General features: G+C 73.2%; 48 protein-coding genes and 1 pseudogene (2 of these 49 only partly in view). 17 read left to right on the top strand and 32 right to left on the bottom strand.

Annotated elements, in window-relative coordinates; genetic code table 11:
• The 9 genes from ACZ5NW_RS31740 to ACZ5NW_RS31700 all read right to left on the bottom strand — a co-directional run.
• A protein-coding gene (locus ACZ5NW_RS31740; RefSeq protein WP_468747438.1) for a phage baseplate assembly protein V crosses the window boundary here: on the bottom strand, positions 1–187 show its beginning. It extends 362 nt beyond the left edge of the window; the window shows 187 of its 549 coding nt (coding positions 1–187); the start codon lies at positions 185–187; its stop codon lies off the left edge, out of view.
• A complete protein-coding gene (locus tag ACZ5NW_RS31735; RefSeq protein ID WP_468747437.1) occupies positions 184–1302 on the bottom strand; it encodes a hypothetical protein in 1119 nt (372 codons plus the stop codon). Before ACZ5NW_RS31735 ends, ACZ5NW_RS31740 begins: the two co-directional genes overlap by 4 nt.
• Positions 1302–1619 (bottom strand): hypothetical protein, encoded by a 318-nt coding sequence (locus ACZ5NW_RS31730; protein WP_468747436.1) that lies wholly within the window; start codon positions 1617–1619, stop codon positions 1302–1304. The genes ACZ5NW_RS31735 and ACZ5NW_RS31730 overlap by 1 nt, the downstream gene beginning before the upstream one ends.
• Positions 1620–1676: 57 nt before the next feature.
• Positions 1677–2318 carry a hypothetical protein gene (locus tag ACZ5NW_RS31725; protein ID WP_468747435.1) on the bottom strand — a complete coding sequence of 214 codons (642 nt, stop codon included), beginning with the start codon at positions 2316–2318 and terminating at the stop codon, positions 1677–1679.
• Positions 2315–2587, bottom strand: a complete 273-nt coding sequence (locus ACZ5NW_RS31720; protein WP_468747434.1) for a hypothetical protein — start codon at positions 2585–2587, stop codon at positions 2315–2317. The genes ACZ5NW_RS31725 and ACZ5NW_RS31720 overlap by 4 nt, the downstream gene beginning before the upstream one ends.
• Positions 2584–3795: a Pvc16 family protein gene (locus ACZ5NW_RS31715; protein ID WP_468747433.1), complete on the bottom strand. Its 1212-nt coding sequence runs from the start codon at positions 3793–3795 to the stop codon at positions 2584–2586. Before ACZ5NW_RS31715 ends, ACZ5NW_RS31720 begins: the two co-directional genes overlap by 4 nt.
• 2347 nt (positions 3796–6142) lie before the next feature.
• Positions 6143–6856: a hypothetical protein gene (locus ACZ5NW_RS31710; protein ID WP_468747432.1), complete on the bottom strand. Its 714-nt coding sequence runs from the start codon at positions 6854–6856 to the stop codon at positions 6143–6145.
• Positions 6857–6861: 5 nt separating this feature from the next.
• Positions 6862–7383, bottom strand: coding sequence for a phage tail protein (locus tag ACZ5NW_RS31705; protein WP_468747431.1), 522 nt, complete (start codon positions 7381–7383; stop codon positions 6862–6864).
• A 17-nt stretch (positions 7384–7400) separates the two neighbouring features.
• The gene (locus ACZ5NW_RS31700; protein WP_468747430.1) at positions 7401–9221 is read right to left on the bottom strand and encodes a phage tail sheath family protein; all 1821 of its coding nucleotides are present in this window, start codon (positions 9219–9221) and stop codon (positions 7401–7403) included.
• Positions 9222–9460: 239 nt separating this feature from the next.
• Between ACZ5NW_RS31700 and ACZ5NW_RS31695 the strand changes: the two genes are divergently transcribed.
• Complete coding sequence (locus ACZ5NW_RS31695) at positions 9461–10405, top strand: alpha/beta hydrolase (RefSeq protein WP_468747429.1); 945 nt, start codon at positions 9461–9463, stop codon at positions 10403–10405.
• A 30-nt stretch (positions 10406–10435) separates the two neighbouring features.
• Here the strand turns inward: ACZ5NW_RS31695 and ACZ5NW_RS31690 are convergent, their stop codons facing one another.
• Positions 10436–11098 (bottom strand): substrate-binding domain-containing protein, encoded by a 663-nt coding sequence (locus tag ACZ5NW_RS31690; protein WP_468747428.1) that lies wholly within the window; start codon positions 11096–11098, stop codon positions 10436–10438.
• Between the two features lie 469 nt (positions 11099–11567).
• Between ACZ5NW_RS31690 and ACZ5NW_RS31685 the strand changes: the two genes are divergently transcribed.
• From ACZ5NW_RS31685 to ACZ5NW_RS31675, 3 genes are all read left to right on the top strand, one after another.
• Positions 11568–12557, top strand: a complete 990-nt coding sequence (locus tag ACZ5NW_RS31685) for a hypothetical protein (RefSeq protein ID WP_468747427.1) — start codon at positions 11568–11570, stop codon at positions 12555–12557.
• A 133-nt stretch (positions 12558–12690) separates the two neighbouring features.
• Positions 12691–14562 carry an HSP90 family protein gene (locus ACZ5NW_RS31680; RefSeq protein WP_468747426.1) on the top strand — a complete coding sequence of 624 codons (1872 nt, stop codon included), beginning with the start codon at positions 12691–12693 and terminating at the stop codon, positions 14560–14562.
• A gap of 2 nt (positions 14563–14564) precedes the next feature.
• Complete coding sequence (locus ACZ5NW_RS31675; RefSeq protein WP_468747425.1) at positions 14565–17504, top strand: hypothetical protein; 2940 nt, start codon at positions 14565–14567, stop codon at positions 17502–17504.
• Positions 17505–17782: 278 nt separating this feature from the next.
• Here ACZ5NW_RS31675 and ACZ5NW_RS31670 read toward each other — a convergent pair whose 3' ends face one another.
• The 10 genes from ACZ5NW_RS31670 to xylB all read right to left on the bottom strand — a co-directional run bounded on the left by ACZ5NW_RS31670 (position 17783) and on the right by xylB (position 29507).
• Positions 17783–19519 (bottom strand): ABC transporter ATP-binding protein, encoded by a 1737-nt coding sequence (locus ACZ5NW_RS31670; RefSeq protein WP_468747602.1) that lies wholly within the window; start codon positions 19517–19519, stop codon positions 17783–17785.
• 77 nt (positions 19520–19596) lie between these two features.
• A complete protein-coding gene (locus ACZ5NW_RS31665) occupies positions 19597–20034 on the bottom strand; it encodes a lasso peptide biosynthesis B2 protein (protein ID WP_468747424.1) in 438 nt (145 codons plus the stop codon).
• Positions 20031–20285, bottom strand: a complete 255-nt coding sequence (locus ACZ5NW_RS31660) for a lasso peptide biosynthesis PqqD family chaperone (RefSeq protein WP_468747423.1) — start codon at positions 20283–20285, stop codon at positions 20031–20033. Before ACZ5NW_RS31660 ends, ACZ5NW_RS31665 begins: the two co-directional genes overlap by 4 nt.
• Before the next feature lie 37 nt (positions 20286–20322).
• Positions 20323–22173, bottom strand: a complete 1851-nt coding sequence (locus ACZ5NW_RS31655) for a lasso peptide isopeptide bond-forming cyclase (RefSeq protein ID WP_468747422.1) — start codon at positions 22171–22173, stop codon at positions 20323–20325.
• A gap of 26 nt (positions 22174–22199) precedes the next feature.
• Positions 22200–22310 (bottom strand): keywimysin-related RiPP, encoded by a 111-nt coding sequence (locus ACZ5NW_RS31650; RefSeq protein WP_184966700.1) that lies wholly within the window; start codon positions 22308–22310, stop codon positions 22200–22202.
• Positions 22311–22893: 583 nt separating this feature from the next.
• On the bottom strand, positions 22894–24417 hold the full coding sequence (gene exaC, locus ACZ5NW_RS31645; protein WP_468747421.1) for an acetaldehyde dehydrogenase ExaC: 1524 nt from the start codon (positions 24415–24417) through the stop codon (positions 22894–22896).
• 253 nt (positions 24418–24670) lie between these two features.
• Positions 24671–25939 carry a winged helix-turn-helix domain-containing protein gene (locus tag ACZ5NW_RS31640; protein WP_468747420.1) on the bottom strand — a complete coding sequence of 423 codons (1269 nt, stop codon included), beginning with the start codon at positions 25937–25939 and terminating at the stop codon, positions 24671–24673.
• A gap of 118 nt (positions 25940–26057) precedes the next feature.
• On the bottom strand, positions 26058–26657 hold the full coding sequence (locus tag ACZ5NW_RS31635) for an N-acetylmuramoyl-L-alanine amidase (protein WP_468747419.1): 600 nt from the start codon (positions 26655–26657) through the stop codon (positions 26058–26060).
• 148 nt (positions 26658–26805) lie between these two features.
• Positions 26806–28050: an ROK family protein gene (locus ACZ5NW_RS31630; protein WP_468747418.1), complete on the bottom strand. Its 1245-nt coding sequence runs from the start codon at positions 28048–28050 to the stop codon at positions 26806–26808.
• Positions 28051–28064: 14 nt separating this feature from the next.
• A complete protein-coding gene (gene xylB, locus ACZ5NW_RS31625; RefSeq protein WP_468747417.1) occupies positions 28065–29507 on the bottom strand; it encodes a xylulokinase in 1443 nt (480 codons plus the stop codon).
• A 129-nt stretch (positions 29508–29636) separates the two neighbouring features.
• Here xylB and xylA point away from each other — a divergent pair, with 129 nt between their 5' ends.
• Positions 29637–30803: a xylose isomerase gene (gene xylA, locus ACZ5NW_RS31620; RefSeq protein WP_468747416.1), complete on the top strand. Its 1167-nt coding sequence runs from the start codon at positions 29637–29639 to the stop codon at positions 30801–30803.
• A gap of 150 nt (positions 30804–30953) precedes the next feature.
• On the top strand, positions 30954–31364 hold the full coding sequence (locus tag ACZ5NW_RS31615; protein WP_468747415.1) for a hypothetical protein: 411 nt from the start codon (positions 30954–30956) through the stop codon (positions 31362–31364).
• Positions 31365–31476: 112 nt separating this feature from the next.
• Here ACZ5NW_RS31615 and ACZ5NW_RS31610 read toward each other — a convergent pair.
• Both ACZ5NW_RS31610 and ACZ5NW_RS31605 read right to left on the bottom strand, forming a co-directional pair.
• Positions 31477–32795: pseudogene (locus ACZ5NW_RS31610) on the bottom strand (SWF or SNF family helicase).
• A complete protein-coding gene (locus ACZ5NW_RS31605) occupies positions 32792–35602 on the bottom strand; it encodes a DEAD/DEAH box helicase (protein ID WP_468747601.1) in 2811 nt (936 codons plus the stop codon). Before ACZ5NW_RS31605 ends, ACZ5NW_RS31610 begins: the two are co-directional and overlap by 4 nt.
• Before the next feature lie 289 nt (positions 35603–35891).
• Here ACZ5NW_RS31605 and ACZ5NW_RS31600 point away from each other — a divergent pair, with 289 nt between their 5' ends.
• On the top strand, positions 35892–36074 hold the full coding sequence (locus ACZ5NW_RS31600; RefSeq protein ID WP_468747414.1) for a hypothetical protein: 183 nt from the start codon (positions 35892–35894) through the stop codon (positions 36072–36074).
• A gap of 4 nt (positions 36075–36078) precedes the next feature.
• On the opposite strand, the gene ACZ5NW_RS31595 is transcribed toward ACZ5NW_RS31600, so the two are convergent.
• The gene (locus ACZ5NW_RS31595) at positions 36079–37461 is read right to left on the bottom strand and encodes a tannase/feruloyl esterase family alpha/beta hydrolase (protein ID WP_468747413.1); all 1383 of its coding nucleotides are present in this window, start codon (positions 37459–37461) and stop codon (positions 36079–36081) included.
• A 259-nt stretch (positions 37462–37720) separates the two neighbouring features.
• A complete protein-coding gene (locus ACZ5NW_RS31590; protein WP_468747412.1) occupies positions 37721–38758 on the bottom strand; it encodes a hypothetical protein in 1038 nt (345 codons plus the stop codon).
• Positions 38759–39031: 273 nt separating this feature from the next.
• Between ACZ5NW_RS31590 and ACZ5NW_RS31585 the strand changes: the two genes are divergently transcribed.
• Positions 39032–39928: an oxygenase MpaB family protein gene (locus ACZ5NW_RS31585; protein WP_468747411.1), complete on the top strand. Its 897-nt coding sequence runs from the start codon at positions 39032–39034 to the stop codon at positions 39926–39928.
• On the opposite strand, the gene ACZ5NW_RS31580 is transcribed toward ACZ5NW_RS31585, so the two are convergent.
• The gene (locus tag ACZ5NW_RS31580; RefSeq protein ID WP_468747600.1) at positions 39914–40438 is read right to left on the bottom strand and encodes a PadR family transcriptional regulator; all 525 of its coding nucleotides are present in this window, start codon (positions 40436–40438) and stop codon (positions 39914–39916) included. The genes ACZ5NW_RS31585 and ACZ5NW_RS31580 overlap by 15 nt on opposite strands.
• A gap of 118 nt (positions 40439–40556) precedes the next feature.
• Between ACZ5NW_RS31580 and ACZ5NW_RS31575 the strand changes: the two genes are divergently transcribed.
• Complete coding sequence (locus ACZ5NW_RS31575; RefSeq protein WP_468747410.1) at positions 40557–41312, top strand: alpha/beta fold hydrolase; 756 nt, start codon at positions 40557–40559, stop codon at positions 41310–41312.
• A gap of 3 nt (positions 41313–41315) precedes the next feature.
• Here ACZ5NW_RS31575 and ACZ5NW_RS31570 read toward each other — a convergent pair whose 3' ends face one another.
• The gene (locus ACZ5NW_RS31570) at positions 41316–41915 is read right to left on the bottom strand and encodes a class I SAM-dependent methyltransferase (RefSeq protein WP_468747409.1); all 600 of its coding nucleotides are present in this window, start codon (positions 41913–41915) and stop codon (positions 41316–41318) included.
• 183 nt (positions 41916–42098) lie between these two features.
• On the opposite strand from ACZ5NW_RS31570, the gene ACZ5NW_RS31565 reads away from it, so the two are divergent.
• From ACZ5NW_RS31565 to ACZ5NW_RS31535, 7 genes are all read left to right on the top strand, one after another.
• The gene (locus tag ACZ5NW_RS31565) at positions 42099–42893 is read left to right on the top strand and encodes an MHYT domain-containing protein (RefSeq protein ID WP_468747408.1); all 795 of its coding nucleotides are present in this window, start codon (positions 42099–42101) and stop codon (positions 42891–42893) included.
• A gap of 44 nt (positions 42894–42937) precedes the next feature.
• Complete coding sequence (locus ACZ5NW_RS31560; RefSeq protein WP_468747407.1) at positions 42938–45460, top strand: sensor histidine kinase; 2523 nt, start codon at positions 42938–42940, stop codon at positions 45458–45460.
• Positions 45457–45894: a roadblock/LC7 domain-containing protein gene (locus ACZ5NW_RS31555; RefSeq protein ID WP_468747406.1), complete on the top strand. Its 438-nt coding sequence runs from the start codon at positions 45457–45459 to the stop codon at positions 45892–45894. Before ACZ5NW_RS31560 ends, ACZ5NW_RS31555 begins: the two co-directional genes overlap by 4 nt.
• 22 nt (positions 45895–45916) lie before the next feature.
• Positions 45917–46330: a DUF742 domain-containing protein gene (locus tag ACZ5NW_RS31550; RefSeq protein WP_468747405.1), complete on the top strand. Its 414-nt coding sequence runs from the start codon at positions 45917–45919 to the stop codon at positions 46328–46330.
• Between the two features lie 201 nt (positions 46331–46531).
• On the top strand, positions 46532–47137 hold the full coding sequence (locus ACZ5NW_RS31545; RefSeq protein ID WP_468747404.1) for a GTP-binding protein: 606 nt from the start codon (positions 46532–46534) through the stop codon (positions 47135–47137).
• 166 nt (positions 47138–47303) lie between these two features.
• Positions 47304–47717 (top strand): roadblock/LC7 domain-containing protein, encoded by a 414-nt coding sequence (locus ACZ5NW_RS31540; protein WP_468747403.1) that lies wholly within the window; start codon positions 47304–47306, stop codon positions 47715–47717.
• A gap of 123 nt (positions 47718–47840) precedes the next feature.
• Complete coding sequence (locus tag ACZ5NW_RS31535) at positions 47841–48710, top strand: DUF6397 family protein (protein ID WP_468747402.1); 870 nt, start codon at positions 47841–47843, stop codon at positions 48708–48710.
• Positions 48711–48771: 61 nt separating this feature from the next.
• Here the strand turns inward: ACZ5NW_RS31535 and ACZ5NW_RS31530 are convergent, their stop codons facing one another.
• Positions 48772–49638, bottom strand: coding sequence for an acyl-CoA thioesterase (locus ACZ5NW_RS31530; protein WP_468747401.1), 867 nt, complete (start codon positions 49636–49638; stop codon positions 48772–48774).
• A gap of 31 nt (positions 49639–49669) precedes the next feature.
• On the bottom strand, positions 49670–52183 hold the full coding sequence (locus tag ACZ5NW_RS31525; RefSeq protein WP_468747400.1) for a DEAD/DEAH box helicase: 2514 nt from the start codon (positions 52181–52183) through the stop codon (positions 49670–49672).
• A 145-nt stretch (positions 52184–52328) separates the two neighbouring features.
• Between ACZ5NW_RS31525 and ACZ5NW_RS31520 the strand changes: the two genes are divergently transcribed.
• Entirely contained in the window at positions 52329–53123 is a 795-nt protein-coding gene (locus tag ACZ5NW_RS31520; protein ID WP_468747399.1) for a metal-dependent hydrolase, read from the top strand.
• 50 nt (positions 53124–53173) lie between these two features.
• On the opposite strand, the gene ACZ5NW_RS31515 is transcribed toward ACZ5NW_RS31520, so the two are convergent.
• The 4 genes from ACZ5NW_RS31515 to ACZ5NW_RS31500 all read right to left on the bottom strand — a co-directional run.
• On the bottom strand, positions 53174–53425 hold the full coding sequence (locus ACZ5NW_RS31515) for a type B 50S ribosomal protein L31 (RefSeq protein WP_468747398.1): 252 nt from the start codon (positions 53423–53425) through the stop codon (positions 53174–53176).
• 66 nt (positions 53426–53491) lie between these two features.
• Complete coding sequence (locus ACZ5NW_RS31510; RefSeq protein WP_468747397.1) at positions 53492–53959, bottom strand: DUF5709 domain-containing protein; 468 nt, start codon at positions 53957–53959, stop codon at positions 53492–53494.
• 336 nt (positions 53960–54295) lie between these two features.
• A complete protein-coding gene (locus tag ACZ5NW_RS31505) occupies positions 54296–56077 on the bottom strand; it encodes an ABC transporter ATP-binding protein (protein WP_468747396.1) in 1782 nt (593 codons plus the stop codon).
• Positions 56074–56086, bottom strand: partial view of an ABC transporter transmembrane domain-containing protein gene (locus ACZ5NW_RS31500; RefSeq protein ID WP_468747395.1) — the 3' portion only. The gene runs 1808 nt beyond the window's last position; the window shows 13 of its 1821 coding nt (coding positions 1809–1821); its start codon lies beyond the right edge, outside the window; its stop codon occupies positions 56074–56076. Before ACZ5NW_RS31500 ends, ACZ5NW_RS31505 begins: the two co-directional genes overlap by 4 nt.

Raw genomic sequence — 56086 nt, 5'->3', positions numbered from 1 at the left:
CGCAGTCCGAACCGGCCAGCGGGGTCAGTGGGGCGGCCCACACGGGCGCCTCGTCGCCCAGCACCTCCGGAACCCGCACCAGGAGCCTGCCGACCCCCGTCGGGTCCACGGCGGACACCACGACCCCCTCGTACAGGCCGAGCCAGGCGTGCGTGCGGTGCGTGTGATGCGTCTGCTCCGTGGTCATACGGTCACCACCTGGGTGTCGGCGCCGAGCCCGTCGCGGACCAGCGTGAAGTGCTGCTTGAACGTGTCCCGGGTCAGGTCGTGGGTCACCCGGGCCACCAGATAGCGCCCGTCGTACGCCGCTCCCGCCCCGCGTACGCCCACCAGACCGTGGGCGGACAGGACATGGCCGTAGCGCAGGACGTCGACCGTCCCGCGCCCGGTGACGGCGTCGGCGGCGACCACGCGGCCGAGCCCGGCCAGCAGGGTCCGGGTCAGGGAGCGGCCCGTCTGCCCGGTGAGCGCCCCCGCGCGCAGAGCCTCCGCCGGGCGTGCCGCGAGGGGTCCGCGCAGCGCGAGCGGCTCCGGCGCGGAGGCCTCGGAGGCGGTCGTGGAGGGCGGTTCGAGCCGGTACGTGCCGTAGCCGGACGCGGCCAGCCCGTCGAGGGAGAACGTCAGCTCCTCCACGTTGTCGGCGGCACCGCACCCGGTCGTCAGGGCCGGCTGGAGGGCCCCCTCGCGGCGCTGCGGCCCCCAGTAGGCGGTGCTGACACCCGGGGCGGGCCCCGGTTCGAGGTGGAAGACATGGCCGACGTCCGCCGCCATCGACCGCAGATACGCGAGATCCGTGGACACCTGCACCGGAATGTCGATCAGCGGATTCGGCTGGTCCGCGAGCACCGGCGCCACCGCCTTCGGCGCGATGCCGTACTGCGCGTACGGGGCGCACACCGCTGTCGCCCGCAGATGCGGCGCGAGCCCCGGGTACGTCCGCCGCACATGCCTCAGATCCATCAGCAGCGACAGGTCCTCGCCGGTGACCACGAGGAACGACGCCCCGGGAGCCCGCGCCGCGTGCACCTCCTGATGCGTGATCACGCCGTCCACGAGCACATGACATCGGCCCGCGAGCACTACGGCGACCACGACCCGCTTCTTCGCGTAGAGAGCCCCGTCCGGTCCGACCGCCCGGGCCAGCGGCGAACCCGGGGCCAGCGTGAACGTCAGCTGGAAGCCGCTCGTCGCCCCGCTGGCCACGGTGATCCGCGCCCCGTGCAGGGCGTCGACGAACGCCGCCGGGGCCGGCGCGGGCACCGTGTCGCCGAGGAGCAGCATCACCTGCGGGCTCTGCGTCATCACAGCGCCCGTTCGCCGCCGACGGCCGCCTCGGCGGGCAGCGTGATCCGCAGCCTCCGGCCGGGCACGGCCGTCAACGCGTCCGGCCGCACCGCCCGGTTGGCGTCGGCGATCCGCCACGACTGCTCCGGGTCGCCGTACCGCCGGGCGGCGATGAGGTCGAGCCGTTCGCCGGCCGCGACGACGTGCTCGCCGACGACCGTCAGCTCCTCCGGCCGGGGCAGGAACCGGCGGCGCAGATGCGCGACGGTACGGCCGTCCGGGAAGGTGTGGGTGGTGGTGGGGACACCGTGGTATCTGCTGCTGGGCTCGAACATGCCGACCTCCTCCGGGAGTTGGGGCGAGTGCGGGTGTGCGGTGTCGCGGCGGGGGGCCTAGCCGCTCGGGTATCCGACGGTCGCCGGGCCGTAGGCGACGGCCGCCGCCAGGCGCTCGCGGCCCTGCTGGTACTGGAGATAGAGACCGCCCGCCTTGTGGCTGAACCCGACGTCGTCGACGGTGAGGATCCGTACCGTCAGCGCCACCCGCGCCCGGATCGGCGTCAGCTCCCCGTCGTACGCCTCCTCCGTCACGTCGATGTCCAGCATCCGCACCGGCAGGACCCGCCGCGGCCCCAGCACCAGGACGGACAGCGGGGCCTGCGCCGGGGCGATCTCCAGGATCCCCTGACCCGCGAGGTCGTTCTGCCGGGTCAGCTGGGCGCTCGTCGGGGTGACGGCGCTCTCCAGCGCGGACAGCGTGGCGAACAGACCCGTCCCGGGAGGCGGCGCCGGGGTGGTCTTCGAGGCCACCTGGTCCACGGCGTCGAAATCCGCCTCGATCCGGAAGGTCTCCCGGGCCGGCCCCCGCAACCGCAACGCCTCCAGCCGGTCGCCCGCGTCGGCGCCGACGCCGTACGGCTGGAGGCTGCGGGTGATGCTGTCGGGGTTGTACTGGAAGGGCATGACCCGCAGCACCTGGCCCTGCTCGGGGTCCAGGAAGACGAATCCGCCGCGGCGGGGGGCGGGAGTGGTCATGGGGTGGGGCTCCTTCCTTCGGAGCGCGGTGCGGCCGCCGCCCGGAGCGCGTCGTGGACGGCCCGCGCGATCCGCCGGGCGGGGGCGGCGAGCGCGGAGTCGGTGCGGGCGGCGTCGGTAGGGGTGGAGTCGGTGGACGTGGGGGAGTCGTCGAGCAGCAGGGCGAGTTCGGCCTCGACGGCCGCGCACAGCGCCGTACGGGACGGGGGGCCGGCCGCGTCCCACACCAGCCGCCGGATGCGCAGTTCGACCCGCGGGGCCGCCGTCATGTGATCACCAGCGCCGCGTCGGCGTCGAACCGCCCGGCCTCCACATCGACCAGCGGACTGTCCACCCCGTCCACCCGCAACCGCAGCGGATAACGCCCCGGCGCACCCGCGGCCAGCCGGAACCGCAGCGTGCGGGTGGCCCGCGTGAACGGCTCGGCGGGCACGGGCCGGTCCGCCACCAGCAACTCGGCCCGCTGACCGGGCTGTACGGCGGGCGCGCACTTCACCTCCAGCGCCACCGCCCCCTTCTTGTCCCGCGCGGCGGTCACCGGCAGGGCGCTGGTGATGCGCGGCGCGACGGCGAACTGCCGGGGCCCGGAGGTGCGTTCACCGCCGTCGGGAGCGGTGAGCACGACGACGGCCGTCCAGGATCCCGCGCCGAGATCCTTGTCGAGCGTGGCCCGCACCGAGGCGGCCCCGTCCGCGCGGGCCGGCAGCACCACCGGCCCGCCCAGCAGGGGATGGGTGAGGCGCACGCTGGGCGTCCCCGTCCGGAACCCGCTGCCGCTGAGGACGATGTCGGAGCCCGGGGTCGCGACGGAGGGCAGCACGGCCCGCAGCACCGGCCAGCGCGCGGCCGTCGTCGGCAGCGCCTCGGGCCCGCTCCCGGCCGTGCCGCGCCGCACGACCGGCAGGGGGGCCCGGCCGGGTACGGTGCCGTCGATGAGGACGACCCGTGCCTCGTAGGCGACCGACAGCCGGTAGTCGTGGCCCAGAGCGGCCCACAGCCGGCACATCTCCTCGGCCGTCATCGCCTCGGGGGTGACCTTCACCGGTTCCCGCTGGAGGTGCAGATCGCTGAAACCGGCGGCGGCCTTCAGGGCGTCGGCCCGCAGCTCGGGCCGCTCGTGCAGGGCGGCCATCGCGGCGCCGAGCAGCCGCTCGGGCACGGTGGAGTTCTCGCCGGGGGGCACATGCGGGGTGAACAGGTAGTGCAGGACGAGCGGCAGCGCGGGGTGACGGCTTTCGCCGGGACGCGCGCCCTCGGGGTCGGCGTTGCGCCAGGCGGGGTCGATGCCGGTGCGGTGGAGGAAGAGGTTGAGCACCGGCGGCGGAACATCGCCGTCGTCGCCCTCGGCGGCGAACGCCGCGAGGTCACTCGGGTGCCGCACGGTCACTTCGGCACCGGGCACGGCCCGCCGGACGGCCTCCTCCAGCACGACCCGCAGCGTCTCGGTAACGGCCGCAACAGCCAACGCGTCACTCACGCCCGCCTCCCGAGGTACTCCTCAAGACTCAACTGGGGTGCGCGGTGTGTGGAGCGGGGTTCGTCGTCGAGGGGGCGGGGGGTGGGGGGTGGGCCGGTGCGGACGACGAGGTGGTCGATGGTTACGCGGATGACGGGTGGGGGGGTGGGGGGGTCTGGCATGGGGGGAGGGGTGGGGGTGGTTGGTTGGGGCGCGGGTGGGGTGGGGGCGGCCGCGGTCCGTTGCCGCGTGGTGGTGGGGAGGGTGGAGGGGCTGGTCGGCGCGGGTGCGGGTTCCGCTGCGCGTGCCTCCGTCGGTGACAGGGGGTGTGACGGCGTCGGTGAGGCGGTTCGGCGTGGGGGCGCCGACGTTCGCGCGGGCGGCTCGGCCGGTCTCGCTACGGCGCGGGCGGCATCGGCGAGCGGCGGAGCCACAGCCGGGACGGAGCCTCGGGAGGGTACGCCGTTGTCCTGGCGGGGTGTTGTGCTCGGGCCGAGGTACCGCGCCGAACGACCTTGTGGTGCCGGATCGGAGCCGGGGACGTGCGGTGCGTGCGGTGACGGGGGAGGGGCTGTGGGGCGCTCGGGGTGACCTGACCGTCGTAGGGGCGGCGCATCGGTCGTAGGAGACGGCTGTCCCGCACGTGGCCGTGGGCCGTCGCCCCGTTCAGCACGGCTGACTCGGGTGCGCTCGGACCGTGAGGGCGAGTCACTTGGCCGACGGCGTGCGGGGGCAGCGGGGGCTTCCCGATTGCCGGTCGCGTCGGCGGGGCGCGCGGCGGGCTCTGCGTCGGGGGAGAGGGGCGTTGCGGGCTGGGCTGCCTTCGGGGTGGCGGGGCGGTTGGCCTCGGTGCCGGGCTGGTGGTCCGTGGGGTGCTTGGCTTCGGTGCCGGGCAGGTGGCGTGTGGCCTCGGTTGCGGGTCGCCGGCCTGTGGGGCGGGGGTTGGCATCGGTGGCGGCCCGGTGGTCCGTAGGGCGGTTGGTCGCGCTGCCGGGCCGGTGGCGTGTGGGACTTGTGGCTTCGGGTGCGGCCTGGTGGTCTGTGGGGCGGGGGTCGGCCTCGGCGCCGGGCTGGTGGTCCGTACGGCGGTTGGTCGCAGTGCCGGGCTGGTGGTCCGTAGGGCGCCTGGCTTCGGCGCCGGTCCGGTGGCCGGCGGGGCGGTTGACTTCGGGTGCGGCCCGGTGGGCTGTGGGGTGTACCGCCCGCGTCGGTGTGGGCTGTGCCTTCTTGCCGTCGGCCGGACGGGTGCCCTCGCCGCCGTTCCTGGGCTGTGCGGCCGCACTGTCGCCCGGACGCGCCGCTGCTACGTCACGTCGCGTCGGCTCTACGTCGAACGGCGCCGCGTCCTCCCGGTCGCCCGGACGGGTCTGCTCGCCGCCAACGGCAGGCGCCCCCGAGCCGTCCGCAGCCCGCACCTCGTCCATGTCGGCCGGGGCGATGCGCTCGCCGTCGACAGGGCGCACCGGCGCCGTGCCGGCGCCCGTGGATCCCCTCACGGTGACGTCCCCACGCCCTCCGGCTCCTTGGGCTCCTTCGGCCCGCGGATTGGCCCTACGTCCTTCGGCCCTCTCGGTGCCGCGAGTCACCCGCTGCTCTCCGGTCTCTTCGGTCCGGGGAGTGGCCCGATGCTCTCGGGTACCTTCGGCCCCCCGAGTGGTCCGACGCTCTCCGGCCTCTTCGGCCCGCCGGGTGGCCCGATGCTCTCCGGTACCTTCGGCCCCCCGAGTGGTCCGACGTCCTCCGGCCCTCTCGGCCCCCCGAGTGACTGGACGCTCTCTGGCCTCCTCGGCCCCCCGAGTGGTCCGCCGCTCTCCGGCCTCTTCGGCCCGCTGGGTGGCCCGATGGTCTCCGGTACCTTCGGCCCCCCGAGTGCTCCGACGTCCTCCGGCCCTCTCGGCCCCCCGATCGACCGGACGCTCCCCGGCCTCTTCGCCCCGCTGGGTGGCCCGGCGCTCTTCGGCCCCTTCGGTCCGCCGACTGTTCGGCGCGATGGTGTCTCGTCCGGCCGTGTTGTCGGCCAGACCCTCGCTCCTCGCCTCGCCCGCGAGCCCGTCAGTCCGCACCGTCCCACTGATCGTCCTCACAACCTCGGCCGCGCTCCCGGCCCCGGCCCTCCCCCCGTCCGTAGCCACGTCCTCCGCCGGCTCCTCGACCGGAGCGACCTCGTCGTACGCGCCCGCCCCGGGCAGCAGCACAGGCGCCCCCGCCCCAATCTCCGCCGCTTCACCTTCGACCTCGAAGTCGGCCTCGTACTCCGTCAACCCCACATCACCGCCGGGCAGTCGCCGTGCCGTCGGGTCGAAGACGTTCGGGGCCAGCGGTCGCAGGCGCGGGCCCGGTGCTCGTAGGAGTCGGTCCACGAAGTCGTTCATCCGGTGCTCGCCTCCAGATAGAAGCGCCGCCGCGTCGGACTGATCGCGAGGACGTCGGCCTCCGTCCAGCCGTAGGCCCGGGCGAGGGCGTGGACCTCGTGCAGGAGGCGGTGGGCGTAGCCGGACACGTCGGTCCACAGATGGTCGGCGAGATCGAGGGCCGCGTCCCAACTGTGGTCGCATTGCGGGCAGTTCAGCGACAGGACGGCGTCGGCGCCGGGGTCGAGGTCGGCGAGCCGTCGGGCGATGTCCTCCAGGACCTCGTCGGAGAGATCGTCGGTCGGCGGTTCGACCCGCAGCACGGCCCGGCGCAGCAGGGCCTGACGGGCGCGGGGCGCCGCAGGATCGACCGCGCGGACGTCCCGGCCGGTCAGCGCGCGATAGGTGACCGTCCTGCCGTACGACGTCACCGTCGCCGTGGCGGCCCCCGAGGCGCCACCTCCAGCAGGCGTCAACTCGCCTGCCGTCACGGTGACATCGAGGCTCTCGCCGCACTCCGGGCAGTCCGCCGTGCACGGCAGCGCGTCGCCGAACGCACCGCGACGCAGCTCCAGCAACAGGGAGTTGAGCGCGCTCAGGGGCAGGTCCGCGACGTCCTGTCCGGCCGGCGCCGCCATCGAGGCGAGCAGGAGCGAGCGAGCCGCCGGTGATCCGGTGAGCCCGCTCTCCCACACATCGAGGACGTTCGCCTCGGTCAGTTGCCGCGGCACGCCGCTCACCCGGCGGTGTCGGAGAACTGCGGTTCCTGAGGCGCGTTGGTGTGCTCGCGCACCCAGCCGTGGTGCTCCACCTTGATGTGCTCGAAGGCCACGCCATTGGTCCCGGCGTCGAGTTCGGGCAGCCCCTGGTACTCCGAGACCCAGGCTTCGTGGACGGAGTAGGACAGCACCTGCTGGCCGCCCTCGTCGAAGACGTCGATGATGAGGTCGCGCCGGAAATCCTTCAGCGAGGTCTCCAGCCCGCCCGCGGAGTTCTTGAGACTCCAGACGCGGTTGGCCCACTCCTCGAAGGCGGTGTCGACCGTGATGCCGCGCTCCAGCGTGATGGCCTCGTACTCGGTGCGGCCGGGGAGCTTGCGGCTGGTGCCGGGGTCGCCGCCGTCGCGGTGCCGGATGACCTCGGTGGTGCGTCTGAGGCCGCTGACCTTGCTGATTCCGGCGATGTAATCCGTCTCCCCGCTGAACTTCACCCGGAACCGGAAGTTCTTGAACGGGTCCCGGCGTTTGACTTCGGGCATCGGTCGTCCTCCTGGACCTAGACCTGGATCTGGCCGGCGAGTTGTTGGATGTGCACGATCACGAACTCGGCGGGCTTGAGCGGGGCGAAGCCCACCTGGATGTTGACGACGCCGCGATCGATGTCGTTCTGCGGGTTGGTGTCCTTGTCGCACTTCACGAGGTAGGCGTCCTGAGGCGTACGGCCCTGGAACGCGCCCGCTCGGAAGAGGGAGTTCATGAAGGCGCCGACGTTCAGCCGGATGGAGGCCCACAGCGGCTCGTCGTTCGGCTCGAACACCACCCACTGGGTGCCCCGGAACAGGCTCTCCTCGATGAAGAGCGCGAGGCGGCGGACGGGGAGGTACTTCCATTCGCTGGCGAGGCGGTCGGCGCCCTGAAGCGTGCGCGCGCCCCAGGCCACGGGGCCTGCGGCGGGCAGCCGGCGCAGACAGTTGACGCCGAGCGGGTTGAGCCGCCCGATCTCCAGGTCCGTCAGCGGCACTTCGGGATCGCTGACACCGCTCAGTGAGGCGTCCGTACCGGCCGGCGCCTTCCAGACCCCGCGCTGCACGTCGGTCCGCGCGAGCACACCGGCCATGACACCGCAGGGTGGGAAGGGTTTCAGGGCGCCGCCGAGGAGTGGGTCGGGCGCGAGGATACGGGGGTAGTACACCGCGGCGTTCTTGCCGGGGTCGCCCAGCTCGACTTCCTTGATGTTGTCGATCACGGCGCTCAGCGCACCGGTGTTGGACGTGCCGCCCGTGGGGACGTTGGTCCATGACGAGGGCGGGTCGACCAGCAGAACGGCCCGGCGGTCGAGGCACAGTTTCAGCGCCTCGTTGCGCAGGTCCGCCACGGTCAGCCCCTGCTCGTCCAGCCAGGGGAGGTCGGGCAGGCACAGGATGTTGAAGATGTCGGTCTTCAGGAGTTGGTAGAGACCGGTCTTCTGCGCCTGGTCGCCCACGTACCGCTTGTGCTCCACGGGCCGTTCGTCCGGGGCCGCTCCGCTGCTCTCGGCTTCGGCGGGGGCGTAGGAGTACGCCGGCTTCCAGAGATCCGACGCCTCCGCCGGGACCTCGCTCTGTCCCGGCACCTTCTTGAGGGGAGCGGCCGGGTCGGAGCGCACGAGCTGTGACGACTCCAGCACATGGGCGAGGTTGCGCGGACTGTCCGGCTCGACGCTGACATTGAGGTAGCGCTCCTCCGCGCCCGTCTCCACGTCATGGACCGTCAGATTGAACAGCTTTCGCTTGGCCTCCGGGGTGTCCTTGTCCTCGGAGGTCTCCCAGTCGACGCGGGCGCGGAGATTGCGCGCCCACTGTCCCGGGGATGCGGCGAGCAGCCGGGGGACGGCCGCCGTTCCCGACGCGCCGGCGGCCGAGGCGCTCCTGCCGGCGCCGCCGGCCGACCCGGAACGACCCTTCCTCTTGTCCTCGCCGCCTGACTCGCCCTCCCCGGAGCCCGTGGAGGCGTCGTCACCCTCACCACCCGCCGCGGAAGCACCACCTGGCCCGGACGGCTGGGAATGGGACGGGCTGTCCGGCGGTGGGCTCGCGCCCATGACGAGGGGGAGCTGGACGGTCTTCTCCTCCTCCTTCACCACCCTGACGATCTCGGCCTCGCTGCCCCCGTTCAGATAGAACTGGTACACGGCATAACTCATCGGGCAGTTGGCCCGCAGGCCGCCGAAGACGGCCTCGTAGTCGGCCCAGCCGGTGATGTGCACGGGCCGGTCGACCGGCCCGCGTGGCGCGTAGCCGACGAAGGCGGCCACCGAGGTGGGCACGCCCGTGATGGTCCTGACGGAACTCTTGACCTCGTCGATGTAGACGCCCGGGTAGGTGACGTTCACCGGCATGCCGGCCCCTTCCGACGCTGCTCACTATCCGTGATCACCGTATCCAGATGTTTCGGGATTCGGCACTCTGTGCGGTCCTGTGCTGCGTCGTTCGGGTGATGGGCGCATTGCCTGCCCGGGCCGGGAATTCGCCCGGCCGATTCCTGGCAAGGAATTCCGGGAAATCCTCCTGGCCGATACACGGAATGCGACGATGGACGGAACGACAACGCCTGGCCGTGCTTCCGGGGAGGGGCCCGATGACCTACGCGTACGATCCCGAACTCATACCCTGGGCCGCACAGTTACCGCCCTTGGACTTCGGCGATGTCGCCGGGGCGCGGGCCGCGCTGACGGCGTCGATCGCGCAGCTGCCCGTGTATGAGCCGGCCGAGCCGGTGGAGGTGGCGGACCGTACGGTCCCCGGGCCGCCCGGAGCCCCCGAGGTCGCCGTGCGCCTCTACCAGCCGCAGGGGGCCGCCGGACCGCTGCCCGGCCTGCTCTACCTGCACTTCGGCGGACTGATCACCGGCGATCTGGACACCAACCACTCGGCGGTGCTGCGGATCGCTGAGCAGGCCCGGGTGACGGTGTTCTCGGTGGACTACCGACTGGCCCCCGAACACCCGTTCCCGGCCGGTCTGTACGACTGCCGTGCCGTCCTCGAATGGGTCCTCGCGCACGGCTCCGACCTGGGCGTCGACACCGAGCGGCTCGGCGTCGCCGGGGACAGCGCGGGTGGTGCGCTGGCCGCCGGGCTGGCCCTGCTCGCCCGCGACACGGGTCTCCCGCTGCGGATGCTGTGCCTGGGCTTCCCCGGGCTGGACGACCGTCTGGAGACCCCGTCCGCCCTCGCCTTCGTGGACACACCCGTCCTGGACCGCGCCGCCGCGCTGCTCAGCTGGCACCACTACCTCGGCGGCAAGGACGCCTCGGAGCGCGCCGACGTCTCCCCGTACGCCGCTCCCGGCCGCGCCGAGGATCTGACGGGGCTCCCCGCCACCTTCATCTCGGCCTGCGAGTTCGACCCGTTCCGCGACGAGGACCTCGACTTCGCCCGCCGGCTCATCCAGGCGGGCGTGCCCACCGAGGCGCACCACTACCCCGGCACCTTCCACGCCTGCACCGGGATCCCCGGGGCCGCGGTGGCGGAGCGGATGGTGCGCGACCAGATCGACGCGATCCGCCGGATTCTGCACGGCTGACCACAGCTCCAGGGGGCCGTGAGTGCGGCGTCACCGTCGCCCGGATGCCACCGCACTCGCGGCCTCCGCCGCGGCGATGAACCGGGTCACGGCCGCCGGCAGGTCCGCGCCGCGGCGCCAGGCCAGACAGACCGGGGTGGGCGGTAGGTCGTGCACCGGGACGACGCGGACAGCCGGCGGCGCCATGTCGGCCAGCGACACCACCGACAGGTGCACCGCGCCCGAACCGATCACCAGCGCCATCATCTCCGGGATGGTGTTCACCCGGTGCCGTCGGCGGATCTCCCGGCCCAGCGGGGTGCGCGGCGGCACGATCTCGTCCCACAGGTAGGCGGGGAAGGCGCCGGGGCGGTCGAAGGCGTCGTACTCGGCGATCTCCTCGATGGAGACGGAGTCCCGGCCGGCGAGGGGGTGGTCCGCGCTCACGATGACGGCGCGTGACTCGAAGTGCAGGACGTCGCTCGTGGCCAGGTCGGCCTCCTTCGGGCCGAACTTGACGACGAGGACGTCGAGTTCACCGGCGCGTAGAGCGGAGAAAGGGTCGGTGAGGTCGTAGGGGACGAGCACCGCCTGGTCCTCGCTGAACCCGGCGCCGGTGAGGATGTCCAGGGCCGTCTGCGGCGAACTGGGGTAGCCCAGGCGGATCGGGGTCTGCCCGGCCGCTTCGGCGGAAGTGCGGGTGGGGTCGGTCATCGGGGGCCTCCTCGGCGGGAGCGGCGCGGACACGGACCCGGTCGTCGGCCGCCGGACTCCCGTACGGCTTCCGTCCACGCGACCCGTACGACCCGTACGACCCCGGAAAAGCTCATGTGCCTTTTCGGGCCACGGAATTCCGGGCCAGGCTATGGGGGCGGATCGCGGCGCCGCAATATGTGGAACTCACCACCCGGGAAGTGTTTCTCACGGTTGCGGCGGGCCCGGAAAAGGCCGCGCGATTACGGGGCGCGCACGCGTACGCGAGGGCGGGTGGCCGAATCCGCCATGCCGCGATGGAGGAAAGTCGCGTCGGGCGCCGAGCGTACGACGCCCCACCCCCTGCCGCCCGTACGACGCCCCGCCCCGCGTCTTGCTGGGCCGCGCCCGTGAAAACCCAGTGGTAGCGGTGTCAGTGGGGCCGCTTATGCTGCACCGGACCATCACGCGGGACCAGGGGAGGCGCGGCATGTTCGGCAAGCTGTTCGGCAGGGGGACGGGGAGACCGGGGGAACCAGACGCCCTTCCCGTGCCGCGCAGACAGAAGAACGGGGTGTACGCCCTGCGTGCGCTCGGGGACGCCCGGGTGCTCACCCTCGTGGAAGCGGCCGGCGCCGGTGACTGGGCGGCGGTCAAGGCGGCACTGGCCCCCTTCGACCTCGGCCACGAGCAGGCGGTCCTGGGACAGCTGACCGAGGTGGACGGGGTGCAGGAGTGGATCGTCCGGGCCGCCGAGGAGGACAAGGACGACAAGGAGCTCCGGGCGACCGCCCTGCTCATCTCCGGTGCTCGCCATGTCACCTGGGGCTGGGAGGCGCGCACGTCCGCCCGTGCCGCGGACGTCAGCCGCGAACAGTGGCAGACCTTCTACGAGCGGCTGCGCATCGCCGAGGAGCACCTGCTGGAGGCCGCCGAGCTGCGGCCCGACTGGGTCACGCCGTGGCGCCATCTGCTCACCTCCGGACGTGGCATGTCCGTGGACGACAGCGTCAAGGAGGCCCGGCTCGCCGCCGGTCTGCGTCGTGATCCGCTCAACCTGGACATCCACCTGGAGTGGGTGTCGCAGGTCCAGCCCCGCTGGGGCGGAGAGCCGGGCCAGGCCCTGGAGTTCGCCCGGAAGGCCTTCGCCGGTGCGCCCGACGGGCATCGGCTCGGCTGCGTCGTCGCCATGGCCCATATCGAGGACTGGGTGGAGTCCGACGACGGCGACTGCCTCCAGGACCCGCGGATCCGCACCGAGTTGAGGGAAGCGGCGGAGCGCAGCATCCTGCACCACGCGTATGAACGCCGTCTGGGCTGGCAGGGCGACTACAACATCTTCGCCATGGCCCTCTCCCTGGCCGGCAGCAGCGCGGCCTCCAATGTCTTCCGTGAGCTGGAAGGCGCGTTCACGCGGTGGCCGTGGACCTTCATGGCCGAGCCGCAGAAGACTTACGCGCGCTTCCGCAAGGCCTTCTGAGCCACCGGCCGCCCCGTCCGCCGGCCCCCGGCCGACCTCGCGCGGCCCACCGGCCGCCCCGTCCGCCGTTTCCCCGGCCCGACCCTGCGCGGCCCACCGACCACCCAGCCGTTCCCCTCACCCCGGACTGCCCATGCCGCCCCTGCGTCACCACGCCGACGACCACGCCACCACCGACCGCACCTTCCAGGTCGACCTGCGCGGCCTGGTGGACCTCCTCTCCCACCACCTCTACTCCAGCCCCCGCGTCTACCTGCGCGAACTCCTGCAGAACGCGGTCGACGCCCTCACCGCGCGGTACGCCGTCGAGCCCGGGGGGAGCTTCGGCATCCGCCTGTACGCGGACGGCGCCACCGTACGCGTCGAGGACGACGGCGTCGGCCTCACCGAGGCCGACGTCCACAGCTTCCTCGCCACGATCGGCCGCAGCAGCAAGCGGGCCGCGAACGTCTCCGACCCCATCCCGGGCCTGGGCGGGATCGTCGAGCAACGCGGCGACTTCATCGGCCAGTTCGGCATCGGCCTGCTCTCCTGCTTCCTGGTCGCGGACGAGATCCACGTCCTCAGCCGCTCCGCCCGTACCCCCGACGCGCCCGCCGTGGAATGGCGGGGACGCGGCGACGGCAGCTACACCGTCCGCACCCTGCCCGCCTCCGCCCGCCCCCGGCCCGGCACCACCGTCACCCTGACGCCGCGGGCCGACGCGGGCGAGTGGACCCGCCCCGGGCAGGTGCACACGCTGGCCCGCCACTTCGGCTCCCTGCTGCGCCACCCGGTGACCTTCGACGACGGCAAGGGCGGCCCCGCCGTTTCCGTCAATCCCGAGCCGGCGCCCTGGTCCCGCACGCACCCCACGCCGGGCGCCCGTTCCCGCGCCCTCGCCGCCTACGGCGAGGAGGTCTTCGGGTTCACGCCGCTGGACACCATCGAGCTGGACCTGCCCGCCGTCGGCCTGAAGGGCATCGCCTGCGTGCTGCCCGAGGCGGTGCCGGCCGGGCGGCGCCACGGACACCGCGTGCACGTCAAGGGCATGCTGCTGTCGGAGCAGGCCGAGGAGATCCTGCCCGACTGGGCGTTCTTCGTCCGCTGCGTCGTCGACGCCGAGAGCCTGCGCCCCACGGCGTCCCGCGAGGCCCTGTACGAGGACGACACGCTCGCCGCCGTCCGCGACGCCCTCGCCGAGAGGCTGCGCGCCTGGATCGCCCGGGCCGCCGCCAGCGACCCGGACCTGCTGAACCGCTTCCTCCAGGCCCACCACCTGGCCGTGAAGTCGCTCGCGGTGCACGACGACGAGATCCTGCGGATGCTGCTGCCCTGGCTGCCGTTCGAGACCACCGACGGGCACACCACCCTCGACGAGTTCGCGCGCACCCACCGCACCGTGCTGGTGACGGCGAGCGTGGAGGAGTTCCGGCAGGTCGCCGCGATCGCCTCGGCCGCCGGGCTCGGCGTCGTCAACGGCGGCTACACCTATGACCGCGAACTCGTCCACCGGCTGCCCGAGATCAGGCCCGAGGCCAACGTCGCCGACCTCGACCCGGCGACCCTCACCGCGCACCTCGACCCGGTCGACCGGGACACGGAGCTGGCCGCCGCGGCCTACCTCGCCCAGGCCCGCGACGCCCTCGCCGTCTTCGACTGCGACGTCGCGCTGCGCACCTTCCAGCCCGCCTCCGCCCCCGCCCTCCTCGTCGACAGCCGCGAGGCCCGGCACGAGCGCACCCGCTCCCAGCTCGCAAGGGAGCAGGACGGCGGCCTGTGGGGCGACATCCTCGGCGCCCTGCGCCAGGAGGCACCGCGCGCCCAGCTGATCCTCAACCAGCTCAACCCGCTGGTCCGCACCGCCGTCACCATCGACGAGCCCGAACTGGCCCGCACCAGCGCCGAAGCCCTCTACGGGCAGGCCGCGATGCTGTCCCGGCGCCCGCTCAGGCCCGCCGAGTCGAGCCTCATCAACCGCTCCTTCCTCGACCTCCTCGCCCACGCCCTCCGCAAGGACAGCTGACGATGCCCACCGCACCCCGTCCTCAGAACACCGACGAGCTGTACCAGGCGCTCCAGGAGAACGACCGGCGCCCCTACGGCCGTACGCGCACCGTCACCGCCGAGGAACTCGTCGACGCCGCCGAGCAGTTCGAGGAGCCCGTCCCGCTCGTCCACGCGCTCCTCGAACTCCAGGAGGCGTACACCTACGGCTCCGAACCCCGGAAGTCGCCCGTCGTCTTCGCCCGCCTGCTCACCCTCTTCGACGAGCAGCCCGACATCTTCGACGACCGCCTGCGCCACATGCTCCACTGGCGGTTCAAGTGGGTGGGGCACGCCCTGCGCCAGCTCCCCGAGATCCCGCTGGCCAGCCTGCGCCAGTGGCTCACGGAGATGCGCGACCGCTACGAGAAGGCCGGCCACGGCCTCCAGCCCTACTACGGCCAGGCCTACCAGCTCGCCGCCCACGTCGGCGAGGACACCGCGCTCGCCTACGAGCTGTGGGCGGGCCGCACCCGCACCCGGCTCAGCGACTGCGAGGCCTGCGAGATCTGCGAGCGCGCCCGCTATCACCTCGCCGAGGGCGACGACGAGCGGGCGCTGAGCGCTTGGGAGCCCGTCCTGGCGGGGAAGGAGTCCTGCCAGGAGGAGCCGGCCCGCTCCTTCTCGTACGCGCTGCTGCCCCTGCTGCGCACCGGCCGCGCCGACCGGGCCCGCGAACTGCACCTCGCCGGTTACCGAGGCTGCCGCCGCAACCCCGCGATGTCCGGGGAGGTCGGCCGGCACCTGGAGTTCTGCGCGCTGACCGGCAACGAGGCCCGCGGCCTGGAACTGCTCGCCGAGAACCGGAGCCTGTTCGACGAGGTCGACTCGCCGCTGGACCAGCTCGACTTCCTCACCGGGGTGGAGGTCCTCCTCCAGCGCGTCGAGCACCTCGGCCACGGCGAACTGCCCGCCGCCGGATACGCGGGCCGCACCTGGACGGTGGCCGGCCTGCGCGCCGAGGTGCGGGGCCGCGCCGACGACCTCGCCGCCCGCTTCGACGCCCGCAACGGGACCCCGGCCCACACCGACCGCCGCCGGGCCCGACTCGACCGCGCCCCGCTCCAGGACGAGCTGGAACTCACCCTGCGCACCCGCAGCCTCGACGACGTGGCCCCGGCCGCCCCGGTCGCCGCACCCCCGGCCCGTACGACCACCACCGTCCCCGACGCGCTGCCCGAACTCATCCGTCGGGCACGGGCGTCGGAGGAGGAAGGGCACCCGGACGCCCGGGTCCTGTGGGCGCGGCTGCGCACGCTCGTCGACGCCGGCGACTACACCCACCCCGACGACCCGGCCGTCGGCCCGCTCGTGCGGCTGCGCGCCGACCTGCTGGCCGACGAGGGAGGCCGCGCGGGCGAGCGGGACGCGTTCACCGACGCGGTCGCCCTCCACGAGGAGGCCGCGGCCCTGTACGACGAGGCCGGTCTGCCGGGCCACGCGGGGCTCGCCCGCGCCTGCGCCGTGCTCGCCGCCGCCGAGATCTCCGCGCAGGACGCCGACGGGGCCGAGGCCAAGGCCGCCGTGCTGACCGACGCCCACGCCGCCATGGTCCGCCTGCACGAGGCCACGTCCGGCCTCGCCCCGTACCAGGAGGCCCGCGTGCTGCGGCTGCGGGCGACCGCGCTCGCCCTGCGCCTGCAGACCACGGGCAGCGAGGAGCACGTGGCTCCGGTCTTCGCCGAGGTGGACCTGCTGCACGAGTTCGCCGGCCGGCACGGCCTCTCCGGGCAGATATCCGGGGCGCTGCTGCTGCGGGCCAGTACGTACGCCATCTCCGGCGATCTGCCCGCCGCGGTCACCGAGATCGACGCGCTCCTCGACCGGCTGAAGGAACACGGCCCGGCCTGGCACCAGCCCCGCACGCTCGCCCTGCGCGGCCGGCTCCAGCTCGGCCTGCGCGACGCACAGGCCGCGTACACGGACCTCACCGAGGGCCTGCGACGGGCCGCCGACTGGCCGGCCGACACGGTCGACACCACCCGCCTGCACGGTGACCTGGCCCAGGCGTGCATGCACCTTGGCCGCCCCGAGGAGGCGCTGCGCCACCTGACGCGCTCGGCGGAACTGGACCTGCGCCGCGGCAGCCGCACGGACGCCTTCTGCACCTACAGCAACGCCGCCCAGCTCAGCCTCGACCTGGGCCGCGTCGAGGACTGCATCGCCCTGCTCGACTCCGTGCTGGCCGAGCCGGACGTCGCCGCCGGGGAGGTGGACGACCGGCTCGTCGCCCAACTGCGCCTGATCCGCGCCCGCGCGCTGCACGAGGGGGAGGACCTCAAGGCCGCCACGGCCGAGTTCGTCGCCCTCGCGGCGGAGTCGGCCGGCTGGGACGACGACCCGGGCAGCCACGCCATGATCGCCTCGGAGACGGCCGTACTCCTCGGCGAGTCCGGTGAGTTCGGCCGGGCCCGGGAGGCCGCGGACCAGGCGCTCGCCGCCCACGCCCGGGACCCGCGCTTCGAGCAGCTCAGCAGCTGCCTGCGCGAACTCGCCCGCCTCCAGGCCCAGCGGCAAGGCCCCGACGGGCTGCCGGACGCCCTCGGCTACCTCTCCGACGCCGGCCGGATCGCCGACGAGGCCCGCGCCGCACAGTACGAGTCCCGCGGCCGTTCCCTGGACACCGCTCTGGCGTACGAACACGGGCGGGTCAACGCCTACGCCGGCGAGTACGAGGACGCGCTGGCCGCACTGGAGAAGGCCCTCGCCCTGCTCGGCGAGCCGGGACCGGAGGACGAGCGCGCCGGTGAGTGGGCCGAGTGCGTCCGCCTCGCGGGTGTCATGGAGGGCACCTACCTGGAGCGCCCCGTGCCCGCCCTCGGCCGCCTCGACGCCGCCATCTCCCACCTGACCGCCCTGGGGCGCACGGAGGAGACCGAGCCCCTTATCGCCCTGGCGGCCCGGCTGCGCGACGAACAGTGACGCGACGGCCCCGCCTGCTGGTGGTACAGCAGTTGCCCCGTGCTGACCAGGGGAAACGGTAGGTGGGGCGGATGCTTGGCGTGGCTACTCGTCAGCCGGCCGGCCGCAGTGGTGTGGTGAGGCGCCTTGGCGGCCGAGCACCGAGTGCGTGCGGCGACAGAGCGCTGGGCGATCCGCCTCCATGGGGGGCATCGTCATTCCCACAGGCGGGAGGTTCAGATCCTGCCGGGGCGGCTGGAGTGGTCCCGGGACGTCCGCCCTCGCGTGCCGATCCCGGGCTACCCGCCGGCCCGGAGCATCTGGCTCGCGGCCAGCTCGCGATAGAGGACGCTGCTGACCAGCAATTCCTCGTGGCGTCCGCCTGTGGCCGTGCGGCCGTCCTGGAGCACCACGATGTGGTCGGCGTGCTGCACTGTGGACAGGCGATGGGCGATGACCAGCAGGGCGCACTCCTGGGCGACGTCCTTCATGACGCTGGTGAGCGCCGATTCGTTGATCGCGTCGAGGTGGGAGGTGGGCTCGTCCAGCAGAAGCAGCGAAGGGCGCGCCAGCAACGCCCGCGCGAGTGCGACGCGTTGACGTTCACCGCCAGAGAGGTTGCTGCCGCGTTCACCGATGACAGCGGCCAGGCCCCCGGGCAGCCGGTCGACGACCTCGTCGAGCCTGGCCAGTTCGACGACACGCCGGATCTCCGCCTCCGTGGCGTCGGGCACCGCGTAGGTGATGTTGTCGCGCAAGGTGCCGTGGACGACATGGGTGTTCTGGTCGACCACGGCGATACCCCGGCGGCAGGCGCCACGGGTGAGTTCGGTCGCGGGCCGCCCATCGAAGAGCAAGATGCCCGCATCCGGCTCGTAGAACCGCGCCACCAGGGCGAACACCGTGCTCTTGCCGGCGCCGGACCGGCCTACCAGGGCCACGTGCCGGCGCTTCGGGACAGTGAACGAAACACCGCGCAGGACCGGCCGCTCCGGGTCGTAGCCGAAGTGGACGTCGCGCAGGGCGAGGACGGGCTGCTCGCCGGAGCCGGACGGCCGGGTCGGCCGCAGTGTGGGTGCGCGGTCTTTCGGGATCTGGGGTGCGGTGGGCTCCACAGGAAGGCGGAGTGCCTCGTCGATGCGCTGGTAGGCACCCATCCCGCGTTGGACGAGGCCCACGGCGCGGAAGACGGAGGACAGCGGCAGAACGAGGTACGAGGCGTACAGCAGGAACGCCACGAGGTCACCGAGGGATCCGGCATGACCACCTACGCGCAAGCCGCCGACGACCAGGACGAAGAGGAAGGAGCCCTGGACGGCGAGTTCGACGGCGGCGCTCATCACGGAGGCGAGCTTCGCGGTGCGCACCCCCGCGCCGTAGGCCGCCTCAACCCGGGTGCCGATGCCGGCCGCCTCGCGCGCCTCGGCGCCATGCACGCGGACCATCGGCAGGGCGCCCAGGGCGCGTTCCATATCGGCGGCGACGGCACCGACCGAGCCCTGCATGTGTTCGGACGCGTTCCTGATGCCCCTGAGCAGTGAGGCGACCACCACGGCCGCCGCCGCCACGGTCACGGCGACCAGGAGCAGCAGCAGAAGGTCCAGCCAGGCCATGAGGGCGATCGCGCCGGCGGCGACCAGGCTTCCCGTCACGAGATCGACCAGGGCTTGCGAGACGACCTCCCGCAGCAAGGTGGTGTCGGCCGTCACCCGGGAGATGAGGTCGCCGCCCCGGTGGCGGTCGTACTCCCTCATCTCCAGCCGCAGCAACCGATCCACCAGCCCGTGCCGGAGTTGCCGTACGACGCCTTCGCCCATCCGTTCCAGAAGGAAGCGTCCTGCGGCCCCCGTCGCCGCCTCGACGACGAAGAGCGTGCCCAGGAGTGCCAGCAGCGGCCAGATGACCTGTCCGCGGCCGCTCGCGTCGATGACCTGCTTGGCGACGAGTGGCTGGGCCAGTCCCAGGGCGGAGCCCACGAGCGTCAGTCCGCTGGCGACGGCGATCGAGCTCCGATGCCCGGCGGTGAGCCGATACATCGTGGCCACCGCCGCCAGGGTGGACTTGTCTGCTTCGGTGACAGCGGCCCGTCCGCCGTGCGGATCCCTCGCGCCGGTCATCGTTCACTGGGCCGTGTCAACGGTTCGACGGCCACCAGCCGGGCGAAGTAGCCCTGCGGGACTCCCTCGCCGACGGGACGGCCTTCAGTCTCGATCCAGGCGTGCGCGGTGAAGGGCGGGGTGACGCGTACGCCGGTGCACCAGGTCGGCCACGTTCCGCCGAGCCGGCACAGCAGTGCCGCTCCCAGGGAGCGCGGCAGGCACCCCTTCGGTCCGGCGCAGCGCAGGCTGGCGGCGCACATGGCGTCGCGCGCGAGCTGGGCCTGCGCGGTGGTCGCGGGCGCGGCGCCGCGCCGCAGGATGCCGAGCACGGTTCGGATGTGGCGGGGCGGCAGCAGGGCGAAGGCGACGGCGGGGAGCAGGACGAGGCGGGCGGTGAGGCGTCGGGCCAGGGGCACCCCGGTGGGCCGCTCGAGCGCGCTGGGCGTCGTCATGAGGCGAGCCCCGAGTCGCGCAGCTCCCGTACGAGCGTCTCGACGTCCTGCAGGGCCTGCGCCTGGTCGATGTCGAACTCCTGGACCAGGGCGGCGGCCGCGTCCGCCTCCTTGCCGCCGTCCAGCAGCGTCCGCACCACCACGGTGGCCGTCGGGTTCAACTCCCAATAGGCACCGGCCTGTTCGTCCAGCAGTACCGTGCCATAGTCGGTCTCGGCCGTGGAGACGTTGTCGCCGAACCGCAGGGGCATGTGAGGGCCTTTCTGACGTGTTGGACAGGGGATGCGGTCAGGGTTGTGGGACATGGGCGCGGCCGCGGGTGAGTCCGCGCAGCCACACCTCCGCGGCGATCGTGGAGTAGAGGATGGCGTCGGAGAGCCCCGGGGAGGCGGGCCGCCGGGCGAGGCGGCGCAGCTCCGCGCCGTCCACCAGCCCCAGCTCCGCCAGCCGTGAGTCCTCCCACAGGGCCAGCAGGTCGGCGCGGTGTTCACGTAGCCCATTGGAGGCGTCCATGGAGGCCGTGGCCTTGTTGCTGCGCTGCAGGCACTCCTCGGGCACGATCCCGCGCATCGCGGCGCTCAGGACGGGCTTGTACCGCCAGGGTGTGACGCGCTCGCTCGGACGTACGGCGAGGCACGCCTCGATGACCCGGTCATCGAGGAAGGGAGAGGCCATCGGCAGGCCGGCACGGGCCGCCATCCGGTCCCACTGCCGGATGACGCGGGTGCACGAGCGGATCTGCTCCAGGTCGGTGTGGACCCCACGGTCCGGATGCAGCGGAGAGGCCGCCGCCGCGGCATCGAGCAGTGCCCGGCGGGCCATCCGCTCGGCCTCCGGGGTCACCCAGTCGAACAGGCGAGGGGCCATGCCCCAGCCGAGTCCCGTCGCCACGGACGGGGGCAGCGGGCCACGTAGGCCACCGGCGGCGTCGGCGAGCCACTTCCCATACGGCCGAGAGTCGGCGAGAGCGCGGAGCGTGCCGCCGAGCGGCCATTGCCACAGCGCCCGGAAGCCGCGCAACTGGCGCAGGGCGAACAGCGGACGGGTGCGCAGCAGCCGGTGGTAGTACGCCTCGGAGCACCATGCCACGTGGTCGCCGCCGATGCCGGTCAGGTGCAACCGGCTGCCTCGTGCGGCGAGGCCGGGCAGGTGGTGCAGGACGCGCGAGCGGTCCATGACGCCGATGGTGGGCTCGTCGAGGAGGTCGTCGATGCCGAGTAGATCCTCGTAGACCAGCGGCGAGGCGTCGGCGTCCCAGACCACGTGCGCGACGTCCGGTAGGTACCCCATCGCCCGCTCGGCCCAGGACAGGTCGGTGTCCGCCGGATCCCGACCCGGCCATGTACTGGCCACCACGCGGGCGGGGGAGCGGTCGGCCAGGAAGCAGACGGAGGTCGAGTCCAGGCCGCCCGACAGGTCGCAGCTCACCACGCCGCCCTGACGGGTACGCGCGCCGACGGCCTCCTGAAGTGCCGTCCGGATCAGCGGCGCCGCTTCGGCGAGCGGCCGGACCGGTTCCGGCGGTGTCCACCACCGGGTGTGCCGTACGGTGCGCCCGTCCGCGGCGACGATCACGGCGTCCTGCGGCGGAACGGCGGTGACCGCACGCCACATCGACGTCTCGAACAGCGGGTACGGGGCGGGCCACAGCAGCCTTACGGCCAGTTCCTCCACGTCGGGTTCCAGGCCCAGGACGGCGGCCAGCGTGTCGGCGCGGGTCGCGGCCACGCGCACGCCGTCGATCTCCGCGTGGAAGACGAGTCGCAGTCCGGAGGCGGTGCCCTGGACCCTGATCTGTCCGTCGAGGGCGCCGACGAGATGGAAACTGCCGGGGAGGGATCGGGCCAGCGCGTCGAGCTCCGCGAGATCACGCAACCGGGCGGCCCGGCGCCGCAGTTCGTCGGCGTCGATCGGGCAGCAGCCGACGACGGCGAGGGAGGCGCCGCCGGCGCTCGCCGTGACGATCTCGTCGTCGTGCCAGTGGCCGACCAGCCAGGGCCGGCCCGACGCGTGTGCGAGGGTCCGGCTTCCGGGGCGGGCGAAGGAGCGGGCCGCGGCGGCCGCGTCCGCACGGTCCGTGAAGACCGCGAAGTGCGCGTCGCCGGGGCCCGTCCCCGCACTTTCGTGCGTTTCAGTCATGACGTCGGGTCAAGGACCGTCGGTCGTCAGTTCTTGCTCAGGATCAGCCGGTCGTTGCCGGAGCGCTGAAGGAGCCCCGTCTCCTTCCGGAAGGAACCGAGCCGGACGAGCGTCGGTGCCTCGTATGCCTTCTTCATGACTACTCCTCACGTGCAGGCTTCGCGACCACATCCTTGACCGACGGCCCAAGAGACTGGCCGATGTGCCGTCGGTCGGCCCAGGGTTCATCGGGAACCCGGGCCGGGAAGCGGGCGCAGCAATAGCTAGCTGCGGAGCACGCGATCAGGGCAAGAGCCCTTGCAAAGTTCGGATGATGTGCAAAATCCCTAGCCCCCTGGGTTGTGCCCCCGCTCCCCTTCCGCCTGTCGTCGGCGCTGCATTGTTGTGTGACCTGGGTGTACGCATGCGCGAATGAACGTTTTGACTTGCGTTTCCGGCAGTTGCTCGCCGCACCTGCCAGGACGCGTCCGACGGCCGCCACGGGTGGCGCCGCCGGGGCGCACTCCGTGCCCTCGATGCACGTTCCTACGCGTCGCTCCGCTCCGAAACGGTCACCAGAGATCTCACCGTCGCGTGACCGTGCTCGCCTCTGCTGCCGACGGTTCGGCGCTGCTTACGCGTGTCGACGGATCGCTGGCCTCGTGCGCTTGGTCCGCGAAGGGTCCGGCGGGTGGGTTGCCTGGAGCGCAACGGTGCCTCCAGGCAACCCGATTTCAGGCACTAGAAGAAGCCGAGCTTCTGCGGGGAGTACGAGACGAGGAGGTTCTTCGTCTGCTGGTAGTGCTCCAGCATCATCTTGTGCGTCTCCCGGCCGATCCCGGACTGCTTGTAGCCGCCGAACGCCGCGTGCGCCGGGTACGCGTGGTAGCAGTTCGTCCACACGCGCCCCGCCTGGATGGCCCGGCCCGCGCGGTACGCCGTGTTGATGTCCCGGGTCCACACGCCCGCGCCCAGCCCGTACGACGTGTCGTTCGCGATCTTGATGGCGTCGTCGAAGTCGTCGAACGACGCGACCGAGACCACCGGGCCGAAGATCTCCTCCTGGAAGACCCGCATGCGGTTGTCGCCCTCGAAGATGGTCGGCCGGACGTAGTAGCCGCCCTTCAACTCGCCGTCCAGCTCGGCGCGTTCACCGCCGGTGAGGACCTTCGCGCCCTCGTCCCGGCCGATGTCGATGTAGGAGAGGATCTTCGCGAGCTGCTCGCTCGACGCCTGGGCGCCGATCATCGTGTCGGTGTCGAGGGGGTGCCCCGGCTTGATCTGCTCGGTGCGGGCGACGGCCGCCGCCAGGAAGTCGGGGTAGTTGCCGCGCTGGATCAGCCCGCGCGAGGGGCAGGTGCACACCTCGCCCTGGTTGAGCGCGAACATGGTGAAGCCCTCCAGGGCCTTGTCGCGCAGGTCGTCGTCCTTCTCCCACACGTCGTCGAAGAAGATGTTCGGCGACTTGCCGCCCAGCTCCAGGGTGACCGGCTTCAGGTTCTCCGCCGCGTACTGCATGATCAGCCGGCCCGTCGACGTCTCACCGGTGAACGCCACCTTCGCGACCCGGGGGCTCATCGCGAGCGGCTTGCCGGCCTCCGGGCCGAAGCCGTTGACGATGTTCAGCACGCCCGGCGGCAGCAGATCCGCGACCAGGCTCATCCAGTAGTGGATCGACACCGGAGTCTGCTCGGCCGGCTTCAGCACCACCGCGTTGCCCGCCGCGAGCGCCGGAGCCAGCTTCCACGCGGCCATCAGGATCGGGAAGTTCCACGGGATGATCTGCGCGACGACGCCCAGCGGCTCGTGGAAGTGGTACGCCACCGTGTCGTGGTCCACCTCGCTGATCGAACCCTCCTGTGCCCGCACCGCGCCCGCGAAGTAGCGGAAGTGGTCGATGGCCAGCGGGATGTCCGCGGCCAGCGTCTCACGGACCGGCTTGCCGTTCTCCCAGCTCTCCGCGACCGCCAGGGGCTCCAGATACGCCTCCATCCGGTCGGCGATCTTCAGCAGGATGTCGGAGCGCTCGGTGGCCGACCTGCGGGCCCAGCCGGGCGCCGCGGCGTGCGCCGCGTCGAGAGCCTTCTCCACGTCCTCCGCCGTGCCCCGCGCCACCTCGGTGAACGGCTGCCCGTTCACCGGGCTCGGGTTCTCGAAGTACTGCCCGCGGGCCGGGGGCACGTACTCGCCGCCGATGAAGTGGTCGTAGCGCGCCTGGTAGGAGACGATCGCACCCTCGGAACCGGGTGCGGCGTAACGGGTCATGCGGGGCCTCCCTCAGCAGCGCTGCCCGCCCTTGGACAGCTCTTGACGGGAGGCTAGGAAGCGGGAGGTTGCAGCGACGTTGCGTGCGGCCGAGACCGGGCACCGCCGCTCACTCGCCGACGTCGTGGCCGCCGGGCGGGCCGACGGTCACGTCGCCGGAGGGGCCGAGGTGACCGCTGGGCGGGCGAGACGTGGTCCGTGGGAGGGCCCGAGGTGACCGCCAGGCGGCCAGACGTGGTCCGTCGGGCGGGCCTTACGCTCGGGCCCAGCCCGTCGGTGCCGTCAGTTCCGATTCCAGCGCCGCGAGCCTGGCCCGAATCGCCGCCGTCGGCCGGGCGGCCGCGAGGGCGTGCCAGACGGCCAGGTCGTCCTCGCCCCACGGCGCGTGGGCCCAGTCCGCCAGCAGATCGGGGTCGCCGCGGGCGATCAGGGCCGCGCGCAGACCGTCGGCGAGCCGCTCCCGCAGCCGTACGACCGCGGGCGCCTGCGAGGCCGGCAGCAGCGGGCCCGCGTACGCCGTCACCGCCGCCGTCACCGCGCCCGCCGCCAGCCGCCGCTCCACCACCGCGACGTCCGACGCGACCGGCACGGTGAGCCGGTACGGCCGCGAGGCCAGCAGCGTTGGTCCCAACACCCCGCGCAGCCGGGCGAGTTCGGCGCGCAGCGTCACCGGCGTCACCGACTCGTCCTCGTACAGCGCGCACATCAGCTCGTCCCCGCTGAGCCCCTCCGGGTGCCGGGCCAGCAGCACCAGGATCTCGCTGTGCCGGCGGCTCAGCCTGATCCTGCGGCCGCCGGTGAGCAGCTGCGCCTCGTCCCGGCCCAGCACGGTCAGCTCGGCCGTGTCGATCGCCGGCCGCTCCGGTGCGAGCAGCGCCAGCTGCGACTCGGCGGCCCGGGCCACCGCCTGTACGAAGCCGAGGCTGTGCGGATGCGCCAGCTCGTCCCCGCCGGTGACGTCGACCGCGCCGAGCACCCGTCCGGTGCGCGGATCGTGCACCGGCGCCGCCGCACACGTCCACGGCTGGACCCGCCGCACGAAGTGCTCCGCCGCGAACACCTGCACCGGACGGTCCACGGCCACGGCCGTCCCCGGCGCGTTCGTGCCGACGGCGCTCTCCGCCCACCGCGCACCCGGCACGAAGTTCATCCGCCCGGCCTGGCGCCTCGTCGCCGCGTGACCCTCGACCCACAGGAGTCTGCCGTGCGCGTCGCACACCGCGAGCAGATGCTCCCCGTCGGCGGCGAAGGTGCCCATCAGCTCCCGGAACAGCGGCATCACCCGCGCCAGCGGATGCTCCGCCCGGTAGGCGCCCAGGTCGCCGTCCGTCAGCTCCACGCTCGCGCCGGCGTCCGGCTCCACGCCGGCCCGCGCGGAGCGGCGCCACGAGTCGGCCACCACGGCCCGCACCGGCCGCGGCACCGTGCCCGCCGCGGTGAACGTCTCGTGCGCGCGCCGCAGGATCCGTACGCGCTCGGCAGGGTCGGCCCCCGGCTCCAGGGCCACCCAGGGATCGGTCAACTCGGCCTCCCGGGCAGGATGCGGTCGTGGACATCGTCATCCCGGGGGTGCGCGTCGACAACCGTTTCGACAGGTGTCACTCGACGTGAGGAGTACGGACCGGGCGCCGGGGCCTCGCTCAGGCGAAGTTGACCAGTCTTATGTAGCGGACCCAGTCCCAGTCGGGACCGGGGTCGGTGTGGTCGGTGCCGGGCACCTCGTAGTGGCCGATGATGTGGGCGCGGTCCTTGGGGATGCCGTACCGGTCGCACACCGACGCGGTGAGCCGGGCGGACCGCTCGTAGAGGGCGTCGGTGAAATAGGCGGGCCGGTCCACCCAGCCCTCGTGCTCGATGCCGACGCTGCGCGTGTTGTAGTCCCAGTTCCCCGCGTGCCAGGCGATGTCGTACTCCCGCACGCACTGCGCGACGTGCCCGTCGGCCGAGCGCACCACGTAGTGCGCGGACACCTTTTTCTGCGGGTTCTGGAAGATGGCCAGGGCATCGGCGTAGGTGGTCTGGGTGACGTGCACGACCACCAGGTCGACCGGGTATGTGGCGGGGCGGTGCGAGGCGGTGCGGTTGGAGGGACTGGCCGGCTGCCACTCGGCGAGCGGATAGTCGACCTCGTCGGTGCGCGCGTCGGCGCGGGCGGCGGGGAGTAACGCGTAGGGGACGGCCGTGAGGGCCGCGCCCTTCAGGAAGCGCCGCCTGCTCGGGGCGGGCCTGGCTTGTTCCACGGGATCGCCTTTCGTGGTCGGGAGGGGAGCCACCATCGTGCAGTCGTTTAGCAGGGTGCCGCGGACGACGGGGGACAACTCCCGGCTTGTGGACAACTCCCTCACTCGAATGGGGAGTTCCCCCTTCCGGATGGGCGGATCCGGGCTCTCAGCCGCGCTGGGCCACGGCCGCCGGGTCGTCCAGCACACCGCGCACCACCGAGTGCGCCGCCCCCAGCAACGGCCCTTCCGGCCCCAGCCGGGACACCGAGACCGGGCACGGCGCACCGGTCGTGCGCCGGGCCAGCTCACCCTCCAGCGACGGCAGCAGCCACGGCGCGAGACCGGCCAGGGCGCCGCCCAGGACGACGGCCTCGGGGTCCAGCAGATTGACCGCTCCGGTCAGGGCGATGCCGAGCGCCGTTCCCGCCTCGCGCAGGGCCCGCCGTACGTTCTCGTCACCGCCGCCCGCACGCCCCGCGAGCAGTCCCACGCGATCCTCGCCCAGCTCAAGACCGGCCGCGCGCAGCACCGCCTCCTCACCGGCGTACTGCTCCAGGCAGCCGCGCCCGCCGCAGCCGCACTCCGGGCCGTCCGGACGGACCGGCACATGCCCCAGCTCGCCCGCGAAACCGCGTGTTCCGCGCAGCAGTCGGCCGTCCACGACGACCGCGCCACCGATACCGATCTCGGCCGACACATGCAGGAAGTTGTGCGGGGTCTCCCGGCCGAGCCAGAGCTCGGCGAGCGCGCCGAAGTTGGCCTCGTTGTCCACGACCAGCGGGCAGTCCGCCGCCAGGGGGCGTGCTTCGGCGCGCGGGCCGTCCGGGTGCAGCAGGGCGCCGAGGTCGGTGTTGCGCCAGCCGAGATTGGGGGCGCGCACGACCGTGCGGGCGTCACGGGCCACGAGGCCGGGGACGGCGACGGCGAGCCCGGCCGGCCACAGCCCCTCGCCGTCCGCCACGGCGACCACCTCGCGGATCAGGTCGGCCAGTTCGGCGAGGACCGGCTCGGGGGAGCGGCCCCGGTTCGTGCCGTGCCGCACCACGCGCGCCCGTACCTCGCCGCGCAGGTCGACCGCGCAGACCGCCAGGTGGTCGACGCCGACCTCCGCGCCGATCCCGGCGGGGCCGTGGCCGCTGACGGCGAGCGCGGAGCCGGGCCGGCCCACCCGGCCGGGGCGCTCGGGGCCCAGCTCCTCCAGCAAACCGGTGCGTATGAGCTCGTCGACGAGGGTCGACACCGCTGCCCGGGTCAGTCCGATCCGGGAGGCGACCGCGGCACGCGACAGCGGCCCCTCGGCGCTGACGGCGTGCATCACCCGGGCGAGGTTGCGCCGGCGCATGCCCTGCTGGGTGTCGGGCAGCGCTCGCCCGGGACCATTCGGCCGGGCCTCGTGCAGCGGTGCGGTCATGCCTCCCTCAGTCCTCAGCGTGCGTCCGTGGTCCGCTCCAGCAGCGGGGCCGCGTCGGAGAGTACCCCGGAGATCCTGGCCAGCGACGCCTCGTCCCGCTCCACGGCGTCCAGGACCGGGCCCCGCGCGGTGTTCCACCGCCGGGCCACGGCGGCCGGGTCCTCACCGGTCAGCAGGCCTGCCGCCTGGGCCGCCGCGCCGAGCGCGACCAGTTCCTTCGCCTCGGGCACCTGGACCGGACGCCCGGACAGCCGTCGTACGGTCTGCTGCCAGGCCGTTCCCCGGGCGCCGCCGCCGATCAGCAGCAGGGGCGCGGAGCGGTCGGCGTCCGCGTCGAGGACGAGGTCGAGCGCGCCGAGCAGGGCGTGCACGGCACCGTCGTAGGCGGCCTGGAGGATCTGCCCGGCGGTCGTGTCGTGCCGCAGGCCGTGCAGCAGGCCCGCGGCGTTCGGCAGGTTCGGGGTGCGCTCGCCGTCCAGGTACGGCAGCAGGGTGACGCCCGCCGCCGGTTCCACGTCCTCGCGGTCGAGGCCCAGCAGGGCGGCGAGCCGGTCGACGGCGAGTGTGCAGTTCAGGGTGCAGGCCAGCGGCAGCCAGTCGCCGTGGGCGTCGGCGAAGCCCGCCACCGTGCCGGTCGGGTCGGCGGGGCGGTGCTTCGACACGGCGTACACCGTGCCCGACGTGCCGAGGCTCAGCACCGGCTGGCCGGGCCGCAGCCCGAGACCCAGCGCGGCGGCCGCGTTGTCGCCGGTGCCCGCGGCGACCAGGGTGCCCTTGGAGAACGGCAGGTCGTGGCTGTGCACGGTGCCCGCCACCTCCCCGGGCCGCACTACTCGGGGCAGCAGCGCCGGGTCGAGGCCCACATGGGCGAGGATCTCCGCGTCGTAGCCCTCCGTCCCCGACGCCCACCAGCCGGTGCCGGACGCGTCGCCGCGGTCCGTGGTGCCCTCGCCGGTGAGGCGCTCGGTGAGGTAGTCGTGCGGGAGGCGCACCGCCTTGGTCGCGCGGACCGCCTCGGGCTCGTTCTCGGCCAGCCAGGCCCACTTCGTGACCGTGAAGGAGGCGGCCGGGACCGACCCGGTGCGCTCCGCCCAGAACTTCGCCCCGCCCAGCTCCTCGGTCAGCCGGCGGGCCTGCGGGGCCGAGCGCACGTCGTTCCACAGCAGCGCCGGGCGCACCGGTTCGCCGCGCTCGTCCAGCGTGACGAGCCCGTGCTGCTGTCCGCCGATCGACACCGCGGCGGCCTCGTGGGCCGCGTCACCGCACTGGCGCAGCGCCTCGCCCAGGGCGTCCCACCACTGGCGCGGATCGCTCTCACGGCCCGCTCCGGAGGACACGGTGTGCGGGGCCTGGCCGCTGGCGACGACCTGGCCGGTGGCCGCGTCGACGACCAGCGCCTTGGTGGACTGGGTGGACGAGTCCACGCCGACGACAAGCGGACCCTCGGCTGCTGACATGGCGCGCTCCCTCAAGTTTTTCCGCGGCTCTGCGGGATCTGTCTTCCCAGAGATGCGCTGGCATACTAATTTGTAAACGGCCATGACGAAATAGTCGGCGAGACAGTCTTCACAGCAAGGAGCCGCGGCATGAACTACCAGCCCACCCCCGAGGACAGGTTCACCTTCGGCCTGTGGACCGTCGGCTGGCAGGGAAGGGACCCGTTCGGCGACGCCACGCGGCGTGCCCTGGACCCGGTCGAGACGGTGCAGCGCCTGGCCGAGCTGGGCGCCTACGGCGTGACGTTCCACGACGACGACCTGATCCCCTTCGGGTCCTCCGACAGCGAGCGCGAGGAACACATCAAGCGCTTCCGCCAGGCCCTGGACACCACCGGCCTGACCGTGCCGATGGCCACCACCAACCTCTTCACCCACCCCGTCTTCAAGGACGGCGCGTTCACCGCGAACGACCGCGACGTGCGCCGCTACGCCCTGCGCAAGACCATCCGCAACATCGACCTGGCCGTGGAGCTGGGCGCCAAGATCTACGTGGCCTGGGGCGGCCGTGAGGGCGCCGAGTCCGGTGCCGCCAAGGACGTGCGCGCGGCCCTCGACCGCATGAAGGAGGCGTTCGACCTCCTCGGCGAGTACGTCACCTCGCAGGGCTACGACCTGCGCTTCGCCATCGAGCCCAAGCCGAACGAGCCGCGCGGCGACATCCTGCTGCCCACCGTCGGCCACGCGCTCGCGTTCATCGAGCGCCTGGAGCGCCCCGAGCTGTACGGCGTCAACCCCGAGGTGGGCCACGAGCAGATGGCCGGCCTGAACTTCCCGCACGGCATCGCGCAGGCCCTGTGGGCGGGCAAGCTCTTCCACATCGACCTCAACGGCCAGTCCGGCATCAAGTACGACCAGGACCTGCGCTTCGGCGCGGGCGACCTGCGCTCCGCCTTCTGGCTGGTCGACCTGCTGGAGAGCGCCGGCTACACCGGCCCGCGCCACTTCGACTTCAAGCCGCCGCGCACCGAGGACCTCGACGGCGTGTGGGCGTCGGCCGCGGGCTGCATGCGCAACTACCTCATCCTCAAGGAGCGTGCGGCGGCCTTCCGTGCCGACCCGGAGGTCCAGGAGGCGCTGCGCGCCTCCCGCCTGGACCAGCTGGCCCAGCCGACCGCCGCGGACGGCCTGCAGGCGCTGCTCGCCGACAGCTCGGCCTTCGAGGGCTTCGACGCGGACGCGGCCGCCGCGCGCGGCATGGCCTTCGAGCGCCTCGACCAGCTCGCCATGGACCACCTGCTGGGGGCGCGCGGCTGAGCACACGCGTGTGCCATCGAACGTCGCCCTGGGTGTGAGGTCAGGCCCCCACGCGCACATGCGCCGGAATCATGCCGTCCGTGACATGAGTCCGTACCGACGTGGCGTGGGGGGTCGCGCCCAGGGCGACTCCTTGGCACGCTGGACGGCATGGCCACGCCGCCCTTGCCACCACGACCGCCCGGCCCGCCGAGTGACGCGCCGCCGCCCCCTCCGGGCGGCGGCTTCGGACCGCCCCCTCCGCCCTCGTACGACCCCGTGCCCGGACCCGGTGGGGGCGGGCCGCGCGGGGGCAGGAACCCCCTGTTCATCGCCCTCGCCGCACTGGTCGGTGTCGCGGTCGTCGTGGCGATCGTGATGCTGGTCTCCGGCGGGGACGACGGCTCGGACAAGAAGCCGTCCGGAAGCAGCAGCAGCGCCTCCCGCGCCCCGTCCTTCAGCCTCCCGACGCAACTGCCCAGCATCCTGCCGAGCGAACTGCCGTCGTCGCTGCCGACCGAGCTGCCCACGGAACTGCCCAGCGACCTGGTGTCCCTGCTGCCCTCCGACCTGCTCCCCTGAGGAGCCGCGTTCCCAGCCCTCCGCGCGCGTGGCGGCTTCCACCCTCCACGCGCGCGCAGGGTTTGCGGAGGGCAGCGCACGCGTCGGTGTCCGCTCCACACCCTCAACGCGCCTACCGCTCCTGGATGTTGACGTCCTCCTCGTCGGCAGGCCGTGTCGCGGTCAGGGCCGTTGCCGGATCCCGGGTCGCCTCGCCCGCCGGAACCCAGCGGCCACGCTCCTCGCGGTAGGGCCACCAGCGGCCGTCCCGCCCAGCCGCAGCTGGCAGGGCGCGTCGGCCACGGTCCAGCGGTTGCCGCGCGCCCGCAGCACCGGCCGCTCGTCCTCCTCCCAGGCCGACTCCAGGGCCGTACGCGCGCGGGCGAGCGCCTCACCCTCCGCGGCCCACTCCTCCTCCAGTACCGACACCGCCTCCGCGCCGCCGTACCGCCACGCCCGGACGGCGAGCGCCAGCGCCTCCCGGCCGCGCCCGGAGCCCTCGGCGAGGCGGTCGGCCATCGCCTTCCGGCCGGCATCGGGCACCCGCGCGTCGTCCAGGCATCCGGCAGCCAGCCGCACGGCATCCTGCCGGACCGTCAATTCCGCTGAGGGGTTGACCTGTTCCGCGTCGGCGGCGAGGGCCTCCGCCAGGAGTCGGTGCGCCTCGGCCGCCGTCCGCGCGGCCAGGAACTCCAGCGCGGCCGGGTCGATCCCCGCCGCCGGCCTGGCCTCGGCGTCCAGCGAGGGCGGTACGCCGGGGCCGTCGGGAAGCTCCGGCGGCGCGGGCAGGCCGGGCAGCGCCGCCGCGGCCGCGTACGCCCGCGCCGCGTCCACGCCCTCCCTCTCGCCCCGCTGCGGTGGCTCGGCCACGGCGGGGGCGCTGCCGCGGGCCTGGAGCTCGGCCACGACGGCGTGTTCGGAGCGGCCCCGCAGCAACAGCAGCACGAACGGGTCCTGGTCCAGCAGCCGCGCCACCTGGTAGCAGAGAGCCGCCGTGTGCCCGCAGTGGTCCCACGCGCCGCAGTCGCACTCCGCCTCCAGCTCGCCCAGCCCCGGCAGCAGGTCGATGCCGGCGCTCGCCGCGTCCTCGACCAGATCCGGCGGCATCTCCCGGTCCAGGAGCGCGGCCACATGACCGGCCCTCTCGACGGCCAGGTCGAGGACGCGGTCCCACTGCGCCGCCGTCAGCCGCTCCAGCAGGACGTCGGCCCGGCGCCCCGTGCCGTCGCGGTCCCGGACAACCGCCGTGATGCGGCCCGGCCGCACGGACACCGCGCCCACGGCACCCGCGCGCGCGAGCCGACGGCCCGTGCGCACCTGCTGCGCGTCCAGCGCGCCGTCCTCCAGGGCGGCGAGCCAGGCGCGCCCCCACCAGGTCTGGGCGAAGCCGCGCCCGTGCGCGGGCGGCAACGCGGCGAACGTGCGCTGTGTGTCCTCGTCGTATCCGGTCATCGCGTGCCCCCTCGCAGCTCCACCAGTTCGGCCAGTTCGGCGTCCGTCAGCTCCGTGAACGCCGCCTCGCCCGCCCCGAGCACCGCGTCGGCGAGTGCCCGCTTGCGGTCGAGCATGTCCGCGATGCGGTCCTCGATCGTGCCCTCGGCGATCAGCCGGTGCACCTGCACCGGCCGCGTCTGCCCGATGCGGTACGCGCGGTCGGTGGCCTGTGCCTCCACGGCGGGGTTCCACCAGCGGTCGTAGTGCACGACGTGCTCGGCCCGCGTCAGGTTCAGCCCCGTACCGGCGGCCTTCAACGACAGCAGGAACACCGGGACCTGGCCCTCCTGGAAACGCCGCACCATGGCCTCGCGTTCCCGCACCGGCGTTCCCCCGTGGAGGAACTGCGAGGGCACGCCGCGCGCCGCCAGGTGCCGCTCCAGGAGACGCCCCATGCGCACGTACTGGGTGAAGACCAGCACGCTCGCCTCCTCCGCGAGGATGGTGTCCAGCAGCTCGTCGAGCAGCTCCAGCTTTCCGGAACGCCCGCTGACGGTCGGCCGTTCCTCCTTGAGGAATTGCGCGGGGTGGTTGCAGATCTGCTTGAGCCCGGTGAGCAGCTTGACGATCAGCCCGCGCCGCGCCATGTCGTCGGCGGCGGAGATCGCCGCGAGTGTCTCGCGGACCACGGCCTCGTACAGGCCGGCCTGTTCCGTGCTGAGCGCGACCGGGTGGTCGGTCTCGGTCTTCGGCGGCAGCTCGGGGGCGATGCCCGGATCCGACTTGCGGCGGCGCAGCAGGAAGGGGCTCACGAGACGGGCGAGCCGCTCGGCCGCCGCCGGGTCACCGCCGCTTTCGACGGCACGCGCGTAACGCCCGCGGAAGGTGCCGAGCCGGCCCAGCAGCCCCGGAGTCGTCCAGTCCAGGATGGCCCACAGCTCGGACAGGTTGTTCTCCACCGGGGTGCCCGTGAGCGCCACGCGTGCGCGTGTGCCGAGGGTGCGCAGGGCGCGGGCGGTCGCCGCGTACGGGTTCTTGACGTGCTGCGCCTCGTCGGCGACGACCAGCCCCCAGGGCACCTCGGCGAGCCGCGCCGCGTCCAGGCGGAGCGTGCCGTACGTCGTGAGCACGAACTCCCCGGCGGACAGCGCCTCCAGGTCGCGGCGCGGACCGTGGAAGCGGCGCACGCGCGTGCCGGGCGCGAACCGCTCGATCTCGCGCTGCCAGTTGCCCATCAGGGACGTCGGACACACCACGAGGGTGGGTCCCGCCGAGGCCGGGTCCTCCTGGCGGTGCAGGTGCAGCGCGATCAGTGTGATCGTCTTGCCCAGCCCCATGTCGTCGGCCAGACAGCACCCGAGCCCGAGGGACGTCGTGCGGGCCAGCCAGTCCAGGCCCTTGCGCTGATAGTCCCGCAGCGTGGCGGCGAGCGCCGCGGGCTGCGGCACCGGCTCCCGTTCCCCGGATCCCGCCAGGCGCTCCCGCAGTCCCTCCAGCCACCCGGTGGGCCGCACGTCGACGAGCAGTCCGTCGACCTCCGCGGTGCCCGTCAGCGCGGCGCCCAGCGCCTCGATCGGGGTCACCTTGCGGTCCTGCCGGGCGTGGGCGCGCCGCACCTCCCCGGGGTCGACCAGCACCCACTGGTCGCGCAGCCGCACGATCGGACGGCTCGCCTCGGCGAGACGGTCCAGCTCCTCGCGCGAGAGGTGCTGCTCGCCGAGCGCGAACGACCAGCTGAACGTCAGCAGCGCGTCTGCGGACAGGAACGACGGCGTGTCCGCGGGCGCCCGCTCCGGCCCGGCGCCGTCCTGCTGTGCGGGACCCACCACCGCGTGCGTGGTGAGCGTGCGGACCAGTTCCCTCGGCCAGTGCACCTCGACTCCCGCGGCCGACAGCGCCCGCGTGCCCTCGCCGAGGAGTTCGGCGACCTCGTCGTCGAGGAGGTCGAGGGCGTCCGGGACGGCCGCCGAGAGCAGCGGCGCGAGCGCGGGCCAGGCACGGGCGGCCCGGCGGAGCGCGAGCAGGGTGTCCATCCGCGCGCGCGGACCGAACGCGCCGCCCGCTCCGGCGGATCCGGACCACACCTCGGCGGCGTCCGCGACCAGCGCGGGATCGCTCACGCTGTGCACTTGCGGCACGGCCCGGAACACCGGTGCCGCTGTGCCGCCGCCCGTCGCCGGGTCGAGGCCCGACACCTCGACGCGCAGCGAGACCCGCACGCCCGCGTCATGACCCGCGGCGACCTCGGCCGCCCACGCGCGCTGCTCCGGCAGCCGCTGGGGCTGCGGTGCCGCGTAGGCGGGGCCGCCCGTCACGAGCGGCGCGGCGGGGGAGCGGGGCAGGGTGTCGGCGACGGCGTCGAGGAAGGCACGCAGCAGCTCCTCCCCGGTCGGCAGGCGCAGCGGCGGCCCGCCACCCACGGGCACGGCGCGTGCCTCGGGCGGCATCGCCGCGGCGAGCCGACGGACCTCCTCCAGGTCGTCGGGGCCCAACGGGCCGATGCGCCAGGCGTCGTGGTCGCCCGCGGACAGCCCCGGCAGCAGCAGACCGCGGGCCAGGAACCGCAGCGCCAGCAGGGCGGCCGTGCCCCAGAAGGCACTGGCCCGGTGCGCTCCGGGGACGGCCCGCGCACGCGTGAGGAGCGGCAGGGCCGCGTGCACGGGCAACAGGGCGGCCGGCACGCTCACGGACGTGACGCCCCCGCCGTGGGGTCGGACCACGGTGAGCTCCTCCACGGTCGCCGACGCGACGGCGGGAGGAGCCCCGCCGTCCGGCCGCCAGAAGGCGACACGACCGGTCCGGGCCGGATCACCGGGCACGAACAGGGCACAGCAGTGGGCGAGTTCGACGGGCTGGGACGGTGTTTCCGGGGAAACCCTCGGCGCGACGATGAGAGCACTCCTCAAACTTGACTAGTGCGGTGGATCGTCGAGGGTACATCACGTGACGGGCGAGCGAGACTCCTGAAGCGGGGAGACTCCCCGACGAGCGCCTCTCGGGGGCGAGTCGGGGACGCGCATCAGGGATGTCTCAGGGTCGCGGCCTGGAACCGCGCGCGGCGCGAGGCCGTTTTCAGAACAGAGAGCGGCAGTGGCCGCGAAGGAGGCGACGCAGATGTCGAAGAACGCGAAGATCGCCGCGGGCGGTGTGGCGGTCGGGATCCTGTTGCTGATCTGGCTGCCGTGGTGGGCGGCGCTGCTCATCGTCCTGGGGGTTCCGGCGGCCGCGTATCTGGCGCTCGACCCCTCCCAGCGGCGCCGACTGCGCCGTGTCTCCCGCAAGGAGCTCGGCCGCTGACGGGCTAGGACCTGCCGTCCAGCGCGCACGAGTCGATCACGTCGCCGTTCGCGGGCCTGGCGAGCCTGTGGTCCGCGGGCGGCGGAGTGCCCCGCTCCACCCAGGCCACCAGCGCGTCGAACGCCGAGCGGTAGCAGGGCAGGATCGGGCGCAGCCGGTCGGGATAGGTGTCGTACAACCCGTCGACGTGCGTACCGTCCTCGACGGTGTAGTAGCGATGCAGAGCGCCCCGCCCGGCCCGGTCGATCATGTGCGCGTACACGTCCGAGTCCGCGCTCCGGGGCAGCAGCGTGTCCAGGTCGCCGTGCAGCGTGATCAGCGGCCTGCCGATTCTCCCGGTCAGCGCCACCCGGTCCACCGCCCGATGGACGGAGGCCGGCCGGGACGCGTAGTCGTACTCCGCGTCGGCCGCACACGGCGCCAGGATCTCCTCCGGCGTGGTCCCGGCGGTCGCACCGGGGCAGTCGGGGGCGTAACCGGGGTCGAACTCGGCGCGGTAGATCTTCTGCGTGATCCCCCAGTAGGCCTTCTCGTGGTACGGCCACAGGAACTCCGAGCCCCGTGCGAAGCCGACCGCGTACAGGTCCTCGTCCCGGGCCGCGCCGTACATCCGCGCCACCGCCGTGGGCAGCGAGGTGAGCAGACTGGGGCCGTCGGCGGTCCACAGGGCGCCCTCCCAGTCCACGCCGCCGTCGTACAGCTCCGGATGGTTCTCCAGCTGCCAGCGCGTGAGATAGCCGCCGTTGGAGAGGCCGGTCATATAGGTCCGGCGCGGGGCGTGGCCGTAGCGCCGGGCCACCGCCTGCCGGGCCGCGCGGGCCAGCTGCGTGGTCCGGGTGTTCCACTCCGCGACCGCGTCGCCGGGCCGTACGCCGTCGCGGTAGAAGTCGGCCCCGTTGTTGCCCTTGTCCGTCGCGGCGTAGGCGTAGCCCTGGGCGAGCACCCGATCGGAGATCGCCTTGTCGGTCGCGTACTGCCGACGGGTGCCCGGCGCCCCGGTGACGACGAGACCGCCGTTCCAGTGGTCGGGCAGCCGGATCACGAACTGGGCGTCGTGCCTCCACCCATGGGTGGCGTTGAAGTGCGAGGAGTCCGGGAAATAGCCGTCCACCTGCACCCCGGGCACCCCCGACGGGACCTTGGTGTCACGCGCGGTCAGCCCCGCCTGGTCGGCCGGGTCGGTGTACGGGGTACCGGCGAGCCCGGTCGTCGTGAGGTCGGCCAGGCAGGCGCTCTGCTGGAAGGCGGCGCCCGGCACGCGCACGTGCGGCTGACGCGCGCAGTGACCGTCGGCGTCTTCGCCGGCCTCGGCGGCGGGAGCGGGCCCGGTGACCACCGCCGCCAGTAGCAGCGCGGCGATGAGCGGAACACCTCGGGTCGGACGCATGACGGCCTCCAGGGCAGCGCGGGACGGATATCCGCGGCGCGACGGCGACGAGCCGCGCCGCGGGCTGCCATGATCGGCGGCCACTGTCCGGGCAACCATGTGGCGGAGTCACAGCGAACGCCCCAGCCGTATGGGGTGCAGGCACCGGTGACGTGGGTTCACCGCATCCGCCGGACGCCATCGGCCACATTGGCCACGAGCCATACCCGCGCACGCGCCGCACGCGTGTGCCCCACGGGGATCGCGCGTGCCCGCGGACTCAACTCGGGCGTACGGCCATCCTGTCGAGCGCTTGGAGCAGCTTCGGCAACTCCGGTCCCCGCCCGACCGGCAGCACCTCGCCGGGTTCGTCGTCGAGCAGCACGAACGCGATGTCGTCGGTCCGCGCCACCAGCGACCAGCCGGGACCGTCGGCACGCAGCGTGCGGGCGTCGCCGGGCGCGAACGACGACCGCACACGGCCCAGCGGCGGCGGTGTGTCCACGTAGGCGCGGGCCTCGGCCAGGACGCGCCGGATCCCCCTGTGCCGCACGGACTCGGCCGACCCGGACTCCTTCCCGGCCGCCCCGGCGCCCTGCCCGGACCTCGCCGATTCCGTCTCGGCCGGCTCGGCGTCCTGCCCGGCCGTCGCGGCCTCCTGGCGGGTCCTGTCGGCGTCCGCGACGCCCTCGACGCCGGTGGTCGCCTCCGCCCCCTCGGCGGCGTTCTCGGCGTTCTCGTCGCTGTCGACGTCCGTGCCCGCCGACGACACCTCGGCGGCCTTTTCGGTGGCCTCCTGCGCCTGCCGCGGGGCGAATCTGGAGTCGTCGATCTGCTCCCGCCACAGCGTCCACTGGAGCGCGATCTCGTCGGCGCCCAGGCGTCGCTGGGCGGGACCCCACGTCGTGGTGTCCGGAGGGGACAGGATGGGCCCCGCCGCGACATCGGGCGCGGGGTCGTGGGGCGCGGGCACGCCCGGGGCGGCCACGGCGACCGCGAGGGGCCAGCCGGGCAGCGCGGCGACGACCGTGCGGTCGTCGGGCGACAGGTCGTACTCCATGCCGCAGTCCCAGGACGCGATGGCGACGGCCACCAGCGACACGTCGTCCACGACGACCGTCCACCGCGCGCCGCCGCCGTCCTGGCCCAGCACCAGGCCGTAACCGTCGGCGAGCGGCGCGAGGCCGAGCGCCGCGCACGCCTCGGGGTAGTCGTCGCCCAGCACACTCGGGAACTGCGCAGGCGTCAGCAGCACCGCCGTGAGCACATAGAGCGCGTCCTCCTCGGCGGCGACGGCGTCCTCGTCCGTCCCGGCCATCCCAGCCTCCCCATCGGTTCGTCCATCGGCGCGCACCCTAGTGCCCGTGGAAGGCCCTTGTCACGACTCCTCAACCCACTCGGAGCTGCAGTTTTCCGCCTGTGACGGGGCGAAACGGCCACGCCCCGGGGCTCGGCTCGGGGCCCAGGGGGGCGGGGAAGGTGGCCGGTGTGTTCGAGCGGGTGGTGAAGTTCCCGACCGCTCCCACAGATCGTCCATCTCCTGTCACTCAACGTAGAGTTGGAGCTTCGACGGCAGAAGGGGGACGGCGCGGTGAAGCGCTTCGAACGGCTCGCACGGATTCGGCGGATGGATCCGTACGAGGACGCCTCGGAGATCTATCGGCTCATGGTGGCCTACGAGTTCCCCTGGGACGTCACCCGCGCCCTGGAGCTGGCCCTGTACCGCACGTACGCCGTGCCGAGCATCGGCCGGCTGCTGGCCGAGACGGCGGAGCTCACCGACCGCACCCAGAAGCGCTACGACGACACCTCCCTGCTCCTCGACGCCGTCGTCGAGCACGGCTTCGCCAGCGACCAGGGGCGGACCGCCATCCGCCGCATCAACCAGATGCACCGCAGCTACGACATCCCCGACGACGACATGCGGTACGTCCTGTGCACGTTCGTCGTCGTGCCCAAACGGTGGATCGACGCCTACGGATGGCGCAGACTGTCCCGGCACGAGACGATCGCCTCCACCGTCCACTACGGCACCCTGGGCCGGCACATGGGCATCAAGGACATCCCCGAGACGTACGAGGAGTTCGAGGACTGCCTCGACACCTACGAGGCCGCCCACTTCGCCTGGGACGAAGGCGCCCGCCGGGTCTCCGACGCCACGCTCGCCCTCATGGCCTCCTGGTATCCGCGCCCGCTCGCCCCGCTGCTGCGCACGACCACGCTGGCCCTCCTCGACGATCCGCTGCTGGCGGCCTTCCGCTACACGCCGCCCGGACCCGTCACACGCGCCCTGGTGCGCCGCGCGGTACGCGCGCGTGGCCGCGTCGTCCGCCTGCTGCCGCCCCGCGAGGCGCCCCACTTCGCACGGCAGAACTGGGAGATCAAGGGTTACCCCGACGGCTACCGCCTCGACGAGCTGGGCACCCGCCCGGTGTCCGGGGTGCGGGGCTGCCCCGTGCGGCACCCGAGGGGGTCAGCCGCCCAGTGACGCCAAGGTCTCGCGCAGCCAGGTGAGTTCGGCGCGCGAGGTGGCCCGCGCGATGGTGAGGACGCCCCGCCGGAAGGGATCGTCCAGTTCCTCGGCGCGCACGGGCCGGTCGCCGTCGTAGAAGAAGCTCGCCGGCTCCTCCAGGAACGCCAGTCGGCGGCGTAGGACGGCCGCCTGGGCGGTGGGGTCGTCCAGGTGGCGGAGGAACGCGAGCAGCGTGAACCAGCGGTTCTCGTCGGTGATGTCACCCTGCTCGGGCTCGGCGAGGCGGCGCCGCAGCTCCCGCCGGCCCTCCTCGGTGAGCGTCAGCACATGCCGGGGTGCCGCCCCCGCGCCCGGTTCCGTGGCGCGCGCCAGCAGCCCCGCCTTCTCCAGACGTTTGATCGCGGGGTACAGGGTGCTCTCCGCGACCGGGCGGACGTGACCCGTCAGCGCCGTGATGCGTTTGCGCAGCTCGTAGCCGTGCAGCGGGGCGTCGTAGAGGAATCCGAGGATGGCGAGCTCCAGCATGCCCGCATTCTCGCGCATCGGCGGTGTACATCCATCACGCAATACATCGTTGACGTAGTACCTCGGATCGATGTATCGTCCTGGAGTGCCCCGAGGGCGATCCAGGAGGAGGAAGATGATGAAGGACACCGTGTTCGACGCCGTGGGAAGCCGGATCCGTTGGACCGAGGCGCCCGGCGCGGAACCCGCGCGCGTGTACGTGCACGGACTGGGCGCGTCCTCGGTCGTCTACCACGCGCACATCGCGGCCCGGCCCGAGCTCGCCGGTCGCCGCAGCCTGTTCGTCGATCTGCCCGGACACGGCCTGAGCGACCGCCCCCAGGAGTTCGGTTACACCCTGGAGGAGCACGCCGACGCCCTGGCGGCCGCGCTCGACGCCGCCGGAGTGAGCGGTGCCGAGCTGATCGCGCACAGCATGGGCGGCTCGGTCGCCGTGGTCCTGGCCCACCGGCGCCCCGATCTGGTCGCGCGGCTCGTCCTCACCGAGGCCAACCTCGACGCCTTTCCGCCGCCCGGCGCGGGCAGCAGCGGAATCGCCGCCTATGAGGAGGAGGACTTCGTGGCACACGGCCACGCGCGCGTGCTGGAGAAGGTCGGGCCCTCCTGGGCGGCCACCATGCGCCTGGCCGACCCGCGCGCGCTGCACCGCAGCGCCGTCGGACTGCGGCGGGGCTCGGACCCGATCATGCGCGAGATCCTCACCGGGCTGCCGGTCGAGCGCGTCTATCTGCAGGGTGCGCTCAGCGGCGAACTCGACGGAGCCCGCGATCTGGAGGCGGCGGGCGTCCGCGTGGTGACGGTGCCGGGCGCCGGGCACAACGTCATGTTCGACCGCCCCGACGCCTTCGCCGAGGCGGTGCTGGGCGAGGCCTGAGCCTCAGCCCTCCCGGACGGCCAGCGCCAGGAACCGGGCGTCCTCGTCCACGTACGACGTCATGCGCCAGCCCGAACGCGCCAGCAAGGGGCGCAAGTTGGGCTCCGCACGCAGGTCGTCCGGGGTGATCCGCCGCCCCTGGCGCGCCGCCAGCGCCGCCCGGCCGATCGGATGGAACAGCGCCAGCGTGCCGCCCGGACGCACCACCCGCGCCAACTCCCGCAGATCGTCGGCCGGATGGGGCAGATGCGCGATGAGACCCGCCGCGAACACCGCGTCGAGCGACTCCGGGCGCAGCGGCAGCGCGGCCACGTCGGTGAGCAGCAGCCGCCCGTCCCGGTCCCTCCCCGCCGCCACGGCGGCCTCCAGCATGGCCGGCGTCAGATCGGCCCCCACGACCACCCCCGAGGGCCCCACGGCGGCACGCAGCGGCGGCAGGGCCCGGCCGGTGCCGCAGCCCGCGTCGAGCACCCGGTCGCCCGCGCGCAGACCGAGCTCGGCGACCGCCGCCGCGTAGGCCGGACCGTCATCGGGGAAACGCGTGTCCCATTCCGCGGCACGCGCGCCGAAGAACTCCTGGACGTGTGTGTGGTCGTCGCTCATGGTTCGCATGATTCCTCACCCGAGGGCCTGATCTCCCGCCCGCACCTCACCGACACGGATGACGTCGCTGTGCGCATGTTCGAGCGGGATGCGATCGTTCCGGCGCATTTCCACGTCATATTCCAACAGCTTTCGAAATGCGCCCCCTGCGTGCACCCGTGCCCCCACTAACGTCCCCTGGCCATGGGACACCTGGACCACGCCACCTTCGGCTGGCTGACCCCCGTACTGTCGTACGTGATGGCCTGCATAGGCGCCGCCCTCGGGCTGCGCTGCACCAGGCGCGCCCTGGGCGCCACCGGCCGCTCACGGCGCAACTGGCTCGTCACCGCGGCCTCGGCCATTGGCACCGGCATCTGGACCATGCACTTCGTGGCCATGCTCGGCTTCGGCGTCAGCGGCACCGACATCCGCTACGACGTTCCGCTCACCGTCCTCAGCCTCCTCGTCGCCATGCTGGTCGTCTGCGCCGGCGTCTTCGCCGTCGGCTACGGCCGCGACCGCACGCGCGCGTTGCTCGTCGGCGGGCTCACCACCGGACTGGGCGTCGCGAGCATGCACTACCTCGGCATGGCCGCGGTCCGGCTGCACGGCGACATCAGCTACGACCCGATGACCGTCGGGCTGTCCGTCCTGATCGCCGTCGTGGCGGCCACCGCAGCCCTGTGGGCCGCGCTCAACATCAAATCGCCCGTCGCCGTCACCGTCGCCTCCCTCGTCATGGGAGCGGCCGTCAGCAGCATGCACTACACCGGCATGTTCGCCGTGAGCGTGCGCGTGACGCCCTCGGGCGAGACCCTGCCCGGGGCCACGGCGATGCAGTTCATCTTCCCCCTCGCCGTCGGCCTCGGGTCCTACCTCTTCCTGACCTCGGCCTTCGTCGCACTGTCGCCCACCACCGGGGAACGCGAGGCATCCGCCTCGGCCCAGCGACCGGCCGAGCACGCCACCGGCCGGCAGCCGGCCCGGACCGCCTGACGGACCGGACGGCACGCCCCGACCCACTCCCGAGCGAGGAGTCCATGCGCACACCCCGGAGGACCCCCAAGGCCGGCGCCGAGAGCCCGCCACCGCCCCGTGGGCGCCGCGCGCACGCCGGGCCACCCGCCGACGAGATCCCGGACGACCGGGACGCCGCGGCACCGGAGCCGGCGGCCACGCGCGCGGGAGGCTGGCGGATCCGCCCGCGCACCGTCCGCGCCAAGATCGTCTGCCTGCTGATGGTGCCCGTCGTCTCCCTGCTGGCCCTGTGGGCGTACGCCACCGTCACCACCGCCCAGGACGTCTCCCGGCTGCGCCAGCTGCAACGGGTCGACGCCGAGGTCCGCTCGCCCGTCGCGACCGCCGTCGCCGCCCTGCAGACCGAGCGCGAGGCCGCCGTCCGCTACGCGACCGAACCCGGCGCCGGCCAGGACGGCGACCTGAGGAAGCTCGCCCGGGGCACCGACCGCGCGGTGGCCGCGCTGCGGCTCGGCGACGACAGCACCGTGGCCGACTCCCAGGAGCTGCCCGCCGGAGTCGCCCGGCGCCTGGAGGCCTTCGTCTCCCAGGCCGAGCAACTGCGCACCCTGCGCACCGACGTCCTCGCCGGCCGCGCCGACTGGCGCCACACGTACGACCGCTACTCCGAGACGATCTCCACCGCCTTCACGGTGGGCGGCGCTCTCAGCGGCATCCAGGACGCCGACCTCGGCTCCGACGCGCGCGTGCTGCTCGAGTTCTCCCGCGCGGGCGAGGCGCTCGCCCAGGAGGACGCCGTCCTCGGCGGCGCCCGCCTGGCCGGCCGTCTCGACGGCGAGCGGCTGCGGCTGTTCACCGGCGCCGTCGAGACCCGACGCGCCCTGACCGAGTCCGCGGTCGCCGACCTGCGCGGCCCCGAACGCGCCGCCTGGCACACCCTCTCCGGCAGCGCCGCCTACGCCACACTGAGCGCCGCCGAGGACAGGACGCTCGCGTCCGGTCCCGGCCCCCGCGCGCTCGCCGGGGCGCCCGCCGGCACCTGGGACGCCGCCCGCGCGCGTGTGCAGGGCGGTATGCGCACCATCGAGGCGGACGCCGGGCGCGGTGTCGCCGACCGCGCCGACCCGTTCACCCGGGGGCTGCTCACCCCGGCCGGCGCCGCCGTCCTGCTCGGCCTGGCCGCCGTCGCCGCGTCGCTCGTCATCTCCGTCCGCATCGGCCGCGGCCTGGTCGTCGAACTGGTCAGCCTGCGCAACAGCGCCCTGGAGATCGCCCGGCGCGACCTTCCCGAGGCCATGCGGCGACTGCGGGTCGGCGAGGAGATCGACATCAGTGCCGAGGCACCGCCCGGGCCGCCCGCCGAGGACGAGACCGGGCAGGTCGCCGAGGCCCTCGGCATCGTGCACCGGGCCGCGCTGCGGGCCGCCGTGGAGCGCGCTGAACTCGCCAGCGGCATCTCCGGGGTGTTCGTCAACCTCGCCCGCCGCAGCCAGGTCCTGGTGCACCGCCAACTGAGCCTCCTGGACAGCATGGAGCGCCGCTCCGACGACCCGAACGAACTCGGTGACCTCTTCCGGCTCGATCACCTCACCACCCGGATGCGGCGCCACGCCGAGAGCCTGATCATCCTCTCCGGCGCCGCTCCCGGCCGGGCCTGGCGCATGCCGGTCTCCCTCACCAACGTCGTCCGGGCGGCCGTCTCCGAGGTCGAGGACTACGCGCGCGTGGAGGTGCGCCAGCTCCCGGAGGCGGCCGTCATCGGCGCCGCCGTCGCCGACCTCACCCACCTGCTGGCCGAACTCGTCGAGAACGCCGCCCAGTTCTCGCCCCCGCACACGCGCGTGCGCGTCACCGGCGAGCCCGTCGGCAACGGCTACGCCATCGAGGTCGAGGACCGCGGCCTGGGCATGGGCAAGGAGACCCTCGCCGAGGCCAACCGGCGCATCGCCCAGTCCGAGGCGCTCGATCTGTTCGACAGCGACCAGCTCGGCCTGTTCGTGGTCAGCCGACTCGCCGCCCGCCACGGCGTCAAGGTGCACCTGCGGACCTCGCCCTACGGCGGCACCACGGCCGTCGTCCTGCTGCCCATCGCGCTGCTGCACACCGGCAAGCCGGAACGTTCCCTCCCGGAACGGGAACCGGCCGAGCAGCCCGCCGAACGCGCCTACGCGCGTGTGCCGGCCGACGACCGCGATCGGGAGGCCGTACCGGCGTCCGCGGACCGGCCCGCCCTGGTCGCCCCCGTCCGCGCCGCCCCGGACGTCCAGGCCGGCGGCGACCCCCCGCCCCCCGGAGTCACCGCCCTGCGCCTGCACCGCCCCCCGGACGATGCCGACGCGTCCGACGACCTCCCCCGCCGGGTACGGCAGGCGAGCCTCGCGCCGCAGCTGCGCCACCCGCGCGCCGAGGAACCGGCCCAGCCGTCCGACCCGCGCGCCGACGAGCGGCGCACCCCCGAACTCGTACGGGACCGCATGGCCGCCTACCGGGCCGGCTGGGCGCGCGGCGGCGGCAGGCACCCCGGCCGCGGTGCCACCCCGGAGCCCGCCCAGGGCCGTGACAGCAGCGAAGGAGACCCCGCATGATCCAGGATCCGAGCACGAGGCCGTCCCAGCGGTCAGGTGAACTCGACTGGCTGCTGGACGACCTGGTGATGCGCGTGAGCGAGGTGCGGCACGCCGTGGTTCTGTCCAACGACGGACTCGCCGTGGGCGCCTCCAGCGACCTCGGCCGCGAGGACGCCGAACACCTCGCCGCCGTGGCCTCCGGCTTCCACAGTCTGGCCAAGGGCACCGGCCGGCACTTCGGGGTGGGCGGCGTCCGGCAGACCATGGTGGAGATGGACGACGCCTTCCTGTTCGTCGCCGCCGCGGGCGACGGCTCGTGCCTCGCGGTCCTCACCGCGGTCACGGCCGACATCGGCCTCGTCGCGTACGAGATGGCACGGCTGGTCAAGCGCGTCGGCGAACACCTCTACACGCCGCCGCGCATCGCCGCCCGGCCGCCCACCGCGGGCTGAGACGCGAGGGCGGCACACGCGCATGACCGAGGACACGACGGGCGCCCCGATCGAGCCGGGCAGCCAGTGGTACGACAGCGACGCCGGGCCCCTGGTGCGCCCGTACGCCATGACCGGCGGACGTACCAGATCCGGCCCCACCGGGGTGCGGTTCGACCTGATCGCCCTCGTCACTCTGGACCCGCACGCGCCCGGCCTGGCCGGTGACCCGGCGCTCGGTCCGGAACACCGGGCCCTGATCGACCTGTGCCGCACGGAGACGCAGTCGGTCGCCGAACTCGCCGCCGGGGCGGACCTTCCCGTGGGGGTCGTGCGGGTGCTCCTCGGCGATCTGCTGGAACTCGGCTGCGTCACCGTCAGCCGTCCCGTACCGCCCGCGCAGCTTCCCGACGAACGGATTCTGCGCGAGGTGATCGAGGGCTTGCGGGCGCTGTAGATGACCAGATGGACAAACCCGTGCGGCCGCCGGCCTCTCACGGATCGACAAGCGCAGGGCTTCGGGTACCGAATGGTCCCGAGCCGGTCACATCAGGTGGATATCGGTCGGACCACGTGGAAAGGGGCGGTGGTTGTCATGATGCTGCCTTCACCCGGACCCCCGCACGACCGTCGTCCGCTCTTTCGAGGGAAGTGATCCATGGTCTCCGAGCACGCCGACGCCACGGGTGGCGACACGGCCCCCTTGGCGTTGAAAATACTGGTCGCCGGCGGATTCGGCGTGGGCAAGACCACCCTGGTGGGCGCGGTCAGCGAGATCAAACCGCTGCGCACCGAGGAACTGCTCAGCGAGGCCGGGCAGTTGGTGGACGACACCGACGGCGTCGACCAGAAGGTGACGACGACCGTCGCCATGGACTTCGGCCGGATCACCATCCGCTCCGGCCTCTCCCTCTACCTCTTCGGCACCCCGGGGCAGGACCGCTTCTGGTTCCTGTGGGACGAGCTGTCCCAGGGCGCCCTGGGCGCCGTCGTCCTGGCCGACACCCGCCGTCTGGAGGACTGCTTCCCCGCGGTCGACTACTTCGAGCACCGTCACATCCCGTTCGTCGTGGCCGTCAACTGCTTCACCGGCGCCCGGACCTACGGCGCCCAGGACGTCCTGCGCGCCCTCGACCTCGACCAGGGCACCCCCGTGGTGCTGTGCGACGCCCGCGACCGCGACTCGGGCAAGGAGGTGCTGATCCGCCTCGTCGAGTACGCCGGGCGCATGCACACCGCCCGGCTGCTCGACTCCGTGAGCTGACCGACACCCAGGGGCCCGACAGACTCCCACCGTTCCCTGTCGGTCAACTTCCGTGCCATGCCGACGTCCTCCTTGCTCGCCGTCCGGTCGTGGGGAAGGCTGGCGGGCACGCCCTCCGACCGGAGGAAAGAGAGCGACGGGGAACGGCACAGGGGGAGATCGGCTCATGGCACGGAAGCAGGGACTCGGCTGGCTCCTGGACGATCTGACCGAACGCGTCCAGCACGTACGGCACGCACTGGTGCTGTCCAACGACGGGCTGGTGGCCGGCGCGAGCACCGGGCTGCGCCGCGAGGACGCCGAACACCTCGCCGCCGTCTCGTCCGGACTGCACAGCCTCGCCAAGGGCTCCGGACGCCACTTCGGCGCGGGCCAGGTCCGCCAGACGATGATCGAGTTCGATGACGCGGTCCTGTTCGTCACCGCGGCGGGCACCGGCAGCTGCCTGTGCGTGCTCAGCGGCTCCGAGGCCGACATCGGCCAGATCGCCTACGAGATGACCCTGCTCGTGAACCGGGTCGGCGAGCATCTCACCGTGGACGCCCGGCAACCCGAGCGCGCCCCGCAGACAGAACTCTGACCTGCGTTTTTGCCCTCCCCGGCGAAGTTATCCACAGGCTCGCCACGAGATCCGCGGATCCGGCTACGGTTTTTTCCGAGGCCCCGCGGACGACGCGGGCCCTGTCACTCCACGGGGGAGACCATGTCCAAGACCACCGTCGCACCACCGCACGCCCTGTCCGTCACGCCCAGCCGGGCCGCCCGGGAACTGGGGCTGAAACGCAGCGAGTTCGACCTCGCGGTCCACCTCGGGCGGGTGAGGACCGTGCCCGACGAAGGGGGAGGGGGCCGCAGGGTGGTGCCCCGCGCCGAGCTCGACCGGCTCCGCGCGGCCGAGGGCTTTCCCGAGGAACTGCGCGCGAGCGTCCGGACCGTGGGCACCACGGAGGGCGCCGAGCTCATGGACGTGCCCGCCTCCCGTTTCACGCGCTTCGCCCGCCTCGGACTGGTGGTGCCGGTGACCTTCTACCTCAACCGCTACCGCGCCGTGGTCTGGCTGTATCTCGCCGACGAACTGGAGCGGTTCGCCGCGGCGGACGAGAACCGGGAACTGCTGCGGGGCCCCGCACCCAAGAGCCTGCGCGGTCAACCGGCGGCGGGCACCGACCTGCGGCCCCGGAACTGGCGGGGCCGCCACCTCGGCTTCCTGCTGCGACAGGCCCATGACCCCTGGGAGCGGGCGGGAGCCCTCGCCGCCTTCCTCGACCCCGTGCAGATCGCGGAGATCGTCGGCGATCCCTACGAGCGCTCCCACCTCAACCGGTTCCGGCCGGGACCGCCGTCCCACGGCGCCCCCGGCTCCCCGGCCGCTCTTCTCGCCGAGAAGATCATGACGGCGGACGACCCGGACGAGATCGCCTGGCTGCGCTCCGATCTGGCACGCGTCCTGGAGTCGGCCCGGGAACAGCGGCCGGCACCCCGACCCGCCGCCCGTCCGATTCCCCGACCCGCCGACACTCCCGAGCCCCCACGCGGCGGTCTGCTGGCCTGGCTGCGCCGCAGAAGCGGTTGACGAGGCGGCCGACCGGGCGCCACAGGGCTCCGGCCGGGTCTCGCGGGGCTCGGCCCGGGCGTCACAGGGCCCGGAACAGGCCCTCCTGGACGACCGACACCAGCAGCTGTCCCTGCTCGTCGTAGATCCGGCCGCGGGCCAGACCGCGCCCGCCCGTCGCGATCGGCGACTCCTGGTCGTAGAGGAACCACTCGTCCGCGCGGAAGGGGCGGTGGAACCACATCGCGTGGTCCAGCGACGCCATGTCGAAGTTCCGCGGACCCCACAGCGGTTCCACCGGGATACGGACGGCGTCCAGGAGGGTCATGTCGCTCGCATAGGTCAGCGCGCAGGTGTGCACCAGCGGATCGTCGCCGAGCGGACCGACCGCGCGCATCCACACCGCGCTGCGCGGCTCGGCGTCCTTGAGCTCCTCGGGGCTCCAGCGCAGCCGGTCCACGTACCGGATGTCGAAGGGCTGTCGGCGCGCCATCCGCTCCAACTGCTCGGGCAGCGTGCCCAGATGCGCCTTGACCTCGTCCACGACGGTCGGCAGCGACTCGGGATCCGGGACCTCGCGGGCCGGCGGCAGCTGGTGCTCGAAGGAACCTTCCTCAGGCTTGTGAAAGGAGGCGGTGAGATTGAAGATCGTCCGGCCCTGCTGCACGGCCGTGACCCGGCGCGTCGTGAACGACCGCCCGTCCCGGACCCGCTCCACCTGGTACACGATCGGCACCCCCGGCCGGCCCGGGCGCAGGAAGTACGCGTGCAGCGAGTGCACGGGCCGCTCGCCGTCGGTGGTCCGGCCGGCGGCGACCAGCGCCTGGCCGGCCACCTGCCCGCCGAAGACCCGCTGCAACGACTCGTGCGGACTGCGGCCGCGGAAGATGTTGACCTCGATCTGCTCCAGGTCGAGCAGGTCGACGAGCCTCTCGGCAGGGTTCGTCATCGGTGTGCTTCTCCTGTGCCTCGTGCTGCTCTCACAGCTGGCCGACGTCGGTGACGCGGACGACCGCCCGGCCCTCCGCGTCGGAGGCCGTGAGGTCGATCTCCGCGCTGATGCCCCAGTCGTGGTCCTTGTTCGGGTCGTCGAAAATCTGCCGGACCCGCCACAGGGCGTTCTGCGGCTCCTCCTCGATGACGAGCAGCTTGGGACCGCGGGCGTCCGGGCCGGTGCCCAGGTCCTCGTACTCGTCCCAGTACTTGTCCATCGCCTCGCCCCACGCGTCGGCGTCCCAGCCGGACTCGGCGTCCATCTCGCCCAGCTCCTCCATCTGGTCCAGCGCCGCGAGCTCCACCCGCCGGAACATGGCGTTGCGGACCAGGACACGGAAGGCACGCGCGTTGGCGGTGACCGGCTTGACCTCGTCGGCCTTCTCCTGGGCCTCCTCGGCGGTCATCTCCTCCGGGTTGGCCAGCTGCTCCCACTCGTCCAGCAGACTGGAGTCGACCTGGCGGACCATCTCACCGAGCCACTCGATCAGATCCTGAAGGTCCTCGGACTTCAGATCGTCGGGCACGGTGTGGTCGAGGGCCTTGTAGGCGCTGGCCAGGTAGCGCAGCACGATGCCCTCGGTGCGGGCCAGCTCGTAGTGGGACACCAACTCCGTGAAGGTCAGCGCCCGTTCGTACATGTCGCGGATGACCGACTTCGGCGACAGCGGGTGGTCACCGACCCACGGGTGGCTCTTGCGGTACGTGTTGTACGCGTGGAACAGCACCTCCTCCAGGGGCTTGGGGTAGGTGATGTCCTGGAGGCGCTCCATGCGCTCCTCGTACTCGACCCCGTCCGCCTTCATGGCGGCGACGGCCTCGCCGCGCGCCTTGTTCTGCTGGGCGGCGAGGATCTGCCGCGGGTCGTCCAGCGTGGACTCCACCACGGAGACCATGTCGAGGGCGTACGACGGCGAGTCCGGGTCCAGCAGTTCGAACGCGGCGAGCGCGAAGGTGGACAGAGGCTGGTTCAGCGCGAAGTCCTGCTGCAGGTCCACGGTGAGCCGTACGATGCGGCCCTCGGCGTCGGGGGTGTCCAGCTTCTCGACGATGCCGCCGTCGAGCAGCGAGCGGTAGATCGCGATCGCGCGGCGGATGTGCCGCAGCTGCTGCTTGCGCGGCTCGTGGTTGTCCTCCAGCAGCCGGCGCATCGCCTCGAAGGCGTTGCCCGGCCGGGCGATCACCGACAGCAGCATGGTGTGCGTCACGCGGAAACGCGACGTCAGCGGCTCCGGCTCCGAGTCGATCAGCTTCTCGAAGGTGTTCTCCGTCCAGCCCACGAAGCCTTCCGGCGCCTTCTTGCGGACCACCTTGCGGCGCTTCTTCGGGTCGTCGCCGGCCTTGGCGAGCGCCTTCTCGTTCTCGATGACGTGCTCCGGCGCCTGCGCGACGACGAAGCCGGCCGTGTCGAAGCCGGCCCGCCCGGCGCGGCCCGCGATCTGGTGGAACTCCCGCGCGCGCAGCGTACGGACACGGCTGCCGTCGTACTTGGTGAGCGCGGTGAACAGCACCGTGCGGATGGGCACGTTGACGCCGACGCCCAGCGTGTCCGTACCGCAGATCACCTTCAGCAGGCCCGCCTGGGCGAGCTTCTCCACCAGGCGCCGGTACTTGGGGAGCATGCCGGCGTGGTGCACGCCGATGCCGTGGCGGACGTACCGGGAGAGATTGCGGCCGAACTTGGTGGTGAAGCGGAAGTTGCCGATCAGCTCGGCGATCTGCTCCTTCTCCTCGCGCGAGCACATGTTGATGCTCATCAGCGCCTGCGCCCGCTCCACGGCCTGGGCCTGCGTGAAGTGCACGATGTAGACCGGCGCCTGCTTGGTCTCCAGCAGGTCGGTCAGCGTCTCGGTCATAGGGGTGTACCGGTACTCGTACGACAGCGGTACCGGCCGGGTGGCGGAGCGGACCACGGCGGTCGGGCGGCCGGTGCGGCGGGTGAGGTCCTTCTCGAAGAAGGACACGTCGCCGAGCGTGGCCGACATCAGCACGAACTGCGCCTGGGGCAGCTCCAGGATGGGGATCTGCCAGGCCCAGCCGCGGTCGCCCTCCGCGTAGAAGTGGAACTCGTCCATGACGACCTGGCCGACGTCCGCGTCCTTGCCGTCGCGCAGCGCGATCGACGCGAGCACTTCGGCGGTGCAGCAGATGACGGGGGCGTCGGCGTTGACGGACGCGTCGCCGGTGAGCATGCCCACGTTCTCCGTGCCGAAGATCTTGCACAGCTCGAAGAACTTCTCCGACACCAGCGCCTTGATCGGGGCCGTGTAGAAGGTGACCTCGTCGCGGGCCAGGGCCGCGAAGTGGGCGGCCGCCGCGATCATGCTCTTGCCGGAGCCGGTGGGCGTCGACACGATCACGTTCGCACCGGAGACCACCTCGATCAGCGCCTCCTCCTGGTGGGGGTAGAGCGTGAGACCGCGCTCCTGGGCCCAGGACTCGAAGGCTTCGTACAGGGCGTCGGGATCGGCGGTCGGCGGGAGCTGATCGATGAGGGTCACGCCCCCATCTTGCCTGCCCGGGGGCCCAATGAGGGAATCGGATGCCGACCCGAAGATCACGGCCGCTACGCTGTGTCGCCGACGGAGCGTCAACGCACCCGGTCAACTGGACAGCGGCACACGAGGAATAGGGCGGGCAAGCGCCATGATGGGACCAGCACACTCACTGTCGGGCGCCGCCGCCTGGCTCGGCGTAGGCGCGGCAGCGGCGGCCGCCGGACACACGATGCCCTGGCCCGTCCTGCTGTGCGGCGCGCTGATCTGCGCCGGCGCCGCGCTCGCCCCGGACCTCGACCACAAGGCCGCCACGATCTCCCGGTCCTTCGGCCCTCTCTCGCGCTGGCTGTGCGAGATCGTCGACAAGCTCTCCTACGCCGTCTACAAGGCGACCCGGAAGCAGGGCGACCCGCGCCGCTCCGGCGGCCACCGCACCCTGACGCACACCTGGCTGTGGGCGGTCCTGATCGGTGCCGGCACCTCGGCGCTGGCGATCACCGGCGGCCGCTGGGCGGTGCTGGCGATCCTCTTCGTGCACATGGTGCTGGCCATCGAGGGGCTGCTGTGGCGGGCGGCCCGGGGCTCCAGCAGCGATGTGCTGGTGTGGTTGCTGGCGGCGACGAGCGCCTGGATCCTGGCCGGCGTGCTGGACAAGCCGGGCAACGGCTCGGACTGGCTGTTCACGGATCCCGGTCAGGAGTACCTGTGGCTGGGGCTGCCGATCGTCCTCGGCGCGCTGGTGCACGACATCGGGGACTCCCTGACCGTCTCGGGCTGCCCGATCCTGTGGCCCATCCCGATCGGGCGCAAGCGGTGGTACCCGGTGGGGCCGCCCAAGGGGTTGCGGTTCCGGGCCGGCAGCTGGGTGGAGCTGAAGGTGCTGATGCCGGTGTTCATGCTGCTCGGGGGAGTGGGCGGCGCGGCCGCGCTCAACTTCATCTGAGGCTCGGGCAACTTCGTCTGAGGCCCGGGCGCCGCCGCTCCCGCCCCGGCTCAGGTCGCCGAGCCCTCGCCGTAGCGGCGCTCGAAGCGGGCGATACGGCCTTCCGTGTCCAGGGTGCGGGCCTTGCCGGTGTAGAACGGGTGGCTCTCCGAGGAGATCTCCACTTCGACGACCGGGTAGGTCTCGCCGTCGTCCCACTCGATGGTCTGGTCGCTGGTCGCGGTGGACCGGGTCAGGAAGGCGTAGCCGGCGGCCCGGTCGCGGAAGACGACCGGGTGGTAGTCCGGGTGCTGGGCCTGCATACGTGCTCCTCGGGCTGTGCGGGCAGGGACGGTGCGGGCAGGGGCGGTGACGCGGAGGTGTTCGGGTCAGCCGGACAGGGCGTCCTCGTCGACGATGTGCATCGCGGCCTCCTCGGCGGAGGCGGCGGCTCCGTCGATGCCCACGTCCGTGGCGATCAGGCCGCTCTCGTCGTCCTCGTGGACGCCCTCGTCCGGCGCCACCAGGCGGCCGGAGCGTGCGGCACCGACCTCGTTGTCGAGCAGCTCGCCGTCGGTGTCGTGGTCGCCGATGTCGTCGCCGTCCGGGATCGGCGGGTCCGGCAGTTCCTCGGCGAGCCGCTGGTCGAGGCTCTCGCCCTGGTGCCGCTCGGCGGCCGTCACACCCTGGTGCTCCACGGCCCACGGCCGTTCCGGAGGGGACCAGCCACGGTCGAGAGGGTCGCCGACGCCGTCGTTCTCGAGAGTGTCCTCAGCGTCGAGCAGTCCCGCGTCGTCCTGAACCTCGGATCCGTCGGGCTGGTAGACGTCGTCTCCCCATCCGTCGGCGCTGTTCACGGGTACCTCCAGGGGGTGGGGACGAGCCCGTTCTCACCACGGTCGGCGGCGGGCCGCCACCGCACACGGCACCGGCCGCGCACGGCATGCGCCCGGGGGATCCCGGACGCCTCCCGCGCGGGTGCCGCTTCCCAGCGTTCCACCCCGCTTCGGGACCGCGCAACGCCAGACGCCGTGATGCCTCCGCGCCACCGGAGGAACAGCACGTCACGGGCCCCTCACGGAAGGTCCGACGATCACCGCCCGGCAGGGGGCGGCGCCCTCCGGAGCGGCGGCGGCCCCCAGACCCGCGTCACCCTTCGGCGCGCCGCCCACCCGGACTCGGTCCGGCCGTGCTCAGCCGTGCCACGACCTCCACAGGGCCGCGTACGCGCCCTTCGCCTCGACCAGTTCCGTGTGGCTGCCCAGTTCGGTGATCCGGCCGTTCTCGACCACGGCGATGACATCCGCGTCATGGGCGGTGTGCAGCCGGTGGGCGATGGCGACGACCGTGCGGCCGTCGAGGACGCGGGCCAGGCTGCGCTCCAGGTGACGGGCGGCGCGCGGGTCGAGGAGCGAGGTCGCCTCGTCCAGGACCAGCGTGTGCGGGTCGGCGAGGACCAGTCGGGCCAGCGCGATCTGCTGGGCCTGCGCCGGGGTGAGCGCCGTGCCGCCGGAGCCGACCTCGGTGTCCAGGCCGTCGTCCAGTGTCCGTGCCCAGCCGTCCGCGTCGACCGCCCCCAGGGCCGCCCACAGCTCGGCGTCCTCGGCGTCGGTCCGCGCGAGCCGCAGGTTGTCGCGCAGGGAGCCGACGAAGACGTGGTGCTCCTGGTTGACGAGGGCCACATGGGAGCGGACCCGCTCGGCGGACATCCGGGAGAGTTCGGTGCCGCCGAGGGTGACTCGGCCGTCCCGGGGCGCGTAGATCCCCGCGAGGAGCCGGCCCAGCGTGGACTTGCCCGCGCCGGAGGGGCCGACCAGGGCGAGCCGGGTGCCGGGTGCGACCGCCAGCGACACCTCGCGCAGGACGTCGACGCCCTCGCGGTAGCCGAAGCGCACCCCGTCGGCGAGCACCTCGCGTCCCTCGGGGGCCAGGGAGGTGTCGCCGGCGTCCGGCTCGATTTCCCGGACGCCGACCAGCCGGGCCAGCGACACCTGGGCGACCTGCAGCTCGTCGTACCAGCGCAGGATCAGGTTGACCGGGTCGACGAGCATCTGAGCGATCAGCGCACCCGTGGTCAGCTGCCCGACCCCGATCCACCCGTGCAGGACGAACACACCGCCGATCATGAGCACCGAGCCCAGCACGGTGACATGCACGATGTTGATCACCGGGAAGAGCACGGAGCGCAGCCACAGGGTGTACCGCTCCCAGGACGTCCACTGCCGGATCCGCAGCTCCGACAGGGCGACCCGGCGCGCGCCGAGGCGATGGGCCTCGACGGTGTGCCCGGCGTCCACGGTCTCGGCGAGGGCCGCGGCCACGGCGGCGTACCCGGCGGCCTCGGAGCGGTAGCCGGCGGGGGCCCGCCGGAAGTACCAGCGGCAGACGGCCACCAGCAGGGGCACGGCGACCAGCACGGCCGGCGCCAGTGGCGGCGCCGTCACCACGAGCCCGCCGAGCAGCAGCGCCGCCCACATCACGCCGATCGTCAGCTGCGGCACGGCCTCGCGCATCGCGTTGGCGAGCCGGTCGATGTCGGTGGTGATCCGCGAGAGCAGATCACCGGTTCCGGCCCGCTCCAGCACGCCCGGGGGGAGCCGCACCGACCGCACGAGGAAGTCCTCGCGCAGATCGGCCAGCATCCGCTCGCCCAGCATGGCCCCGCGCAGCCGCACCTGGCGCACGAAGGCGGCCTGGACGAGCAGCGCGAGCACGAACAGCGTGACGGTGAGCCCCAGATGGAGCTCGCGTGCCTCGTCCGACACCCGCTCGACGAGGCCGCCCAGCAGCCAGGGGCCCACCATGGAGGACACGGTGGCGACCGTGTTGACCACGACGAGCAGCAGGAAGGCACGACGGTGCCTGCGGATCAGTTCGCCCACGTAGGCGCGTACGGTCGCGGGGGCGCCGACGGGCAGGGTGTTCGCCGTCGTCGGGGCCGCCGGGTCGTACGCCGGGGGCGCCACGCCGATCATGCCGTCTCC

Source organism: Streptomyces sp. NPDC032126, from assembly GCF_055580085.1.
Note: the sequence above shows the minus strand (reverse complement) of the source record. Positions and strands in the feature narration are given on the sequence as shown.

What these genes read in the sequence shown, in the direction of transcription:
- ACZ5NW_RS31735 (WP_468747437.1), bottom strand. Translation starts at nt 1,302, where the DNA reads ATGACGCAGAGCCCGCAGGTGATGCTGCTCCTCGGCGACACGGTGCCC.
- ACZ5NW_RS31730 (WP_468747436.1), bottom strand. Translation starts at nt 1,619, where the DNA reads ATGTTCGAGCCCAGCAGCAGATACCACGGTGTCCCCACCACCACCCAC.
- ACZ5NW_RS31725 (WP_468747435.1), bottom strand. Translation starts at nt 2,318, where the DNA reads ATGACCACTCCCGCCCCCCGCCGCGGCGGATTCGTCTTCCTGGACCCC.
- ACZ5NW_RS31720 (WP_468747434.1), bottom strand. Translation starts at nt 2,587, where the DNA reads ATGACGGCGGCCCCGCGGGTCGAACTGCGCATCCGGCGGCTGGTGTGG.
- ACZ5NW_RS31705 (WP_468747431.1), bottom strand. Translation starts at nt 7,383, where the DNA reads ATGCCCGAAGTCAAACGCCGGGACCCGTTCAAGAACTTCCGGTTCCGG.
- ACZ5NW_RS31700 (WP_468747430.1), bottom strand. Translation starts at nt 9,221, where the DNA reads ATGCCGGTGAACGTCACCTACCCGGGCGTCTACATCGACGAGGTCAAG.
- ACZ5NW_RS31695 (WP_468747429.1), top strand. Translation starts at nt 9,461, where the DNA reads ATGACCTACGCGTACGATCCCGAACTCATACCCTGGGCCGCACAGTTA.
- ACZ5NW_RS31690 (WP_468747428.1), bottom strand. Translation starts at nt 11,098, where the DNA reads ATGACCGACCCCACCCGCACTTCCGCCGAAGCGGCCGGGCAGACCCCG.
- ACZ5NW_RS31685 (WP_468747427.1), top strand. Translation starts at nt 11,568, where the DNA reads ATGTTCGGCAAGCTGTTCGGCAGGGGGACGGGGAGACCGGGGGAACCA.
- ACZ5NW_RS31680 (WP_468747426.1), top strand. Translation starts at nt 12,691, where the DNA reads ATGCCGCCCCTGCGTCACCACGCCGACGACCACGCCACCACCGACCGC.
- ACZ5NW_RS31675 (WP_468747425.1), top strand. Translation starts at nt 14,565, where the DNA reads ATGCCCACCGCACCCCGTCCTCAGAACACCGACGAGCTGTACCAGGCG.
- ACZ5NW_RS31670 (WP_468747602.1), bottom strand. Translation starts at nt 19,519, where the DNA reads ATGTATCGGCTCACCGCCGGGCATCGGAGCTCGATCGCCGTCGCCAGC.
- ACZ5NW_RS31665 (WP_468747424.1), bottom strand. Translation starts at nt 20,034, where the DNA reads ATGACGACGCCCAGCGCGCTCGAGCGGCCCACCGGGGTGCCCCTGGCC.
- ACZ5NW_RS31660 (WP_468747423.1), bottom strand. Translation starts at nt 20,285, where the DNA reads ATGCCCCTGCGGTTCGGCGACAACGTCTCCACGGCCGAGACCGACTAT.
- ACZ5NW_RS31655 (WP_468747422.1), bottom strand. Translation starts at nt 22,173, where the DNA reads ATGACTGAAACGCACGAAAGTGCGGGGACGGGCCCCGGCGACGCGCAC.
- ACZ5NW_RS31650 (WP_184966700.1), bottom strand. Translation starts at nt 22,310, where the DNA reads ATGAAGAAGGCATACGAGGCACCGACGCTCGTCCGGCTCGGTTCCTTC.
- exaC (WP_468747421.1), bottom strand. Translation starts at nt 24,417, where the DNA reads ATGACCCGTTACGCCGCACCCGGTTCCGAGGGTGCGATCGTCTCCTAC.
- ACZ5NW_RS31630 (WP_468747418.1), bottom strand. Translation starts at nt 28,050, where the DNA reads ATGACCGCACCGCTGCACGAGGCCCGGCCGAATGGTCCCGGGCGAGCG.
- xylB (WP_468747417.1), bottom strand. Translation starts at nt 29,507, where the DNA reads ATGTCAGCAGCCGAGGGTCCGCTTGTCGTCGGCGTGGACTCGTCCACC.
- xylA (WP_468747416.1), top strand. Translation starts at nt 29,637, where the DNA reads ATGAACTACCAGCCCACCCCCGAGGACAGGTTCACCTTCGGCCTGTGG.
- ACZ5NW_RS31615 (WP_468747415.1), top strand. Translation starts at nt 30,954, where the DNA reads ATGGCCACGCCGCCCTTGCCACCACGACCGCCCGGCCCGCCGAGTGAC.
- ACZ5NW_RS31600 (WP_468747414.1), top strand. Translation starts at nt 35,892, where the DNA reads ATGTCGAAGAACGCGAAGATCGCCGCGGGCGGTGTGGCGGTCGGGATC.
- ACZ5NW_RS31595 (WP_468747413.1), bottom strand. Translation starts at nt 37,461, where the DNA reads ATGCGTCCGACCCGAGGTGTTCCGCTCATCGCCGCGCTGCTACTGGCG.
- ACZ5NW_RS31590 (WP_468747412.1), bottom strand. Translation starts at nt 38,758, where the DNA reads ATGGCCGGGACGGACGAGGACGCCGTCGCCGCCGAGGAGGACGCGCTC.
- ACZ5NW_RS31580 (WP_468747600.1), bottom strand. Translation starts at nt 40,438, where the DNA reads ATGCTGGAGCTCGCCATCCTCGGATTCCTCTACGACGCCCCGCTGCAC.
- ACZ5NW_RS31575 (WP_468747410.1), top strand. Translation starts at nt 40,557, where the DNA reads ATGAAGGACACCGTGTTCGACGCCGTGGGAAGCCGGATCCGTTGGACC.
- ACZ5NW_RS31570 (WP_468747409.1), bottom strand. Translation starts at nt 41,915, where the DNA reads ATGAGCGACGACCACACACACGTCCAGGAGTTCTTCGGCGCGCGTGCC.
- ACZ5NW_RS31565 (WP_468747408.1), top strand. Translation starts at nt 42,099, where the DNA reads ATGGGACACCTGGACCACGCCACCTTCGGCTGGCTGACCCCCGTACTG.
- ACZ5NW_RS31560 (WP_468747407.1), top strand. Translation starts at nt 42,938, where the DNA reads ATGCGCACACCCCGGAGGACCCCCAAGGCCGGCGCCGAGAGCCCGCCA.
- ACZ5NW_RS31555 (WP_468747406.1), top strand. Translation starts at nt 45,457, where the DNA reads ATGATCCAGGATCCGAGCACGAGGCCGTCCCAGCGGTCAGGTGAACTC.
- ACZ5NW_RS31550 (WP_468747405.1), top strand. Translation starts at nt 45,917, where the DNA reads ATGACCGAGGACACGACGGGCGCCCCGATCGAGCCGGGCAGCCAGTGG.
- ACZ5NW_RS31545 (WP_468747404.1), top strand. Translation starts at nt 46,532, where the DNA reads ATGGTCTCCGAGCACGCCGACGCCACGGGTGGCGACACGGCCCCCTTG.
- ACZ5NW_RS31540 (WP_468747403.1), top strand. Translation starts at nt 47,304, where the DNA reads ATGGCACGGAAGCAGGGACTCGGCTGGCTCCTGGACGATCTGACCGAA.
- ACZ5NW_RS31535 (WP_468747402.1), top strand. Translation starts at nt 47,841, where the DNA reads ATGTCCAAGACCACCGTCGCACCACCGCACGCCCTGTCCGTCACGCCC.
- ACZ5NW_RS31530 (WP_468747401.1), bottom strand. Translation starts at nt 49,638, where the DNA reads ATGACGAACCCTGCCGAGAGGCTCGTCGACCTGCTCGACCTGGAGCAG.
- ACZ5NW_RS31520 (WP_468747399.1), top strand. Translation starts at nt 52,329, where the DNA reads ATGATGGGACCAGCACACTCACTGTCGGGCGCCGCCGCCTGGCTCGGC.
- ACZ5NW_RS31515 (WP_468747398.1), bottom strand. Translation starts at nt 53,425, where the DNA reads ATGCAGGCCCAGCACCCGGACTACCACCCGGTCGTCTTCCGCGACCGG.
- ACZ5NW_RS31505 (WP_468747396.1), bottom strand. Translation starts at nt 56,077, where the DNA reads ATGATCGGCGTGGCGCCCCCGGCGTACGACCCGGCGGCCCCGACGACG.